Source organism: Paenibacillus sp. FSL R7-0302, assembly GCF_038006885.1.
GTDB lineage: Bacteria > Bacillota > Bacilli > Paenibacillales > Paenibacillaceae > Paenibacillus_AQ.
In genome coordinates, this window is sequence record NZ_JBBOWB010000002.1 from 1 (window position 1) to 57,671 (window position 57,671).

Sequence of the window (57,671 nt, forward strand, 5' to 3'; positions counted from 1 at the left end):
TGCCCCCCATGAAAACTCCCCCCTTCCGCACCTGCAGCTGACTCTTATCTATTATACGATCATCATTATTACTTCTTGCGGGAATGTCCTTTGCCCGCAGCAGGACGCCCCGGCGGATTACCGTTCTTCATCATCTGCTGGGCACGCTGCATTTGCTTCCCGTTCAGGTTATACCCCATTTGCTTGGCAACCTTCTGCAGCATTTCAGGATCATTCTGCATCGTTGTCATCTGTCTGCGCAGATAATACACACCGATGAAGAATCCGCCGATCAGACCTACCACAAGCGTAATAATAGGCAATGCAATATTCATCTGTAATCCACCTTTGTACTCTATTGTCTGGCGATAACCCTGTTCAGGCACGCGAATCTATCATAGCATTTCAACAACTGGACAGCAATTGCCAAATCCCGCTGACAGCCGGTTCATTTCCCGTCCGCTGCTCCCTGCTCACGCAGCTTGCCTGCGGCCCGCTCCAGCATGTCGCGTACCGCAGCGTCCTCTTCGCTCCCAAGCGCCTGCTCAACAGCCGCAAGGGCCTCTTCGCCGCCGATGCGGCTCAGCGCCCAGGCTGCCGTCCCGCGCATCACCGGCCGCGTCTCCTTCAGCACAAGCTCCGTCAGCTTCGGCACCGCCGAAGCCTCCTTGAAATTGCCTAGCGCAATCACCGCGTTGCGCTGGATCGGATTCTTGCCGCGCCAGGCGGCGGAGCTGCTGCCGAATTTCTCCTTGAATCCCCGGTTGCTGAGATCCAGAATCGGCATCAGCAGCGGCTTGACCACCTCAGGATCAGGCAGAAGCTGCGGGCGGTGGTTCCAATTCTTGCCGCGGTTATGCGGACAGACAATCTGGCAGGTATCGCAGCCGTAGAGCCGGTTTCCGATCTTGCTCATATAGTCCTCGCTCAGGAAGCCCTTGGTCTGGGTCAGAAAGGAGATGCAGGCCTGGGCATTGAGCTGGCCCGGTCCGACCAGCGCGCCGGTAGGGCAGGCGTCGATGCATTTGGTGCAATCGCCGCAGCCCTCCTCTACAGGCTGGTCCGGGGGAAGCGGGAGATTCGTCACCATCTCCCCCAGATAGATCCATGATCCCCACTTGGGTGAGATAATGGCACAGTTCTTGGCGCTGAAGCCGATACCCGCCCGCTCTGCTACAGCCCGATCTACAAGCGCTCCCGTATCCACCATACTCTCAAGCACGGCATCCGGGACGCGCTCACGGATGAAGCTCTCCAGCTTCGCCAGCGCTTCACGAAGGACATGATGGTAATCCTGGCCCCAGGAGGCGCGGGCCAGAATACCCCTGCGCGCCCCAGGCTCGGATTTGGGCGGGTCCTCCATTTTGGAGGGATAGGCCACCGCAATAGCAATGATGGAGAGCGGCTGCTCTCCGGACTGGAGGGCCGGAACCGTCCGCTTGTCCAGGTCAGGCTCCTCGAAGCCGGATTCGTACCCCTTGTCCCGATGCTCCTTGAGAATGTTCTTCAAATATAAAAACGGCTCCGCAGTGGTGAACCCGATATCATCGATACCGAGCGCGGGGGCGGCCGCCTTAATCTCTGCCTTAAGTTTCTCCCATTTGGAAGGGGGCGGAGCGTAACCTTTCTGGATGTTGAGGTGCATATCCGCCTCTCCTTTATAGATTGACTAAGGTTGCTCTACAGGCCCTTCATCTTGGAGATAGGCCACCAGATCAGGGACACCTTACCCACAATACTCTCCCCTGCGACAGCGCCGAAATAACGGCTGTCCTTGCTGGCTCCGGCATGCCGGTTGTCCCCCATGACGAAGTAGGTCCCCGCCTGCACGGTCAGACTGCTGAAATCAGGATCTTCTATAGACGTATCGATATATGGCTCATCCAGCAGCTTACCGTTGAGATAGAGCTGCTGGCTCCGTACTTCAATAATGTCGCCGGGAATGCCGATTACCCGCTTGACCAGATATTCCTTGCGGCTGGGTCCCGTACTGGGATCATGAAGGACGACAACCTCCCCGCGGCCCGGATTCCCGAAGCTGAGGGCGATTTTATTAATAATCAGCTTCTCTCCCTGATAGAGGGTAGGCTCCATGGATTGGCCGATTACAGTTGACACATTGAACACATAGATATTAAGCAGCGACATCACAGCGAACACAATCCCCGCCGTAATGATCCACTCCCGCATATCCTTGATCCAAGTTCTTCTCGACTTCTGTCTAGACTTGTTATGCGTCACTGATCTGTATCTTTGTCTGCGGCTCCGCATGAAATCTTCTTCAAGCTCCCGGTTCATAGGCCACCTACTTGCTTCGATTGGGTTATCCGTTCCTTAACAATAGAAAAGCATATCTCCCGCCCATTTGCAATGGACATAGGGAAGATATGCTTTAGTATAATGAAACAGACTATGCAGGAATACCCATATTCAAAGTATCCGCCCTGCAACAGTTCTCTACTCTGACCTTTGATTCCGCTTACAGCAGCGGTTCAGCAACAGTTACCCGACAATGCTCAGCTTGCGCACGGATTTGAAAATGTGGTTCTCGTCATAACCCATGGCTTCATAGAGAGGCATTGCAAAAGAATTGTGTTCATCGACGGCAACATAAATGCCGCTGACCTTCCGCGCCTGAAATCTGCTCTCCATAGCCGTTACAAGACTCTTGCCGACTCCTCTGCGGCGGTAATCCGGATGGACGGCAATGCGGAAATAACAGCCGTGATTCTTCTCAATCGTACCAATCAGCGCACCGATGATTTCTCCTTCATCCTCAGCAACTACAATGAGATCAGAATCCCATGACAATTGCCTGGAGAAAGGCTCGATCGTGCTCTCGAAACATTCTTCCGATAATGCGGTCTGCAGCAATTCAGTCACTGGAGTTACATCGCTTAATTGAAAGGAACGAACGTGCATACTTTCAAGTCTCCCTTTTCTATGGCTTATGATTTTACAAAAAGAAGGAGTTTCCATAACAGCATAAAGTGGAAAAAAGCATCAAAAACCGAGGAATACCTGCTTTTGTCTCTATTAAAGCACACTTTTCTCGCGTTATCATCATTTTTCTTTTGAAAGCGCTTGATATGAAGCGTTTACATTCAATATAGTTTCATATTTAACATGTATTAGGAAATTCTAGTAGTCAAAACGTCCCGGTTACGAGTCTTATCAGTTTAACATAGGCTTAACACTTTCGGTGAGCTGAGGACGAAAAAATACTTTTTAAACAATAATGTTTATTTAGTGTTGCATTATTGTTCCAGATGCGTTTTAATAATAGTATCTCAACGGATATATACCAAAACCAACATATAATCAGGAGGGATTTTTCCATGGCTTTTCAATTACCGGCACTTCCGTATCCGAACAACGCACTTGAACCACACATCGACGCATTGACGATGGAGATTCATCATGACAGGCACCATAACACTTATGTGACGAACCTGAACGCCGCACTGGAAAAGGCACCCGAACTGCAAAACAAAAGCATCGATGAGCTTCTGACCGACCTGAACGCTGTACCGGAAGCGATCCGCACAGCGGTCCGCAACAACGGCGGTGGACATGCCAACCACACCCTGTTCTGGGAAGTGATTGGACCGAATGGCGGCGGCGCACCAACTGGCGCACTGGCTGCTGCCATTGACAGCGAGCTGGGCGGCTTCGATAAATTCAAGGAAGACTTCGCGGCTGCAGCTACTACACGCTTCGGCAGCGGCTGGGCTTGGCTCGTTGTGAAGGACGGCAAGCTTGCTGTAACCAGCACACCGAACCAGGACAACCCGATCAGCGAAGGCGCAACTCCAATCCTCGGCCTCGATGTATGGGAGCATGCCTACTACCTGAACTACCAGAACAAACGTCCTGACTACATCAAGGCGTTCTGGAACGTAGTGAACTGGGAAGAAGTCGGCAAGCGTTACGAAAGCGCGAAATAAGCATCTGCCTTCAGCATGATGCTCTAAGCAAACAGGTTCACCTCTGCCGTAATGGCAAGGGTGAACCTGTTTTTGTATACCGGCCCCGCCCAGCGTGTACGTTAGGCCCGGCCTTAGATCACTGCATGAACTTGGCGTTCAGAGCGTCGTACTCACGCCGGGTGACCGGAATTACCGTTCCATGGCGGGGGCTGGCCGGCAGCTCATAATCAGAGGATACCGTCCACTTGCCCGAATCCAGATCTTCCGTCTCCAGCGGGATGTACCCTCTCCCTCCGAATTCATCCACAAACAGATACCACTTCTTCTCCGTATTGGATTTGAACAGGGTCGGCCCTTCAATGCCCTTCAGTCCGCCGACACTTCCGCTTAAGCGCTTCACCGCAGGCGCAAATACCGAATCCAGGGATTCCTGGAATACCATTTTGCCAAAAGGGGATTCCGGGCCTTGCTCACGCTCATCCTTGGTGAATCTGTAAATCTTCCCGTTATACGCAGCCATAGTGGTATCAATAATCGAATGCCCGTAGTCCATATAGACCTGCGGCTCTGTGAACGCGCGGAAATCGCGTGTCTTGCTGTACAGGATTGTCTGGTAGGCGTCCCCGGTGTGAGCGGAATCGGCGAACATCCGCGAGGCCCAGAATACGATATATTCCCCGCTATCCTGGTCATAGATTACCTCAGGTGCCCAGGTATTCCCCGCCTCCTCTGGCGAGATCTTGGCTTCCCAAGGCTCCGACCAGTCCACGAGATTATCCGATTCCCACACGATGATCGACCGGCTGCCCCGTGTCTGGGCTGCGCCCCAATCCCAATTGCCGTTGATCTTCAGATCGGTGGCGATCAGGTAGAACCGGTCCCCTTCAGGCGAACGGATGATGAAGGGATCTCTGACTCCCTTGTCGCCCAAGGGGGAGGTAAGCACGGGCTTCCCGCCGTTCAGCTCCTGCCAATGCAGCGGGTCATTGCCTACGCTGAGGGCGAAGTATACCTGTTCGCCGTCTTCGCTCCCTTCGCCTGTGAAATAGCTGAACAGATAGCCCGCATAGTCCTCCGCCGCCGGAATGTCCTGTGCAGCTTGAGTCCCGGTAACCCGAGTTCCGGCAACCTCAACCGGCGAGCCAGCCTCCTCCTCTAGTTCCGGCCCGCCTGCCACCAGGGTCACCACCGACTTGGCCGGGATAACGGCCTGGAATACCTGCTCCCCATCTGCTGTCCCATTAGCAGCTTCATCAGCAGCCACATCCTCGCCGCGGGCCAGATCCAGCTGCTCATTGGTTACATAGGAACGCAAGGCAGATGCCTTTAGTCCCAGTCCGCTCAGCGTGAGCTGCACCCGCTTCTCCTCCAGGCTGTCATTCACCAGCACCGCCGTCATGCTCTGCTCCTCCTCGTGCACGTAAGCCGAGCCGAGCAGCCCGCTTCCGGCTTCCTGACTCAGACCGGAGAGCGCAATCCGCACCGCTCCGGGACGGATGAACCTGCTGTAATTACCGAGCGACCACAGAATCTTCGAGGTCAGGATGTTCTGCTCATCCCCAGGCTGAGTGTAATCGGTGTATAACAAGCCGTCCTTGTAATCTACCTTGGATACTGCGGTCCACCACTGCCATGCGGCTGCATTCGCCTCGGTCAGATCGAAGTGAATGGTGCGCGCCACCTGTAGCGCCGGCTCCATCCCCAGATCCCGTCCCGGGCCATAATCGCCCATAATGCAGTACTCGGTGACCCAGTATTTGGCCTCAGGATCATATTGCTTCAGATTACCGTCAAGCAGCTGTCTTAGCTTCACCAGACGGTCATCGCCGGAATGGCTGTAATCAGACCAATAGGAATGCGAGGCGATCTTATTGCCGACCGCTTCCTTCAGCACAGGGTCACCCAGCAGGTCTTTAATGTATTCCCGGTATTTCCCCAGCCCCAGGCTATTGGCTCCGCTGGAATAGACGCCGCTGCCCGCGAACTCCCGGTAGTGCTCATCATCGAGCAGAGAGATAATCTCCACTCCATCCGGGGCACTGATCTGCGCTTCCAGCCCGCTAGCCCGGAGCTGGGCATGCAGCTCCAGAATCACCCGCTTCAGGTCGTCATTGTTGTATCGGCTGGCTTCCTGCTGCGCGTGATTCCAGTCCCAGGTCGGCTCGTTAACGGGACTGATATAATCGAACTCCAGCCCTTCCTGCTTGAAATGCTCCAGCACCTCAATCAGGAAGGAGGCGAAGGCAGCTTCAGAGCCTTCCTTCAAATTACTGGACCCTACCTCCGGATCAGGCTGGGCATGGCCATTGCGGGTCATCCAGACCGGCGGGCTGTTGACGAAAGCAATCAGGGATTCGACTCCGCGCTCCTTGGCCGCCCGCAGGAACCACTGCTGGCCCGCCTGCCTGCTCCAGTCGTACGGCCCTTCCTCCGTTATTTTGAAGGCTTCCGTTCTTCGCCACGGATCTGGAATGATCGCCTGATCGGTCTCTACCGAGCCTGCACCTATATTGAAGCGCCATGCCGACAGCCCGATTCCTTCGGTACGTGAGAACAGCAAATCTGCCACCTTGTTCTTATTCTCTTCGGTCCACTCCTTCCCCAGGGGGTCCATGGACCAGGCGTCGGATGCGCCAAAGTTATCGATAGTCTGATAGCGGATATTGCCGTCTATCGTCACTGCCGCATCCGGCGGTTTCTGGTGCTGCACAGGGATTTCCTCCTCTTTCCTATTACTGAACAGAATTACAACAACACACACTAGAACAACGCCGGTAACCGCCGTAACTGCCAGCCGCTTCATGCTCCTATCCTCCTCCTAACCAACCAGACCGGACCGCTCCACACTCTCAACGAAATGCCGCTGAACGAATACATAGAGAATAATTAGCGGCAGAATCGCCATCAGCACACTGGTATTCATCATCATGGACATGAAGAACGGGTCCTGAACGAGCGAATTCGCTGCCTGGCCGCCGCCGGTCATGTAGGTAGCAATGCCGTAGCCCGCCGATGACATCATCGATGACATGACCTTCGGTTCGTTCAGATACATATTGGTGAAGAAGGAGTCATTCCACTGCCACACGAAGGAGAACAGCATTACGGTTACCATAGACGGAATGGCATTGGGCAGTATCACCCGGGCGAAGGTGGTGAAATAGCCTGCTCCGTCCACATAGGCCGCTTCCTCAATCTCCCGTGGAATGCCCTTGAAGAACTGGCGGAAAATATAGACATACAGCCCTGTCTTGACGCCCATCCCGAGCATCGAAGAAATAATAAACGGCCAGTACGTATTGATCAGATTCGCCGGCTTCCCCGTGAACAGCTCAATCAGGCCGAACAGGTCAAAGTTCTTGAAATGCAGGTACAGCGGAATCATGATCGTCTGGGAAGGGACAAGAATCGTAAAGATCACTGCCGCGAACAGCAGCCCGCTTCCCTTGAACTTAATCCGGGCAAAGCCGTAACCGGCCAGCACACAGATGATCGTCTGAAGCACCATGACCGCTGAGGACAACAGCAGGGTGTTCCGCAGGACTGCCGGATAGTTCATCGCTGTGAAGACCAGCCTGAAGTTCTCCAGGGTGAAGGCCTGCGGGACCCAGATCACGGTGGAATCATACAGATCATCCATACTCTTGAACGCAATCGACAGCTTCAGCAGGATCGGGTACAGGATGACGAACGAGATACCGAAGACCAGCACAAAGCGGGCGATGACCCACAACCATTTTTTCGAAAATTCTACCCAATAGGCGGCCGAGGCCAGCCTGTGCAGCTGCTCTTTCCTGGAGCGGTGCGGCATTGCTGCGGTCTCTGTCTTCATGAATGCTCCTCCTTCCTAACCGCTAGTCTTGATAAAAGACTTTGCGTGAGATCAGCGCCGTCGTGATCCACAACAGCAGCGCAATGATGGCAAAATACATCCAGGACATGGCTGCGCTCAGCCCGAAATTGAAGCTCTTGAACGCTGTATCCACCACCATGCGGCTGGTCTGGTCGCTGATGAAGCTGTCGATGATGGTATAGACCAGATTCGTCAGGATCAGCGGGCCGATCATCGGAAACGTAATTTTCCAGAAGGCCTCGTAGCCTGTGGAGCCTTCAATCTTCGCCGCCTCATACAGGGAAGGGGAGATCGATTGCAGCCCCGCCAGGAAGATCAGGATCTGCACGCCCGATTGGCTGACAATCTCATAGATCCGGCTCACCGCCCCAGTCAGATACTGCACCACAGTGGGGCTCAGACCGGATTCGATCAGCAGCGTGGTCAGCTCCAGATTCTTGATCACCGACAGGCCTCCGCCCGTGGAATCACTGGCGCTGCGCACCACAGACTGCATCAGATCCCCGTTCTCAATGCTGGCAATAATACCCGAGGCCAGAATGACCGGCAGGAAGAAGATGGCCCGGGCCAGCACTCTGCCATGGAACTTCTGATTGAGCAGCACAGCGAAAAACAGGCTGAAAATCAGAATAAGCGGGGTGTTCAGCACGATATTCGACACGGATTCCGTTAATGTCCGGACATAGGATTCATGGGAGAACAGCGCCTCCCGGAAGTTCGCGAGTCCGATATATTTTAGCGTGAAGCCCTCATCATTGACCTGCAGGTTACTGAGGCTGAACCGCAGGGAGGACAGCAGCGGCGTCAGGAACAGGAAGCAGAAGCCCGCGAACCAGGGAAGAATGAAGTACAGGCCGTAATATCTGTTTTTTTGCTCCAGGGACAGCTTCTTAAGCTTCATTATTGCTGCTCACCTCCTACCCGGTAATTCCGTCCGTCTATGGTTACTCCGCCCACAGTCACCGGTGCACGGTTGTAATTCACTATAATCGTAGTACCCGCTTCATAAGTCGTCTGATAGACACCTTCGGCCAGCTTCTTATGCTCCTTGATCGTCTGGGACTGGACACTCTTCAGTACACGACTCAATGCCTGATACTGCCCGGCTGCCAGATCAATCCAGCTGCGGTAATCGGCTGAATACAGCCGGTCGAAGCCCGTCATCTTGACCGCAGAGGGATCTGCATAGAACCAGGTATAATACGGTGCGCTCCCGGTCTCCAGCGCCTTCAGCAGACTAAGCGTTGCATCCTGATCGTCAGCCATATTCCAGGCAGTTCCGGCATATTGCAGATAGCCGTGGTACACCATCTGGAAGAAGGGGATGCTCTCATCCGTAATATTGAACCCGCTGCTCTGCATAGGCGCAGCCACAATATGACGGGCGAAGGGAGCTGCGTACGCATTGCCGCCTTCAACCATCAAGCGGGGCACCGAGCTGCTCATGCGCTCCAGCTGCTCCTTGACGATTCCCTCGGCCCGCTGGCGGTCAATTAGATTCTCCGCATTGAAATCGGAATTCAGCCCGCTGCCGAGATCCCGCAGGGACAAGCCGTCCACTCCAAGCGCTGCATAATCCCCGAGGAAGCCGTCTACCACACCCGGCAGTACCCGGGGACTGACGACATAACCGGAGGGCTGCTTCATATCCTGCTTGAGGTCAGAGATATCATAGGGATACGTATGCGCCAGCTTGCCCGTAATCAGCCGGGAGGCCTGTGACTTGCCGAGGCCCTTGGCTTCCGGGAAAGTCTGCAGGAACGAAGCATCGGGATATAGTGTAATCCCCTTATCCTGTGCGTAAGATTGCAGCTCCTGAAGTCCTTTTGCCCCGCCAAGCTTGCTGTCCACCGATACGCCCTTCGGGTAATTATGGTTGATGCCGCCGTTGAACCATCCGGTGTACCGCAGTTGAATGTCCCCGATCCCCTTCTCCTGCATCTGCTCCAGAATGACCCTGGCCTCCTTGAAGGAAGTAAGCGGCTCATAAGCGCTGTAGGGAATGCCCAGGAAGAATTTCTTTTTCGGAATGCCGCCGATCAATTCCAGGTAGAAGGGGACGTCCTCCACCTCTTCCAGCCTTGCCATCCCGGTATGTTCGATTAAGTACTCCCGGTATTGCGCGGCCATGCCTGAATAGCTGGCTTCTTCCTGATCAAGGAAGCTGTACGCTACAGTGATATCTCCGGGAAAGATACCTGCCTGAAATTGCTTCACCGTACTGGAGCGCCAGCCGTTGGTCAGCGTCACTTCCTCCAGACTGCCCAGCGTATAGCTGGAGAAGACATTGTTATACTGATTCAGCCGCCCGCTGACGTCTGCCTCCACGGCTGCTACCGCAGCTCCGCTCTCGATCACCGCCAGGAAGCCGCGGTCCTGAACCTTCATGCCGAATACAGGCAGCCGTGCGGTCTCCTCCTTCTGCACTTGCCCCAGCTGGGTCAGCGCAGCATCCGGTCCGTACATCGCGGTGCGGTAAGGGGTAGCATAGAGCTTGTTATTGTTAAAGTGTATCAGCGACCCGGAGCCGTCCGGCACCAGGCTGTAGCCTTCATCCTTCGTCCCGCTCGCCCCAAAAAACGGAAGCAGCGACAACGTCTGAATATGCATATTATCCGGATAATGGACCTTGTCGCCCGGGATGCTTACCCTTAGCCGATTTCCGTCCAGCTTGTATTCCAGGGGGAGCGTCACCAGGGCGGCTCCGTCCCCCTCTTCGCCGTAGGCCGCCTTATCGATGGCAATTTGCGCCTCATCATAGCCGACCTGCTCGAACAGGGAGGTCACCTTCTTAAGCCCGACTCCCTTAAAGGACGTATCTCTTCGTTCATACCGCTTGTTCTTCTCATCATACCTGAACCGCTTCTCGATCTCCTTCTTGTCACTGTCCTGCTCAAGGCGGCCGATAATCAGGGTACGAAAGCGTTCTTCACTGATGTATTTGGGAATACCGTCGATATTGCTCTTGACCTCCCCCAGCGTATACACGATATTCAGGCTGCCGCCCGATTCCTCGATGGTGAACTGGCTGCTCTGCACACTGTGGGTGTAGTTGTCATAGTTCATGAGATTGCCCTTGCTGTCATAGTAGGTCAGCTCTACCTGTACATTCAGCTTGGATTTGTTATATCCGGTGGCGACAGCATCCTGTTCGCGGTCCTGCGGGTTAGAATACCAGAGCGCTCCGCTCTTCTTATCCTTAACGGCGATCTCCGTTGTGTCCCGGTTCAGATACAGGGTCAAATATTCGTTGTCCAGGGCCGCCTTCAGACCTGCGGATAGCTCCGGCGCTTTCGGGGTGGCCTGCACGCTCTGCGCTGAGGATGGTACCGCTGCTTCGGATTGTATTGCCGTATCGGATTGTACCGCCGCTTCCGCTTCAGGCGCGGATTCCGCCAAGTCTGTGTACGGCAGCAGGGCTGCGCCGCTGAGCATAAGCACAATTGCAATAATGGTTAGCTTCTTCTTCAAAGCCTGGCTCCTCCTTTCTTATCCGCGAAGTGAAAGCTCCTGGTAGACGGTGTAGACAAAACTGACAATTTGCTGGATCAGATTGAAGAACAGCAGGCCCAGGAAGATGATGATGCCCGCCACGGCCAGCGTCAGCAGCATGGTTGTAATCGTTTTGAGCACCGTGTACTGATGAACCGTCATGGTCCCGATGAACAAGAGCCATACGAACCACAGCGTGGCCAGAGCATCCAGCAAATGATAGAAGGAAGCCTCCCGCAGCGTAATCACGTTGCTGAGCAGGATATTGGGAATGTTGATCAGAATCAGCGGAAGCAGGGCGTACCCGGTCGTAATGACGATCTCCGCGAATTTGCCCTCCCCGTCCATCAGCGTCGTCAGCGACCAGTTCGCCAGGCACCAGAGCAGGAACGGGAAAATAATATACTTGAGCTCATTGATACTGTTCAGTTCAAGCGGGTGATTATAATTGACCACATAGCCTACATATTGGCGCTTCACAATCATAGTCAGGGTAAGGAATATAAGAATGCCCAGTGCCATGCGCAGCTTGCCCTTATTCTCGTATTTCAGATCCCAGAATCCGTCGAAGGGGTGTACTGCTACATGCAGTGAATATTTAATGTCCTTAAGAAACAGCATCCTGGACCCTCCCTCCCTTTCTCGGCCGCTTCATCAGGCGGGTAATCACGTAGCCGCCCAGCAGCACGGCTATCAATCCGGTCATATAGATGCTGAAGTGATCGCGCATATACTCCCTGCGGTGTTTCCCCAGCGCCTTGGAGTAATATTCACGGTCATTGCCCAGCTTCAGATAGGTCATAGCCTCCTTGTATTCGCCTTGGCGGAGCAGCGATTTGCCGATGCCGACATAGGCCATCTCATAGTTGGCATCCAGCTTCAGCACCTCCCGCCACAGCTTGGCGGCTTCATCATGCTTACCGGAGCTGTACAGGGTGTTGGCTTCATTGACCATGCTGCCGAACCGGGTCACCGTGAACTCGGTAATTCTCCCCAGATCACGGTCCAGCACATAGAGCGCATCCCCATCGCTCTCCACCGCCGCCGGGTTCTTGAACGTGCCGAGTTGGCTGCCCAATTGGCCGATGACATACAGCAGCTTGCCGTCCTCATTGTAGGTGAACACCCGCCCGCGCGTGGCGTCCAGTGCCCGGTAGACCCCGTTTCCGGTCACATCAATGTCAATGAAGGCGGAGCGGTCCCGGCTCAGATCGCCGATGGGCGGGATCTCCCTGCTGACCCGCAGGACATCGATGCCGGAGGGATTCAATCTTTTTACCGGAGAGAAGGTCTTCTTATCCACGGTAGTGGTATAGATGAAGCCATCTTCATCGACATCGACATTGTTGAATTCCAGCGGAATGAACTGCACCATCTTCTCGCGCTGCTCCTTGGTTGATACCGACTTCCAGAACAGATCCACAGGATCAAACTGCACCTTGTTCGTGCCCATGAAGCCCGTGAACTGCCCGTCGCTGTCGAACTCGATCAGCCCTTCATAGACCCCTCTGCCGACCACATAGATGCGGCCTGCCTTATCCACAATCACTTTTCGCGGAAAATACTCAAAACCCGCTCCGATCACATCCGCCTCCGGCGCTCCGATCTCCCGCACGAAGGCCCCTGTGCCGTCCAGCTCGACCAGCCGTCTGTTCTCCGTGTCCGCCACGTAGATCCGGCCGGCATCCGTAACGAAGAGTCCCTCCGGGTTATTGAAGCTGTCCTTCTTCTCCCCGTTCCGGAAGCCTTCGATGACACGGAGTGTCTTCCACTCCTTATCCAGCACCACAATCCTCCCGTTCCCGGAATCGAGCACATAGAGCAGCCCTTCCGCTGAGACAAACAGGTCTCCCGGAGCAGTCCAGGCTCCCGTCCCTGCCTCCAGCCCGCTGATGGCCCTCGAAGGAAGATAAGCAATCGGCGACTGAACCGCGTCTCCCCAGTAGGAGTAGGTATATCCTTCATACGGCGCAGCCCCGGCCGGCCTAGGACACAGGCTGACAAGCAGCAGCACGGATACAAGCACCAGTATCGATGACTTTATTCTCAACCCTAACGCCTCCATCGCTTCAGTCCTTCATGCCGGACGAAGCCATCGTCTGAATCACATTGCTCTGTGACAGAATGAACGTCACAATCGGCACGGTCATCATAATCACCGCTACCGCAGCCCCGACTCCTGCACGGGCGATCCCGCCCTGAATAATCTGGCCCATCGCGTAATGCAGCGTCTTGAGCTGCTCGCTGTAGATGAAGCTGCCGCCGTCCGTGCCCCATAGCATCTGCATCATCAGAATGAGCAGCGTCAGCCAGGCCGGCTTCACCAGCGGCATGACGACCTGCCAGAAGATGCGGTATTCACTTGCCCCGTCTATCTTCGCCGCCTCCAGAAGCGCATCGGGGATCTGCTCCATGAACTGCTTCATGAGATAGAGTCCCAGCGGATAGGCAAAGGCAGGAACGATAACCGCCTGGTAGGTGTCCATCCAGCCCAGAGCGGACATAATCATATAGTTCGGTATCGCGGTGACATGCGGCGAGAACATCAGCGACAGGACAACCACGGTGAACAGCACCTTAGAGCCGCGGAATTTATGCTTCGCCAGCGGGTAAGCCGCCGCCGAGGCCAGCAGGATATGCCCGGCTGTACCGGCAGCGGTAATGAATACCGTGTTGAATATATATCTGGAGAACGGTACCCAGGAATTCTTCATCACCTGAAACAGATTGGCGAAGTTCTCAAGCGTGGCATTGCGTACAAACAGCGTAGGCGGGAAAATAAACAGCTCATCCAGCGGCTTGAACGCATTGTTAATGACATAAATTAACGGAATCGCCATGAAGGATCCGAATCCGGCCAGGGCCAGGAACAGCAGGGCGTCGACCTGCCAGGAACGGTTTACTTTTTTGTTCAGACGTATAGCAAGCTTCATCCCGCTTATTCACCCACCCTCTTCAGCAGCTTTTGAACAATCAGATTGCTGCCCAGCATCATCACGAACAGCACGGTGGCAATCGCCGAGGCATAGCCCATCTCGAAGCGGATCGTCCCGTAGTCCACCAGATGGGTTACGATCGTATGCGCCCCGTACTGCACACTCGGGAAGCCTGCCAGCGCCATAGCCACATCGGCAACTGCCAGCGACGCAGTGATCTGAATGACCGCACCGAACATCAGCTGCGGCCGCATGGAAGGGAGCGTAATGAACCACAGCTCCTGCCAGCGGTTTTTGACACCGTCCACAGCCCCTGCTTCATACAGCGTCTTGTCAACGGTCTGCAGTCCGGCGATGAAGGCCAGGAAGCTGGTCCCGAGGCTTAGCCAGAGCTGTACCAGCATGATGATCCCCAGCATATACTTGGGGTCCTGCAGCCATTGGATCGGCTCATAAATTACGCCAAGCTGCATGAGAAGTCCGTTGATGATCCCGTAGGAGTCACTGGAGAAGATAATCTGCCAGATGAAGAAGACATTCCCCGAGATCGACGGCGCAAAAAAGATCAGGGTCATAAACGCCCGCAGCTTGGGATTCAGCTCATTGATCAGCCAGGCAAACAGAAAACAGGCGATATAGCTGACCGGTCCGGTAACCACCGAGAAAATCAGCGTATTCTTGACCCCGATCAGGAACACATCATCGTTCCAGAGCAGCTTGGAATAATTCTCCCAGCCGATCCAGCGCGGCATCTCCAGCATGTTGAAGTGCGTGAAGCTGAAGATGATCGAAATGACCACCGGCAGTACGGTAAACAACAGAAACAGCACCATATATGGAGCCAGCAGTACATACAGATGTTTATCCCGCCGTATGTCTTTGCCGAACAAAGCCCAGTAATTACGCAGCCCGGAAGGGGACAGCCGGGGCTGAATCAAGGGTTCGGCCGTATTTTTCACTTTCTGCACAAGAGTCCCTCCCTATTCCCTTCGTTTCAAATCGAACTCCGCTCTCTTCTGATCAATCTCATAGTCGATCTCCTGCACATAATCGTACAGGGCATCGGCGGTGTTCGTTCCATTGTTGATGACCTCGCGCAGAGCATTGTCAAGATGGCGGCCTGTGAAGTAACCGCCCGGCACCTCAGGCACACCCTGCACCCATTGCCACTGCTCCTCCAGATGGCGGTAATCGCTTGTCGGCCACGGCAGCTCCTTAAGCGCTTCAACGTTCGCGGTCGGATACCGCGCTGCCGCGCCCATGAGGCCCTCCATCTCCCGGCCGAAGCGGACCTGCGAATCCTTGTCTACCCACCACTTCATGAATTCCCAGGCGGCATCCTTGTTCTTCGCCTGCTTGAGCATTAGCGCGGCGGTGCCCCCGCTGGCAACATCCCTGCGGATACTGCCGTCCGGCTGTTTCGTTCCCGGAACCGGAATGAATTCCCATAGCCCCTTAATCTCCGGCGCAGATACTGTCAGATAGTTATAGAAGGTATAATCCTGAATGCCGACCGGCATCTCGCCGGTGCGGAACCGCATCGGGAAGTCGAAGATCAGCGGCAGCTTGTAGCTGGTGTAGAAATTGGTCCAGTTCTTGAAGGCAGCCAGCCCCGTCTCTGTATCGAGTCCGCTCTTCGCTCCGTTATTCAGATAAAACGATCCGCCCATCTGATAGAGCAGCATGGCATAGGCGCGGTTGACCTCCAGCACCGGCACGCCTGTCGTCTGCGCGAGCGGCAGCGCCATATCCATCCGGTGCTTCTGCAGCACCGGAATCATCGCGTAGACCTCATCCCAGGTCTGCGGCGGTGCAAGATTCAGCTCCTGCAGAATATCCTTCCGGTAGAACAGCATGTTGAAGATCTGCTGCTCCGGCAGGGCGAAGACCTGATTCTCGAACCGGTACGGCACGAGCGCACTGTCTCTGAACTGCTTCACCACTTCCTCATAGCCGGGATACTTCGACAGATCCTCCGCCGCTTGGCGCATCCCGAAGTTCACCGGCATATCATTGCCGACCTGCATCGCCACATCCGGGCCTTCCCCGGCCAGCGAGGCGCGCAGCAGCACATTCGGACTCACCAGCTTCAGATTGACACCGATGCCGGTAAGCGGGGTAAATGTATCATCGATCATTGCCTTCAGCACCTGCGCCTGGTCGCGGCCGGTTCCGATCCATACATCAATGGTCTCGCCGTTCTCCGTGGTATTGCCAATCGTGTTGTAATCCTCGAAGAACGAATGGGTGAAGGACGACACCTCATGCACAAGCTTCCTGAACCCGGAAGCATTCGCCTTCGGCAGCTTCACATCCGGCGAAGAGAGCAGCAGGTAATCAATCTCCAGCGGCTGCTCCCGTACCTCCAGAATCCAGGAGCCGACGCTGCCGACATTGATTTTGAACTGCGATAGCCGCTTCTGAACCGTTTCCGGCTTGTCGGCCATGTCCGCCAGCTGATAGGCAGTTTTATTCAAGGTTGCGGTTTTATCACTCTTTTCCCCTGTAAGCCGGACCAGCTCTTCCGATATGCCATATAGAATCTTGCTCTGCTCACGGAAGACCGCCGTCATATCCGGGATTTGCTCCTCCAGCCTGTAATCGCGGTACGGATCCGGCACATTGCCTGTAATCATCAGGATTTTGCGGTACATCGCATTAATGTCCAGCACACTGGCCTCCACCTGGCGCAAGAGCGGCGCAATCGCCCCGAGGCTGACCTCCAGCTGCAATTCGTGTTTTCCTTTGCTTAAATAGAACAAATACGGCTCATCCCCGTTCCCCAGCCGGTTCATCTGCCAATCCGAATCGTAGTAGAACGGTATTTGCAGCATTTCCCGAAAAGGAACCTCTCCGTCAATCCGCAGGGAGCGTGTGGAATAGATCCCTCTTAACAGCTCCTGCCGGCCTTTGATGGTGATGTTGTACAGACCGTCCTCCGGTGCTTCCACTTCCCAGGCGATCCATTGGCCCGGTACCCGCCAGTTGTTGCCGCCAATCGTGTTCATTCTGATCTTGGAGACATCGTACGGCTCTGTTGAAGGGCTTGAGCGGTCTGTGACCGGATACAAGGTCGGGGAGGATTTGTAGGCCGCGTCTTCCCCCTGAATCTTGATCGTATGGCCGCTGGTTTCCTTGTATTCTTGAGCTTCGTAGCCCTGCTTCACCTCTGCATAGGCAGCGGGTGCAGCGTAGCTGTGCAGCTTAATATAGTCGATGACCATCGGCTCTCTGCCGGACACCATCGTTATGGTGTGCCGGCCTGCCGGGAAATAGAATTGGTACGGCTCCTCATAGTAGCCTTCCGTATCTCTCAGCAGCGTCTCCTGCCAGGCCGGAGCCTCAATCTGGCGCGGCCGGAGATCATTGTCCCGGTTATCCTGCCGGATCTCCGGGTTCTCATTGACCCAGATCCGCGCGAAGGACAGATTGCGGGCGCTGGTGAACGGCAGCTTGCCGTCAATCAGCAGCTCACGTTCAATCGCCGAGCTTTTGCCCTTCACCGGATAATAACGGACCGAGATGTGGTACAGTCCGGACTTCGGCACATCCAGCTGCCACCGGATGGAGCCGCTCTCCTCCGTTCTGACGTATCTCCCCGTCTCCCCGCCAAGCTCTGTTAGCACCTCCGGGCTCATCCCCTCGGCCCCTGTATAATCGGCCCCCTTCAGCATAATTTCTTCGCGCGGCTGCTCCTCGCCCTCGTATTGCTGCAGATAATGCTCATAGCTGCCCTCAGGCAGCTGCCGTACCTCCTGCCCGTTCCCCGTTACACCTTGCGCCGCCTGGGCAGCAGGCAGCTCTGCGCTTGCCGCAGGCAGCGCCATCATGGAGATCAGCATGACGGTTACAAGTGTCCGGTTCATCATACGCCGGGATAATGGCATTCTCACTCGGGTTCCCTCCTCTAGCAGACTTGCATTTAAAGAGTGTTACAGGTGTAACTGGTTATATTTCAAGTGGAACGGCCTGGCAGTCCTTTTGAAGGACGGTACCGTTTCAGCGCGAAATTCTTATATTTCAAGCGCACACGGCTACGCCGCCCTTTAAGGGCGGCTGCCGATTCTGCGGACTAACGCAGCAGGTATTGCGCAGGACAAGCAGTTATTTCCCTTGTTATAAGCTGTCCTGTTCCCTATTTTTTCTCTTTATCCTGCTCTCCGCTCAGTACCTTCTTGGCTGCGGCCTGCGCCGTTCCAATGACCTGGGCCACCCCGGTGGACGGTGTAATCTCGCCCTTCAGGAATTTCTCCGTCACCTTATCCAGCTGATCCTTGACGCCAAGACCGCCGTAGCGTCCGCCATAGACCCGCTCTACCTTACCCTCATCATTCATCGCATTGGCGATAGAGGCTTCATCCGGCAAAATATTCTCCATCGACAGTCTGCGGTTCTCCTGCCAGCTGTCGAACGGCTGCAGATCCTCCCAGATCTTCACGATGGTATCCGCATCCTTAACCCCTTTGGGAATGGCATAGGCTGCTGTCTGGCCCAGCGGATCGTAGTACTTATCGGCCTGCGGGCCTTTTGGAATATAGACATATCCCCATTCATCCTTCATCTTGCCAAGAATACGCCCCTCGATTTCCCAGAGACCGCCCGGATACATAGCCACGGTGCCTTCTCCAAAATACTTAGCCGGGTCTTCCCAGTCATTGCCCTCGTTAGGCTTGAATACCTTATCCTGCGTGTACAGCTTATGAAGGAAGTTAAGCGCTTCCATAGATGCCGGTGAATCAAAGACCGCCTTCTGAGTGGCTTCGTCGTAGATTTTACCGCCGTTGCTGGCGATTAGCAGCTCCGAGATCACATAATGGGCTCCGGCCAGACCGTACTGGTCCATCTTCCCGTCCCCGTTCTTGTCAATCGTCAGCTTCTTCGCCGCATCAAGCATCGTATTCCAGTTCCAGTTATCCTCATCCATCAGCTGCTGCGGGTCCTTCAGGCCTGCTTCCTTGAAAATACGCTTGTTATAGAAAACGCCGCTGTCGTTCGGGCTGTACCAGCTCTCCAGACCATAGACCTTGTCGCCGCCGAAGCGCATGGAATCAATCACACTCTGATCGATGAGTGAATCCTTCAGATAATCATCAAGCGGTGTAAGGAAGCCGCCATGCATCAATCCCCAGATGAAGCCGTCAGGCAGCCGGACAATCTCGGCAAACGGATCGCTCGCCATAACGGAAGAGGACAGCTTCTCGGCGGTGGACCAATACTCTGTATTCAGGTATTTAATCTTGACGTTGTATTTCTCTTCCACCGCTTTGATCCGTTCGCGGGCAAGCTCATCTGCCTCTGAATCCCCGACAGGAGTGGCATCCCACCAGTGGGAAATGCGGATCTCCCGCCCGTTCAGATTGGCAGCCGGCGTTGCCGAAGGCGCTTCCGTTGCTGCTGGTGCCGTTTCACTGGCTGCCGGAGCCTGAGTCGCCTCCGCCGCCGGTGTTGCCGGTGCAGACGCATTATTCCCTCCGCTGCAACCGGTTACAAGTGTAACTACGGCTGTCATCAGCATGAACCAAGCCGAGCTTTTCTTCTTCAACTGTTTCACTGTTCGCCACGCTCCCCTAATTTCAGTGATGTTAAGCCATTTCAAGATTGAACTGATTCAAGATTGAATTGATTCAAGATTGAACTGATTCAAGATTGAACTGATTCAAGATTGAACTGATTCAAGCATGTCTGCGTCCGTCCCCCGCTCCCTTCCCGATGTCATATTTATATAGTGGCGTATGCCAGCATATAAGCCCTTAAGACTACCCTTGAAATGATGAAAAGAAAACTTGGAAATAAATGAACCTGGATACGGGCAGTGCCGCTCCGGCGGGAAGGATAAGGGTTATTGCACGGCCCTTGCCGTCCCATTAAGGGCGATACCGCTTCAGAGGGCGTATCAGGAGCAACTGTGCACGGGCCTCTCCCGAGAGAAGGATAAGGATTATTGCACGGGCCATGCCGTCCCATTGAGAGCGATACCGCTTCAGAGGGCGTATCAGGAGCAACTGTGCACGGTGCCTCTCCCGAGAGAAGGATAAGGATTATTGCACGGCCCTTGCCGTCCCATTAAGAGCGATACCGCTTCAGAGGGCGTATCAGGAGCAACTGTGCAGGTGCCTCTCCCGAGAGAAGAAGGATAAGGATTATGCACGGCCCTTGCCGTCCCATTGAGAGCGATACCGCTTCAGAGGGCGTATTAGGAGCAACTGTGCACGGGCCTGCCGTCCCTCTGAGGTCGGCACCTCTCTCGCGGGAAATATCCGGATGACTGGTGGGTTACATTTGCGAATTCCTTATACTTTTCAAATTATCAGTAAATTCGCAAACTCTCCTTGTCCCATATGTACCGCCAGAGTAACCGCTTACTCAAACCCTATAAAATAATGAAATGGGTTTCATGAAATCCATTTCATTATAACTTCTGGTTATCCCCTGGTCAATCCTACTTTACACAAATTTCATGCTTCAATCCAAAAACTTTCCAGAATACAGGCCCCCTCGTGCTGACGCACTCCACATACGCCTGGAAAGTTCTTGACCGGCCCTGGATGAACATACTTGAATGCGTGCACGGCAGACTTGTCTGGTAAGCAGCTTCCGGCGAGTGTTGTTGCGAGCTATTTTGTGAGCTATTCTGCGAAAATTTTCGGGCGGCCCGTGCTGTCACGTACCACCAGCTTAGGCTGGAGCACCGTCCGTTTTCTGGGATTTCTGCCGCTGATCAGCTCATGAAGCATCTCTACAGACAGCTCCCCCAGCTGGTTGGTGTTCTGCGACACCGTAGTCAGCTCCGGAATAACCGCTCTGGACAAGGGCGAGTCATCGAACCCGACGATCGACAGATCCTCCGGTATCTTCAGCCCATGCTGGGTGGCCGACTTCAACGCGCCGATAGCCGTAAAATCATTTACACACAATACCGCTGTCGGCCGTTCCTCCTGCTCCAGCATCCGGTCCATCAGCTTCCGCCCGCCCTCGATCGAGAAGTCGTGGAACATGACCCAATCCTTGCGTAGCTCAAGCCCCTGCTCCTTTAGCTTCATCCTCACGGACTTCAGCTTCACCTGAGTCGTGGAGGTCTCCTCCATCCCCCCGAGGAACCCGATTCTACGGTGCCCCAGGTCCAGAAGATGCTGGGTGGCCAGTGCCGCCCCTTCTTCTTCATCGGTGTAAATGCGGTGCAGACCGCTCCGGGGCAGATTGCCGTTGACCAGCACGATCGGCACATGCTTCGACAGCTCCACGACCTCCTGGGACAACGCCGGCGGACACTGGTTCAGGTTAATTCTGCCGCCCAGAAAAATAATCCCATCCACTCTTTTCTCCCGAAGGATGCTAAGGTACTCCGACTCGCGGCTATGCTCCCCTGCCGTATCGCAGAGGAAGAAGGTATAATGCTTCTCTCTGGCCACATTCTCGGCTCCCCAGAAGACCTCCGGGAAAAAGGGGTTGGTGATGTCTGGCAGAATCATGGCGATGGTGCCAGTCTCCTTCTTGAGTAGACTGCGGGCAAGCGCGTTCGGCTGAAACTGGTGCTTCTCAATCACAGCCATGATGATCTCCCGGGTGCTCTCCTTGACCGGAGCTGTATTGTTGAGGACACGGGAGACTGTGGCTACGGACACCTGGGCCTCCTTGGCGATATCATATATGGTAATCGTCTTCATCCTTTACCTCCTTGGTCTCGCGTTCCTGGCTTATGGCAACTTACATCCGGGGCGGATGGGTGCGGGGGGGTTGGGGTGGAGCGGGGAAGTCGGCAGAGGGGCAGGGTGCAGTTAGGGCTGGAAGGGCGCGTGGAGATGGGCTGGTGCTTAGTGGCCCTTTGTTCGTGCCAATCGCCAACTGCTCCTCATTTTGCTCTACCGCCCACTTTTGGCCAATTCAGGGTAGTTGTGCTCCTCATTTTGCTCAATCGCCCACTTTCGGCGGATTCAGGGGCAGTTGTGCTCCTCATTTTGCTCAACCGCCCACTTTCGGCCAATTCAGGGGTAGTTGTGCTCCTCATTTCGCTCAACCGCCCACTTTTGGCCAATTCAGGGGTAGTTGTGCTCCTCATTTACGCCTGCTGCCCACTTCCCGCACATTTAATGGGATTTATCCCTCTGATTTCACCCGTGCGGCTCACTTCTGGTACTTTTAATGGGATTTATCCCTCTGATTTCACCCATGCAGCTCACTTCAGGCACATTTTATAGGATTTATCCCTTTGATTTCACCATGCGGCTCACTTTCGGTACTTTTAATGGGATTTATCCCTTTGATTTCACCGTGCAGCTCACTGTCGGCACATTTCGGTGCGACCCCCTTATCCCGGAGTCCTCCATATAAAATCAGCACTTGTCGTACATATGCTCTTTATTTCGCTTTTTCTCTCGGCCAGAAGAAGCGGGAGCGGTCTTCCAGGGTCAGGACCCACTCCGCAAAGGTAGCTGGCGGCATGTTCCGAAGGCTCGTATGCATTCTGCGATTGTTGTAAAAGTCCATGTACCGGTCCACCGCTTCATAGGCCTCTTCGAACGTGTCGAAGGCCTCTTTGCGGAACAAATCCCGGTCAATATTACTGTGGAACGATTCAATAAAAGCATTGAAATCCGGCGTTCGAGGCGGAATGCGTTCATGGGTCATTTCCCAGCTTTCACACATGTCGCCAAACAGGTGGCTGACGAACTGTGGACCGTTGTCGGTGCGGATCACCGGGCGTGCGCTGTCAGGGGCGCAGTGTTGCTCCATGGCGCGTCCCAGCGTCTGGCAGGCGTGCTTGGCCTCACACGACGATCCTCGGTGGTAGCCGACGATAACACGGGTAAACACATCGATAATGCTCAGGACAAAGAAATGCCGGTCACGGCCCGCCACGTACCCGTACTTAATGTCCATCTGCCAGAGCTGGCCCGCCCCGGTAATGACTCGGTTCTCCGGCAGCTTCCGGGGGTGCTTAAAGCGCTTGTGGCGCTGCGGCTGCAGGATCTCCAGCGCCTGACACAGCCGGTAGCTTTTCTTGTGATTGAGCCTCAGCCCGTGCTGGTTCCATAAGCACTTGGCCAGAAGTTTGTATCCGTACACGTGCTCCTCTCCAGCGATTAATTCCAGCAGCCATTCCTGGATTTCCTCGTCGCTAATCTTCTCTCCAGACTCGGTCAGGGAATAGCCGGGTACGGGTCTTCCACGCCCCTGGGGTACAGCCTGTGCAACCTGCTTCTTGCGTTTCTTCCGGTCGTAGTACGTGGACTCTGCTAGCCCGATAAGTCGCAGCACCAAGGCTGCGGTATTCCCCTGCTTAATGAATAGGTCGGCTACCTCGATTTTTTCGGATAAGCAGGGGTTGGCTTTTTTAGCAGTTCACGTAGAATCTCGATCTCTAACTCCTTTTCGCCGAGGATCTTGACGGCCTTCTCGTATTTCTGCTCCACTTCCAGGAGGCGCTTCAGTTCCTCCACCTGCTCCTGGGGATACGGATGATCTTGTTCCCCATGGGTCTCTCGGTAGTCCCTCACCCACTGATTCACCGTCGATGGGGTCACCCCATACTTTCGGGCAACCACCGCTGCCTTAATGCCAGACAACACCTCTTGCGCAGCCTTCTCTCTTGTTCCTGTTAAGTGTCCCATACCGTTCATCCTCCTCCTCTATCTAGTCTACATTTTTGTGGGGGAGGACTCCAACTTCTTTAGGGGGCTGTGGAGATTTAATGGGATTTATACCTCTGATTTCACCGTGCGGCCCACTTTCGGCACATTTAATGGGATTTATCCCTTTGGTTTCACCATGCGGCTCACTTCCGGCACATTTAATGGGATTTATCCCTTTGATTTCACCGTGCGGCCCACTTCCGGTACATTTAATGGGATTTATCCCTTTGATTTCACCATGCGGCTCACTTCAGGCACATTTTATAGGATTTATCCCTTTGATTTCACCGTGCGGCTCACTTCCGGTACTTTTAATGGGTTTTTGCAGCCTGATTCCGGCGCGGTCAGTGGCGCATATATACTATACTTTCGGCTGTTTGGGTCAGGTAATACATAATTCCAGTTTGTCCACAACCGAAGCCCCTACATTTGCTCAACAGCACACGGAAGCGGTGGTACTCTATTGAGAAGGACAGCAGCCGTTGCAGCGTTGGCAATAAGATGAGAGAATCACCCCCCCGTCTAGTACCAAACATACTAATCTTTACACTGCAATCGGCAGCAGTGATGCTTGTCCGTGGATGTACTGTATGGCTCAGCGGGCAACAGCATCACGGTTGTGGCTGGGACCCTAGGTCCCTTGCTCATCGAAATAGCTGTTCAGGAGCTTGAGGAACACATTCGGAAAGGCGTAGTTCTTCATGTCCTCGCGGCTGATCCAGCGCTGCGCTCCGCTGTCTGCCGCGTCGGCTGCGGCATCCCCGCTGTCGAACAGCGCCAGCGGTGCGTCTTCCGCCGGCTGTGCCCCCAGCGCCGCAAGCACTGCCCCGGCCTCTGCGCTCAGCGGGCCGTCTGCGCCCAGCGCGCCATCCCCGCGCTCCGCAGGAGCCGCCCCGTACACGGCGCGGCTCTCCGCTGCCAGCGGCAGCGCCGCCTCTTCCCTGCAGCGATACACCTGCAGGGTCCACACAATATGGCTGAATGTATGCTCCGCAGCCATCCAGTGCCCCTCAGGCCGGGCGTGAATCCCGGCCTGGCTCATGGACCGGCGCAGCCGGTCCAGCGCTGCCGCTTCCGGCAGCAGCGCACCGCGCGCGCCGCCGGCCTCAGCAGGCGGCGCAGGCCAGTGCGGCAGCTCCCACATGCGGGCCAGCAGCCCGCTGGCCGGCCGCTGCCGGATCAGTACCCGGCCCGCGTGCTCGCCGCGGCCCTCTACCAGGGCAGCCAGCCGCTCCTCCGGACGCGGCGGCTTCGCCTTGGTCTTGACGGGCAGCGAGGCCTCGCAGCCCGCCAGCCGCGCGGCGCAGTGCTCCATCACCGGGCACGGCAGGCAGCGCGGTGATTTCGGCGTGCAGATGAGCGCGCCAAGCTCCATCAGCGCCTGATTGAAACTGCCTGCTTCCCCTTCGGGGATCAGCTCGGCGGCGAGCTTTTCCATCTTCACACGGGTCGGACCTTTGGCAATGTCATCCTCAATCAGGAAATACCGGGACAAGACGCGCATCACATTGCCATCCACCGCCGGCTCCGGCCGGTTGAACGCGATGCTTAGAATAGCACCGGCTGTATACGGGCCTACGCCCTTGAGGCCGAATACGGCATCGCGGTCATCCGGCACCTGCCCCCCGTACAGCTCCTTGACCTGCTTCGCGGCATGCTGGAGATTCCGGGCACGCGAGTAGTAGCCAAGGCCCTCCCAGCATTTCAGCACCTCTTCCTCCGGTGCATCTGCGAGCGCCTCCACGGTCGGGAACTGCTCAATGAAACGGTTGAAATAAGGAATTACCGTATCCACCCGGGTCTGCTGCAGCATAATCTCCGAGATCCAGATGTAATAAGGGTTGCGGTGGCGACGCCACGGCAGGTCCCGCTTCTGGAGGTGGTACCATTCCAGCAGGAACCGGCTGAAGAATAACTTGGCTTCCTGCTGCGCTTCTATGTGCTTCTCGTCTGTGGTCATCGTTATTCTCCTTGCCGTTCATAATTATATAGTTACAGGCTGTGGCCGGTCGTCCGCTCCACCACCGCGAAGGCCGAGGCCAGTCCGCGGCTGTGCGTAATGGTGAGATGAATGACATACTCCTGCTCCGGCAGCCCCAGCCGGGCCCAGGCCTCCGCCGACAGTATGGCTACTGGCTTGCCCAGCGCATCCGGCAGAATCTCAATGTCCTGAAAACCCACCATCTGTCCGATGCCGCAGCCCAGCGCCTTCACAACCGCTTCCTTGGCCGAGAATCTCCCGGCGGTGAATTCCGCTGTCTTCGTGCCTTTGCCTGCGGCCAGCATCCGCTCCGGCCCGGTCAGAATTCTCCGGGAGAAGCGGCTACCCAGGCTGCTCTCCGTAATCCCGGCAACCCTGCCGATTTCCAGCACATCATGCCCGATTCCGTAAATCACACTCCCACACCTCTCCTGGCTCTGCATTCCTTAACCCTCTTATATTACCTTCTATCCTTACCCTGCGTCTAATGATATGATCTTGCTAGGACTCCACAGATCTCATGTAACAGTGAGGCCTGTCAGCTTCTCGGCCAAGTATTATTAATAATAGTCTTAGCGTCAGCTTTCTGCTATCTTAAAAGAAAAAAAACTGAAAGTCTATCACCCGCAAATCAGGTATATCTGGTAAAGAGGTACAACCGCCAGTTCCAAGAGATGAAGGAAAGGAAGAATACCTTATGTTCCGTAATTTTGAATTACCCGCAGGAGAGGATGCGGTGCTTCGCTGCTCCCATTTTCCCGCTCAGGGAGAGGCCCGGAGTGTGGTGGTTATCGCTCACGGCTACAAAGGCTTCAAGGATTGGGGGATGTTCCCGTATACGGCACAGGCGCTCAGCGACGAGCATGAAGTGATCAGCTTCAATTTCTCCCATGCCGGCATCGGCGAGGATCTGCAGAATTTCACCGAGCTGGACAAATTCGCCCGCAACACCTACCAGCGTGAGATCAAGGATATGGAGATCCTGCTCTCCTATCTGAGCCAGCACCACAGGTTCGGCAGCCTCCCGCTTTTCCTGCTGGGCCATAGCCGCGGCGGGGGCGACTCGCTCCTCTACGCACTGGATCATCCGGCAGAAATTGCCGGGGTCATTTCCTGGAATGGAATCACTAACCTGGATCTGTTCACAGAGCAGCAGAAGAGTGAAATGCGGGAAAAGGGCCGGACCCATGTGCTCAACGGACGGACCGGCCAGCAAATGCCGCTGGACGCCATCATTATAGAGGATCTGGAGCAGCAGGCGGAGCGTTACCAGATTCTAGAGCGGATGAAGCAGGCCAACTTCCCCGTTGTCCTGATTCAAGGCAGTGAGGACGGCGAGCATCTGCGGCGCGGCTCCGAGCAATTGATCCGGCTGCGGCCGGATATCGAATGGGTGCAGATTCCCGGCGGCAATCATACCTTTGGCACCGTTCATCCTTTTGCCGGAACTACTCCTCAGTTAGAGCAGGCGATATCCGCTACTAGGGAATTCATCGACCGGGTGCTGGCGAAGTAGGACGTACACCTATAATTAGCCTCACATACTTGGCTGCCTATTGTATTCGGTTTTTCACATACATTCGGCCCATTCGCCTTCGCACCACACATTGTATTCGGTTTTTCACATATATTCGGCCGATGCACCTTCACACGAGCCTATTGTATTCCGTTTTCCACATACATTTAGCCGGTGAACCTTCATACGAGCCGGATGTATTCGGTTTTCCCCATACATTCGGCCCATTCGCCTTCGCACCAGCTTACTCTTACACAAAAACCGCCGGAGCGTCTGCATCAAGCGCAGCGCCCCGGCGGCTCCGGCATAACCTGTCTAGATCCCCGGAATACTATCGCGCTTATGCGCCGTTCTCCGGAAGAAGCGCTCCAGCTTCTCCGCCGCATCAGGGCTGACGGTCTTCCCCTCCAGATAATCGCTGTTCTCCTCATAGGTGATTCCAAGCTCAGTCTCATCCGTCTGGCCCGGCCAGAGTCCGGCCGTCGGCGCTTTGGTCACGATATCCGCCGGCACGCCAAGCGCCGCAGCCAGCTGCCGTACCTGACGTTTGTTCAGGGAGGACAGCGGTGTTATATCGACGGCGCCATCGCCCCACTTCGTATAGAATCCGGTAATGGCCTCAGAGGCATGATCGGTACCCACCACCAGCAGATTGTTCTCAAAAGCAAGCGCATACTGCATCACCATCCGCGTTCTCGCTTTTACATTCCCCTTGCCCTGATGGGTGATATGCTTGTGCTGGCCCAGGGCCTTCAGGCTGTGCTCAACCTCCAGGGCGATCTCGTTCACCGCTTCTTCGATATTGGTCTCCACCGTATGGGTCAGCTCAAAAGCCCGGGCTACCGCATAGCTGTGCTCAATATCCTCCTGCTCCCCGTAAGGCTGGAACACCCCGAGTGTCATATACTCCTTGCCTTCCTCCGCCGTCAGCTCGTCCGTAGCCAGCTTGCACAGACCCGCAGCCACCGCGCTGTCCACACCCCCGCTAATCGCAATCAGCAGACCTCTGGCCCCCGCCTGGAGCGCATACGCTTTCAGGAAATCTACACGCTTACGTATCTCCGCATCCGTATCAATCGCCGGCTTAACTCCCAGCGTAGCAATAATCTCTTCCTGCAGACTCACAGGACCACCCCGTTTCTTAGAATTGTAATCCCTGCCCTTAACACAAGTTAAAAAAATCCCGCATGAGCCAAGCCTCCGGCTGACGGCTGGCTGATGCGGGATCCTTACTTATTCATGCTGCTGCCCTCAGGCTGCAGGACATTATTACTGGCACACGCGGTCAAAAACTTCCTTCAGCTCCGCAGCAATCTCGGCTGCCGAACGGTCTTCCACACCGTGACGTTCGATGAAGTGAACCAGTTCGCCGTCCTTCATCAGCGCGATGGAAGGGGACGATGGCGGATACGGTGCGAAATATTCACGCGCCTTGGCGGTGGCCTCCTTCTCCTGACCGGCAAATACGGTGAACAGGTGATCCGGCAGAATCTCGTTCTGCAGCGCCTGGGCTACCCCTGGACGGCACTGTCCGGCGGCACAGCCGCATACGGAGTTCACAACAACCAGCGAAGTTCCCTTGGCTGCCGGAAGGGCTGCTTCCACCTCCTCCGGGGTCAACAGCTCCTGAAATCCGATACTTGTCAGATCGTCGCGCATAGGTTGGATAGAATCTCTCATATATTGATTAAAAGACATGGACATTTCTCTGCACTCTCCTTCATCACTTGAATTGAGATAAGGTCAGAACCCGGATAACGTTACCGCGTTCCAGCACTACTTGCTAACTTTATTATACATACATACTCTGCGAAAGCAAGAGACGCAGCCTGCCGCTGCACAGCCCCGAAACGGTGCCGTCCCCGTGAAATCTGCTACATATATACAGGGCTCTGGACCGCTCCCTCTCTGGACTCCACCGGAAAAGTAACGATGACCGAGGTCCCGGACCCTACCTCCGATTCCACCCGGATCGTCCCGTTATGCCGCTCCGCAATACTGAGACAGAGCGGCAGACCAAGACCTGTCCCCTGGCTCTTGGTGGTGAAAAACGGGGTGAACAATTGATTCAGCTGGCTCTGGGGCATGCCTTCTCCGGTATCCGTAATAATCAGCAGCACGTTATCCTCATGCTCACAGGCAGCCAGCGTCAGTACGCCCTTAGCTTCCATCGCCTCCATGGCGTTGCGGGCCAGATTCAGAATCAGCTGCTTAATCTCCCGGACATTGAGCTGCAGCAGCGGCATCGTCGGGCTGATTTTCAGCTCCACACTCTGGCCGCGGAGATTGGCATCCGCCCAGATCAGCGGCGAAAGCTCCTCCAGAACAGACTGGAGCCCGGCCGGCTCCTTGTCGGATACACGGGTCTGCGCCAGCGACAGAAAGTCATTGATGATGCTGTTGGCCCGGTCCAGCTCCTCCATGACAATATGATAATAGGAGTGGAGATCCTCCGGGCTCTTTTCCCGCATCAGCTGCAGGAAGCCGCGAACTACCGCCATCGGGTTACGGATCTCATGCGTAATGCCCGCAGCCATCTGCCCGACCAGCGACAGTCGCTCGACATTGTCAAGCTCACTGCGCATTTTCTCCTCTTCCGTCAAATCCTGAATAATCATGACGATGCCGCCCGGCAGCCCCGATTCATGCTGGAGCGGCGCGGTAAAAATATGATAGGTCATCGAATCGACCCTGATCTTGGTATTGGAGCGCTGTCTACTCCGCAGAACCGCCTGTAACCGGTCCAGGGTAGCCTGATCCATGCTTTTGCCGAAGATATCACCAGCCGGCCTGGACAAAATAAACTCTCTGGTCAACAGGGGACAATGACGCTGCATCAGGCTCAGCATATATTCATTCACCTCTGTCACATACCCGTTGTCATCGAACTCTATAATATTCAGCGGAACCACATTTGTAATCTGCTGCAGCTTCTCCGATTCCCACTGGAATTTCTCCGAGATTCCCTGCATTTGGACCCTGACCTGCAGCTTGTCCCACGCCTTATCGATATAGGTGATGAACAAGGCGCCCAGAATTAGGGCCGTTAATCCGTATAGTCCGGCGAGAGCCGCTTGGCTAGGAGGTATATCGATGACGTTCCTGCCCTGTATATTCGGTACAATAACTATGAATAACATGCTCGGGAAAAGTGCGCCCCACAGGATGAAGATTTTGCCGGGTATCGCAGATTTCTTGAACATCCCGGACATACCGAAGAGCAGCGGATACAGCAGCACCCCTGAATTCAGGAAGAGATGCTCCAGACCTGAGGGCACCGAGAACAAGGCAGTACAGAAGAAGAAATATAGCGCGAGGTAGACGCTGGAGCGCAGAGTACCATATAAGATTCCAATATACGCAGGGAGAATCGCCAGATTCAAATAGACCACCCCGAACATCGTAGCCGACAGTGCCATGCACAGCGTAATCCCCAGCGCACAGCAGATCATCAGAAAGGTATGATCATCGGGAAACCTGATGCTCCGGCGCAGGGGATGGCCCCGGTCCAGCCTCCACTGAAAGAGGAACAGGAAAATGCAGGCAGCCGATATTTGCAATAAAATATCCTTTACCGCATAAATAATTGCAATCACTCCTCAAATTGGTTAAAATTCCTTTTCCACTTAGATTAAAGCATAACCGCGCATTCCTGACAACGATAATCAGGTTTCGGTCGCTTGGATCTGGCTACACTCCGCCTGGAATGGTATGATGCCGTTAATAGAGTGTCGCAATAAGCAAAAGGAGCAAATGAATGAGTAACTATGATGTAATCGTCATTGGAGGCGGCCCGTCCGGGCTGATGGCCAGCGTAGCCGCAGCCGGACACGGGGCGTCCGTACTTCTGATCGACAAAGGGGCGAAGCTGGGCCGCAAGCTGGGAATCTCGGGCGGCGGGCGCTGCAATGTTACCAATATAAAGGAGACCTCGGAGCTGATCGCCCATATTCCGGGCAACGGCCGTTTTTTATACAGCTCGTTTGATCATTTCAACAACCGGGATATTATAGATTTCTTTGAGGGGCTGGGCATTGCCTTGAAGGAGGAGGATAACGGCCGGATGTTCCCTGTATCGGACAAGGCCGCAAGCGTAGTATCCGCTCTTATAGGCAAAGTCCGGAGCCTTGGTGTGCAGATCATGACAGACAGCCCGGTCCGGGAGGTTCTCTACGAGGAAGGAGCCGTCCGGGGCATCCGCCTGGAGTCAGGCCAAGCTTTCGGCGCGAAGGCTGTCATCATCGCTACCGGAGGCAAGTCCGTGCCGCAGACCGGATCTACCGGTGACGGGTACCCTTGGGCTGCCGCCGCCGGACATACGATCACGGAGCTGTTCCCGACCGAGGTCCCCATTCTCTCCCGGGAGGCGTGGATCAAATCCGGGGAGCTGCAGGGCTTGTCCCTCCGCGATGTCACGCTGAGCGTCTGGAATCAGAGGGGCAAGAAGGTGATCTCCCACCGGGGGGATATGATCTTCACCCATTTCGGCTTATCCGGCCCGATTGCGCTGCGCTGCAGCCAGTTCCTCCGCCAGGTTCAGCAGAAGTCGGGAACCGATACCGTGGAGATGTCCATCGACCTGTTCCCGGACCTGTCCCTTCAGGAGGCGGAGTCTATGCTCCAGAATAAGCTCGATCTGGAGCCGAAGAAGGCTATCCGCAACTCGCTGAAGGGCCTGCTGCCCGAGCGCCTGATCCCGCTGCTGCTGGCGAAGAGCGGGCTGGACGGGGAGATTACAGGCCATCATCTGCCCAAGCTTGGCCTTGGGGCGCTGGCTGCCCTGGTGAAGCGGATGCCCGTTCAGGTTCATGGGACACGTTCGCTGGCGGAAGCCTTTGTGACTGGCGGAGGAGTTGCGCTCAAGGAGATCGACCCCAAGACCATGCAGTCCAAGCTGACGGCAGGCCTCTATTTCTGCGGTGAGATTCTCGATATTCACGGTTATACCGGCGGCTATAATATTACCGCCGCCTTCTCCACCGGCTATACTGCCGGTAAGCATGCGGCGGCGCAGTAAGGCGGATAAGCAGCGCCTATAGTTAGCTTCTGTCTGGCCTGCGATCCCGAGAAACATCCCGGCTGCTGCCAGTGGCAGCCAGAGCATCCGTAACAGCAAGAAGCCTTCCCCCAGAATGTGGAGGAAGGCTCTTTGCTGTTATCTTGCAAACCTTATGACACTGAAGATACGGCCGATCCAGATTCCGGCGGCAGCCCCGACAGGGATAAAGATCAGCAAGCCCCACCAGCCATAGGCTGGCATGCAGAGCACTGCGGAGCACAGAACGGCGAAGGGCATCAGCAGAATAGGCATCGCCTTGGAACCGGCGTCCGCCTTCTGCACCTTGGTGAACGGCAGAATGCCGATATAATCATCCCCGGAGAACAGATTCCAGAAGGAGGTCAGCCAGTACGCCATCATACTAGTCAAGACAATATACAGCAGCCACTTCAGCACTACCGGTACAATAAAGATTGCTATAAGCGACACCCCGGTGAACTGCAAATACAGCTTGAGGTGGGCCGGATTGCGCAGCAGCGCCTTCATCCCTGCGGCGGCGAAGCGGCTCTCGGGCAGCTTCGAAGCCAGCAGCGGCTGTGACTTGCGGAAGATCCAGGGCTTATAGCGTGTCGGCCGCGGCTTATCCAGCACACGGCGCAGCAGAATCGCCGCAATTCTCATCCGCTGCTTGTAGTCTTCGCGCACATCATTCATGAACGTGCCGCGCAGACGCAGGCGGGCTCTGAAGGCCAGGACGGTCACCACCGCGTAGGCGGCTGCCGCCAGGAACAGAAGGGCCGGGCTGTCCTTCCAGAAGAGCGCGAGACGCAGGTAGATCCCGCAGGGTACGGCCACCGCCAGGATCAGCCACAGCCTGCGGCGGAAGCCCTGGCGCTGCACCTTGACGATATGGCCCAGCAGCTTAACGGCCCAGCTGCAGGTTATAGTCAGCGCCAACAGGCCGTAGGCGCTTGCCGCGCTCAGATCATAGCCGCGGATCAGAAACGGCAGCAGAATGACGTACACCGCCGCCATCTTCAGCGCAGTTACCGCTAGGCTATAGACCATTCCGCCCTTGAGGATCGTGCTGATCCAGTTCTGCCGCTGCCGCAGGAACAGCAGATCGCCTTCCTGGAGCAGCAGCACGATACCTCCGGTAGCCAGCAGAATGGCCAGCAGCGAAGGCACGACAACAAAGGGTACATGGCTGAACCAACCCGGGAGATTGCCGTTCCAGTAGCCATAATAGAAGCGGCCGCCGAGGAGGCCCCCCGGGATGAGGATATACAGCAGGACCGTCCAGTCTACAGCCGTACGGATAATAGCAGTCTGCTCCCGGAAATGGGAGAACAGTCTTCGTCTCAACAGATTCCTTGCAGCCGGGAACGCAAATGAATTCCGGCTCATGTTAATTCGTCGAAGCAATCAAACAGTGATCCCTCCGGCAGCCCCGCTTCCCCGCGTATCGCCGCAAGTGTCCCCTCGGCGGCAATTTTGCCTCCGGAGATCAGAATGAAGCTGTCGCAGATTTTCTCCGCTGTATCCAGAACATGCGTGGACATCAGCACCCCGGCGCCTCGCTCCCGCTCTGCCTCCAGCAGGCGCAGGAAATCCTTGGTGGCCCTGGGATCAAGGCCGATGAACGGCTCGTCCACAATATAGACATCCGGCTGTACCAGGAAGCCGAGCATGAGCATCATCTTCTGCTTCATCCCCTTGGAGAAGCCGGCCGGCAGATCATCGCGCACATGGGTCATGCTGAACTGTACCAGCAGCTGTTCCGCCGTGGATTCGAAGGCTTCATAGCTTAAGCCGTAGGCAGCGGCAGCCAGATCAAGATGCTCCCACAGGGTAAGATCCTCGTAGAATACTGGCTGCTCCGGCACGTACGCATAGGACTGGTTCTCACCGCCCAGCTTCACCCGGGCCTTGGCATGCTTCAGCAGACCAAGCAGCGTCTTGATCGTAGTGCTTTTGCCGGCCCCGTTCGGTCCGATCAGTCCCAGCAGCTCGCCCTTTCTCACCTGGAAGGAGATTCCTGAGATGCGGATATCTCCTGCCTCATAGCCCGCTTCCTCAATTACCACATCAAGCACGGTATCCTCTTCATCGTAGTCATCGTCGTCTTCATAATACTTGTTGATTCGGTCCCCCGTCTGCTTCGGAGCCTTCTGTTCCTCTGAGCCTTCTGTCTCTTCCATATCTATCTCCATCCCCTGCATCATCATTAATTATAATGCGATCATAGCACCATAGACGGACCTTTGCTGCAATAATTTTCACCCTTCACCCGTCCTTCAAAAGATTGTTCAATTTTTTATAATTAAAAGTGTGCTTATTGTGACAAATGACATGTTCTTCAATCTTTGTTTGACGTATTGTAAAACTAGATATCCGGAAGGAAGTATTCCAAACCGTGCGGATAAGCCCGTACGATTAACAATAGAGGTGGAGAAGCATGATACAATCCTATGAACGCGATACTCAGTTGACCCTGCATTTGTACAGAGTTTTTGCCAAGTCCTTCAAGAGCATTAACGAGCATGCTGTAACCGGCAGCAAGATCGAAGGCTTCAACCCGACCGCCTTCGCCGTCATGGAGGTTCTCTATTACAAGGGACCGCAGCCGATCCAGCAGATCGGTGCCAAGCTGCTGCTGCAGAGCGGCAACGTTACTTATGTGATCGACAAGCTGGAAGAACGCGGCTACCTGCAGCGCAAGCCTTGCCCTAGTGACCGCCGTGTTATTTTTGCCGAGCTGACTACCGAGGGCGAACGCCTGATGAACGAGATGTATCCGAAGTACTCGGAGCGCCTGCATCTGGCCTTCAGCGGACTCAGCGACGAAGAGAAGGAACAGATGATTGTGTTGCTGAAGAAGATGGGCCTGCAGGCAGAGAAGCTCTCCCCGCTCCCGCGCAAATAAGCTTAGTTGAGGAATCGGCGGTTGTGAATCAATTCACTAATCAAGCCAATGTAGGGGTTGTTCCAAAAAGCAGGTAACGGCTGCTTGGAACAGCCCTTTGTTTTGAGCAGGATCAGGCGTGATCAGCTTGTAAGGAGCAGCATTGTTGCACATCTTGCAGGATTCCTTTATAAAAGTTACTGACCGAAGCACAATGTTGCATTATTTGCACAAATTCCGATGTTTAGAGCAAGTTAGCGCTAAATTTGTTGCATTTCCTGCAGGATTTCAGCATAAACCGCTCCTACGGGGCAATATTCCTGCACTTTTTGCAAGATTTCTCTATAATCCACAATAGAAGAAAATCATAGTTCCCTAAATAAACACAAAAAATCGCTCGTTCTGGTAAATGGAAGGTCCGCCATCCATCCCCAAAGGAGCGATTTCTTCGTATGTTCAAGCCCTCACTCGATAAATCTCATAATCAGGACAATCCGTGCTAAGACTTGAAGCTTAACGCTTCGATGGTGTATTTACTTCCTGTATAGAGGGTACCCCTTGGTCAAGACGCACCGAGATTACCAGCGAGATCACAGCGAACACTGCCATCACGATGAACAGGGAGTGCAGACCGCCCTCCAGTGCGCCTTGCAGACTGCTCCAGGCTTCCTTAGGCAGCACGCTTCCGCTATGAGGGTTAAGCAGCTGGTTAATATCTGCGCCGGAGGCGGCTGCCCCCGGCTGTTCCGCCAGGCTCCGGTCAATACTGAAGTTCAGCCAGGAGCCGAAGATTGCCACCCCCACCGTCTGCCCGAGTGAGCGGGTGAAGGTGTTCAGTGCCGTAGACGCACCGCGCTGCTCATGCTGCACCGAGGACTGGGCGATAATGGTGAAGACGGTCGAGGCATAGCCGAAGCCCACCCCGCAGAATAGCATCAGCACCAGAAGCAGCAGCTGCGAGGAGTCTGCATTCATCAGCGTTAATCCCACGGCCGCGATAACAATCAGCGACAGTCCCAGCATCCCTGTACGGCGTGTGCCTGCACGCAGAATCATCCGCGCGCCCGCGATGGAGCCCAGCATCCAGCCGACCGACATCGGTGCGAGGAGCAGGCCCGAGAGGGCGGCGCTTTTGCCGAATACGCCCTGCACCCACAGCGGAACATACGTAGACAGGCCGATAATGAGCGTACTGACCAGCAGATTCGCGCCTGTAGATACCGCAATATTACGGATGGAGAACAGTTCCAGAGGCAGCATCGGCTCGGCGGCCCGGCGCTCCACGAACAGGAACACCACCAGCAGCAGAACAGCCGCCAGGAGAATAGCCAGCAGCAGCGGAGAATTCCAGGGCAGACTCTGCCCCCCAGTCGTCAGGCCAAACAGCAGCGCCCCCATTCCCGCAGCGAACAGCAGCACTCCGGCTACATCGATCTTCGTCTTGCGGCGGACCTTCTCTTCCTTCAGATAACGTGAGATGAAGATAATCGACAGCAGGCCGAACGGCAGATTGAACACGAATACCCAGCGCCAGCTTAAATAATCCACTACATAACCGCCAAGCAGCGGCCCGACCAGCGAAGAAATCCCCCACACCGAGCTAAGCAGCCCCTGTGTCTTCGCCCGCTCCTTCAGGCTGTAGATATCTCCGATAATGGTAAAAGTCATCGGAATCAGCGCCCCCGCACCGATCCCCTGAATCCCCCGGTAAATAATCAGCTGCTGCATACTCTGCGAGACTCCACATAACAGCGAGCCTGCCAGGAACACTACAGCACCGCCTATGAACACGGGCTTCCTTCCGATCAGATCGCTCAGCTTGCCAAAAATAGGCGTGGTCACTGCCATCGCCAGCAGATAAGCCGTAAAGATCCAGCTCAGCCACTGCATCCCCTGGAAATCCCCTACGATGGCCGGACCCGCCGGACCCGTTACCGTCCCTTCAATCGCTGCCAGAAATGTGGCCAGCAGTACGCCTGTCAATATTAACTTCCGCTGCTTGTCCCCCAGTGAACTCAATGAATCCATACCTTCTCTCTATATTCTCTCTGTTCTCTCTCCTGCGCCCGTATCTCCTTGCAGCAGGGAATACATCACTACATCCTGATAGCCCGATGCCGTATGCCGGTATTGCCGCAGCAGGCCCTCCTGCCGGAAGCCAAGTCGCGTGAGCAGCCGCTCAGCGGAGAGGTTGCCCGGATGGCACAGGGCTTCCATCCGGTTCAGCCCCATGCTCTGGAAGCCGAACGCAAGCGCAAGCGTAAGCGCTTCCTGCATATACCCCTGGCGCATGGCTGCCGGTGACAGCTCGAAGCCGATCTCTCCCCGGTATGCGCCTTGAAGCTGCCAGTGGTTATAGCCGCAGCTGCCGATGACACTGCCTTCCGGCCCCAGGATGCTCCAGCGCAGGCTCTCTTCCTCCACCGCCCACTCCGCCAGCAGGGCAATCAGTGCTTCCGTATCCTCCACAGAGGACAGAGGCGGGCCATCCAGCCAGGGCGCTACTGCCGGATGGCTCCAAATCGCGAACAGCTCCTGCGCATCCCCCGGCAGCATCGCCCGCAGACGCACCCTCCGTCCGCTTAATTCCGGGATAGCCCCCCCGCACACATACATGTTCCCGTCCCCTTTCAACCCTATCAGTATACATCTTATTCTGCCCGGATGGCGCATTTACCTGTCACTCCCGCTTACCCATCACAAATAGCGTCTGCCCCCATGGCTTGCCGCCACACGGTCAGACGCTGTACCTTATCCTTAATGTTATGTTCCATTCGGTGCAGCTACCTTCAGACTTAACCCGACGCACCCGCAGCCTTAACCGGCTTAAGCACTTCGGTGCACAGTACACCAAGCTTGGCCTGAATGGCTTTGAACTCTTCGATTCCTGTTCCCGTGACACTATAAGCGTCGCCATGGGCGGTGAGGAAATTCTCCTGGGTCAGCCGTTCCAGCTCCTGTTTCACTTCGCGCTCCGCCACCCGGTACCCCAGGTTCTCCAGCTCCGGCAGCATTTCCGTTAGTGTCAGATCCTTCTCATGTGCACAATATAGCATATGGATTCCAATAAACAAGTTCTGTACGTCGGCGCGCATGTTTCACTCCTTCTGGCTACTAGCCTGCTGTATTTATAAAAGCATTACCCTGCCCTGAGTTCCCGGAAACACCTCCGCTTAAGTAATTCTTTCTTCTTCCTCTTCTTCCACTAAGCGGTAAAACCTGTTAATCCCCCGTTAATGCTTGACGTATAGCGCTTCCCTGTACTATCTTGATAGTTAACAGTTATGGGATTCATACTGACTCAAGGTACAGGAAGGTGATGCTTCATGTTTCAAGCCATGCCTTATGACGGCACTCGCAGCGAACGGTTCGAAGCCGTTCTCAGCCAGCTCGGGGCACTGATGGAGGGTGAACCGAACGCCATTGCCAACTTGGCCAACGCTTCGGCGCTGTTAAAGCTCTCTCTGCCGGACACCAACTGGACCGGTTTCTACTTGTTTGACGGCACAGAGCTGGTGCTCGGCCCCTTCCAGGGACTTCCGGCCTGCATCCGCATTCCGCTGGGCCGCGGTGTCTGCGGAACCGCAGCCGCCGAGCGCCGCACGCTAGTGGTCGGCGATGTTCATGCCTTCCCGGGACATATTGCCTGCGATGCTGCCTCTAACAGCGAAATTGTTGTTCCACTGGTCAAAGGGGACACCCTCTATGGCGTACTGGATATCGACAGCCCGCTCAAGCACCGCTTCGACGACGAGGAGCGCCGCTTCCTCGAACGGTTCGCAGCCATGGTATCCGAGGTGCTGTAAGGCTAGCCTTCATCATCAGCAGCAAGTAAGTCCTGAACCGCAAAATACCCCCACAAAGTGGAGCTTAGCTTTGATGATGACTCAGGTACTTTGCGGGGACCCCAAAACATATCAATTCTTATGCACTAAAGAAGCCGCCCCACCGCAGGAATTATTCCTGGGTGGGGCGGCTTTTGCTGTTCTGATTATACCGCCTGGAGCTGCGGCTATGAAGCTGCAGCCTGTACCGATGGCGTTACAGGCGGACCGGATCGATATGCCAGATCTCGGCGGCGTAGCGGCTAATCGTATTGTCGCTGGAGAATTTGCCGGAATGGCCGATATTGATGATCGACTTCTTCAGCCATTCCTTCTGGTTCCGGTAAGCCAGGTCAATCTTGACATGGGTCTCCACATAGCTGGCGAAATCCTTAAGCACGAAGAATTCGTCATTGTTGTCAATCAGCGACTGGAAGAGCGTATCGAACTCCTGGGCATGGGAGCAGAAGGGACCAGGGACGATTAGCTGATCCAAGACTTCTTTTACCCGGCCGTCGCCATTATAGATATCGCGGGCGTGGTATCCGCCGTACTGGTAATAATCAAGTACCTGCTCTGCCCGTAGGCCGAACAGGAACATATTATTGTCCCCTACCATCTCATGCATCTCCACGTTAGCCCCGTCCATGGTTCCAATCGTCAGCGCACCGTTCATCATGAACTTCATATTGCCGGTACCAGAGGCTTCCTTACTCGCCGTGGAGATCTGCTCGCTGACATCGGCGGCCGGAATAATCTTCTCCGCCAGCGATACCGAATAATTCTCCAGGAAGAAAATACGGATCTTCCCGTTAATGTCCGGATCCCGGTTCACTACATCAGCCACTGTATTGATCAGCTTAATGATCCGCTTGGCCAGATGATAGCTTGGAGCGGCCTTGGCACCGAAGATGAAGGTCCGCGGCACGATATTAATGGATGGATTATCCTTGATCTGATTATACAAATGCATAATATGAAGCACGTTCAACAGCTGGCGCTTATAGGCATGCAGGCGCTTGACCTGTACATCGAAGATCGAGTCGGGATCTACCGCAATACCGTGCTTTTTCGTGATATATTCAGCCAGGTGCAGCTTGTTGCGGCGTTTGATGGCGGCCACCTGCTCCTGGAAGGAGGCATCCTCACTATATTTGATCAGTCCGATCATCTCCTGGGGCTGATGCATCCAGCGGGTGCCGATTGACTCACTGATTAGTCCGGCAAGCTCGGGATTGGCATGCTGCAGCCAGCGGCGGTGCGTAATGCCGTTGGTCTTGTTATTGAAGCGGTGCGGATACATCTCATTGAACAGCCGCATCTCACGCTTTTGCAGAATCTCCGTATGCAGCGCCGCTACACCGTTCACACTGTGGCTGGCGACAATCGCCAGATGTGCCATGCGTACCTGATCGTCATGGATGATCGCCATCTGGTTGATCCGGTCCTGGTCTCCAGGATATTTGCTCATCAGCTCGCCGCAGAAGCGGGCGTTAATCTCCTCAATAATCAGGAAGATGCGCGGAAGCAGCTCTCTGACCATACCGATCGGCCACTTCTCCAGCGCTTCGCTCAGAATGGTATGGTTGGTATACGACACCATCCGGGTAGTCATGCTCCAGGCCTGATTCCAGCCCAGATGATAGACATCCATCAGAATGCGCATCAGCTCAGGGATCACCAGCGTAGGGTGAGTGTCATTGATATGCAGGGCTACCTTGTCAGGCAGGCTGTCAATCGGCAGGCCCGTCTTGGCGAAGGTCCGGATAATACTCTGCAGGCCGGCACTGCACAGGAAGTACTGCTGCTTCAGACGAAGCAGCTTGCCTTCGTACTGGGAATCATCGGGGTACAGGAATTCGGAGATGGATTCCACCGAACGCTTGTATTCGAGGAACTTGTGATAATCCGTACCGCCCAGCGTGCCGAAGACTCTCGATGGCTGGGTGATGGACTCGGCACTCCAGTTCCGCAGTGTGTTCACATGTCTGCGGTCGGCACCGATCACCGGAATATCATACGGAACCGCCCGTACGGCTTCATAATCCTTGTGCTCGAACACAAGCTCATCATTCTCCCAGCGGGTGTCCACATGTCCCCAGAAATGCACCTCGACCTGTTTGTCCTCGCGGCGTACTTCCCACACGTTGTCATTCTGCAGCCAGTAATCCGGCAGCTCCACCTGATAGCCGTCTACAATCTTCTGCTCGAACAATCCGTATTTATAACGGATGCCGCAGCCGTGTCCTGCATATTGCAGGGAAGCGAGTGAATCCAGGAAGCAGGCGGCCAGACGGCCCAACCCCCCGTTGCCCAGACCGGCATCGGCTTCCACCTCTTCGATATCCTGCAGACAGAACCCCAGATCCGCGAGGCCCTCGCGGACAACCTCCAGCACGCCCATATTCAGCAGGTTATTGCCCAGCAGCCTGCCGATCAGGAATTCCATGGAGAAATAATATACCTGCTTATCCTTGTCGATCTTGAACTTCTGATTGGTGTCCGCCCAGTCCTTACCGGCACTCTCCCGGATCATGTTGCCGAGAATATTATAAATGTCGGCGTTCGAAGCTTCTTCAAGCGGCTTGCCTAATTTCCCGATGAGTTTCTCACGGAACACTTGTTTGAAAGTCTCTTTATCGTTGAACAACAGCAGGTTCCTCCTTACACATGCATGTATTGGTTGATAATAGTGCCTATTACAACACTGGATCAGAAGAAATGCCCTGAAGTGGCACATTTCCCCTGATCCAGATATTATATCTTGCTGCTCTTGGCTATGACAAATGGACGCCTGCTGTCTCCAACGAGTATCCGGTCTTTGCTGAGATGCACATCTTTGTCCATGATCACATTCTCAATCACGGCATTCTCTTCAATCACGCATTTCTGCATAATCACAGAATTAATAATTCTCGCACCCTTACGAATCTGTACGCCCCGGAAAATAACGCTGTTCTCCACCGTCCCGGCGATTACACAGCCGTTGGCCACCAGCGAGTTGCTGACGGACGCACTATCCAGATAACGGGTAGGTGCCTCGTATTTAATCTTGGTCTGCACCGGATTCTCTTTGAACAGGCCAAAGTAATTCTCCTGCTTCAGCAGCTCCAGACTGTTCTTATAGTAACTCTCCAGCGAATTGATAACGGCATGGTAACCCTTATATTCATAGGCGGAGATTTTGAATTTGTGGCGGTTCTTCTGAATGGCATCGCGGAAGAAATAGCTCTCGCCATGGGCGATGCAATGCTCCACCTGCTCCAGGAACAGCTTCTTCTCCATAATGAAGATGTCCAGATACACATTCGGATGATGCTTCTCATGGTGGATATTCGTTACTACATTGTCTTCATTAAGCTCGACCCGCAGGCACGGATCATGCTCCGGCTGAAGCTCGTCGATCTGCTTGTAGACCATCGTTACGTCCGCGCCCTGCTCCAGGTGATACTGATAGAGGTCCTGCAGATCCACCGTGTTAATGTGCTGGCTGCCGGAGAAGACGATGTATTTGGCCGAAGCCCTTCTGAAAAAATCCAGATTGTTATGATAATGCTGCAGGTCTCCCAGGGAGGTATCCGTAGGGTCATTCCAGTCCGGCGGCAGGATGAACAATCCGCCATGCTTGCGGTTCATATCCCACGATTTGCCGTCGCCGAGATGATCCATCAGCGACCGGTATTTGCGGCGGACGAACAGTCCCACGCTCTCCAGCTCTGCACGCATCATGTTGGACAAGACGAAGTCAATCAGCCGGTAACGGCTGGCGAAGGGGACCGCTGCCCCGCAGCGGAAATAGGTCAATTCATTTAAATTATCCAGTTCATGATCAAGATTAATTACGCCCATAAGCTCTTTCATCGGAATCCCCCGTCCTCTTGTGGTTATATGGTTTTGGCTGCTACAGATTTGAGCTTCTTGCTTCGTCTGTCGATCAGGAGGATTTCATCCTCATTCTCCCGGTCGACGCCGATTTCCATATTATCCTCAATGACCGTGTTCTGACTGATGATCGCTTTGTGAATTCTCACGTTCTTGCCGATCTTCACCTTGGGCATAATGACTGAATCGGTGATGACACTGCCTTCGCCCACTTCAACCCCGTAAAAGAGGACAGAGTGCTTCACCTCGCCATGCACGATGCAGCCCTCATTAATGATGCAGCTCGATACCTTGGCACCCGGTGCCACATATTGTGCAGGCTGATTCGGATTACGGGTGAATATTCTCCAGCCGGTATCATTCAGGTTCAGGGGAGGCGTATCGCTCAGGAGATCCATATTCGCTTCCCACAGACTGTCTACCGTACCTACATCTCTCCAGTAGCCTTCAAAAGGATAAGCGTACAGGGATTGGCCTTCACCCAGCATCATCGGAATAATGTCCTTACCGAAGTCATGGGATGATCCGGCGTTCTCTCCGTCCTCAAGCAGATGCTTGCGCAGAACATCCCATTTGAAAATATATACCCCCATAGAAGCAAGTGTGCTCTTAGGCTGGGCTGGCTTCTCTTCGAACTCGTAAATCTTCAGATCATCTTCCGTATTCAGTATGCCGAAGCGGCTCGCTTCCTCCAATGGAACGTCAATGACCGAGATGGTGCAGTCGGCGTTCTTGGATTTGTGATATTGCAGCATGGCATGATAATCCATCTTGTAAATATGGTCTCCCGACAGAATTAATACATGCTCCGGATCAAATTGATCCACGAACTTAAGATTGCGGTAAATGGCATCCGCCGTTCCCCGGTACCAGCTGCTTCCATTCTCCCGTTCATGCGGTGGCAATACGAATACGCCGCCATCCTTGCGGTTCAAATCCCAGTCGCTGCCGACTCCGATATACGAATGCAGCACCAGCGGTTCATATTGTGTCAGCACACCCACGGTATCGATGCCCGAATTCGAGCAGTTACTTAGGGGGAAGTCGATGATCCGGTAGGTTCCTCCGAAATAAACAGCCGGTTTGGCAATCGATTTGGTCAAACTCTTTAATCTTTTCCCTTGGCCTCCCGCCAATAGCATGGCTACCATCTCTTTTTTCTTCATGGAAGAGCCTCCTTGACTTATGGGTAATGGAACATGTAATAAATTAGGTTGAATGAGTGATGCTATGAAGTGTAGACCTAAGTAAATACCCTAAAAAGAAGTGTTGTGAAAAGATGTAGCCCAAAAGAAATGCAGAGACAGGATGAATACGGGTGATACGGGGAGGAAAACAGCTGATCGGGACATATTACCGGTTAAGCCGAATCAAAAGCAAAAACCAGGTTGTACCCTTTATTCTAATAGTGTTCTATACCCGCCGTCAAAACCCTTTATTGCCCGCCTTAAACTGATTAATTTCTAACTATATTTCATATTCATGGCGATATAAATCACTATAATTAGATTAACCATTATGATTAACCGCAATCAGCGCGAATGAATCGAAGGTTTGGCTCCAAAGACCTATTTTCAGCAAACCTTCAACCTGCGGCTTCAAACTATGGACATACTATACTTACTTAATTACTGGATCTGGAGGAATTGCTAATGAAAGCAGCCCAAGGTGTCCGGCTACTCCTGGTGGATGATGAGCCTCATATCCTTCAGTTCCTGGAGCTGGGCCTGATCAATGAAGGCTTTGAGGTACAGACCGCCGCAGATGGTGCTGAGGCCCTGGCAGCGGCGGCCGACTTCAAGCCGCATGTCGTTATTCTCGATGTGATGATGCCCGGCATGGACGGATTCGAGGTCTGCAGGTGCCTCCGTTCCGAGGAAGCGGAGGTGGCGATCATTATGCTGACCGCTAGGGATGAGGTAGACGACCGCGTCACGGGCCTGTCCCTGGGCGCAGATGATTACATGGTGAAGCCGTTCAGCTTCGAGGAGCTGCTGGCCCGGATTCAGGCCCGGCTGCGCAACCAGTTCCCCGGCCTGCTCGGCGAGGTCCGCTGCGGCCCCTTCCGGATTGACGGCCGCCGCAAGGAGATCCGCCATAAGGAGGAGGTGCTGGAGCTGTCTCCGACCGAATATGAGCTGCTGCAGTATCTGGTGATCAACCACGGACTGGTCCTGAGCAAGCCGATGATTCTGGACAAGGTGTGGGGCTATGACTTCGGCGGGGAGGAGAATATCGTGGAGGTCTATATCCGCTCCCTACGGGAGAAGCTCGGCGATAAGGAGCACCGGATCATCCGCACCCTGCGCGGGGCGGGGTACCGGGTGGATCTGATATGACTGCCCGGACCCGTAGATTCACGGGCAGATTCCATGCTCCGCGTTCCCTGCGCAAGCAATTGCTCGTCACCTCGCTGCTCATTCTCTCAGGATTGCTTATACTGATCGGCACACTCCAGTATGTACTCATGCGAAATTTCATATACAGCAACCGGGCAGAGGCGATGGAGACCCAGATACGCTCTGTGCCATTTGAAATCTTCAATAATGCAGGTAACAGACGGCCCGGGGGAGACCATCGTCCCCTGCTGCTGGACGCCCATACTACCCTCGCTATCTACAATCAGGATGGCGGCTTCATGGATTTGAAGGAAGAGACTCTGTCCGCTTCGCCTGCTCCGAGAATGAGCAATGAGGCCTATGACCAGCTGTTGAAGCTCCCCACGTTCAAGCCAAATGGGGACTACCGGCTCATTACCGCCGGGGATGGCAGCGAGCATCTGGCTGTCTTCATGAACCTCGGCAGACCGGGCGCTGCCCGGATGCTCCTGCAGATGACGGTGGAGACCGGACCGCTGAGGGATGTCATCCTGCAGCAGCTGCTTATCTTCGGCGCGTTGTCGGTAGCGGCTCTGCTGGCCGGGCTGCTGCTGTATTTACCTACGCTGCGCAAGACGCTGGTCCCCTTATCCAACATGGGGCGTTCGGCCCAGATTATCGATGCCGGCAACCTGAATGTGCGGTTCCCGAAGGAGCAGGGCCAGCTTGAGATCGACCAGCTCTCCCAGTCCTTCAACGGCATGCTGGAGCGGCTGGAAATTTCGTTCAAGAATGAGCGGGAGGCGAAAGAGCAGATGCGCCGGTTCGCCGCCGATGCTTCCCATGAGCTGCGGACGCCGCTGACGTCCATCTACGGCTTCCTGGAGGTGCTGCTGCGCGGAGCTGCCGATAACCGGGAACAGCTCTACAGCGCGCTCAGCAGCATGCACGGTGAAGCCAAGCGGATCAACAAGCTGGTGGAGGACCTGCTTCTGCTCGCCCGGATGGACGGCGCACCCCGGCTGCGGGTCAAGCAGGTGCTGCTGGACGAGCTGATCGACGACATGCAGGCGCAGCTCCGGGTACTGGCCGGAGAACGGCAGGTTGTCTTCGACCTGGCCTGCGGCATCCGGTGCCTGGTTGATCCTGACCAGATCAGACAGGTCCTTCTTAATCTATTCCACAATGCGGTTCAGCATACCGATTCGGTCAAGGGCATCATCCATATATCTCTGCACGCCGGGGGAGAACTGGCAGAGCTGACCGTAAAGGATAACGGCTCCGGCATCTCTGCGGAGCATCTCCCGCATGTCTTCAACCGCTTCTACCGCAGCGATTCCTCCCGCACACGCAAATACGGCGGCTCCGGGCTTGGGTTATCGATTACGAGGTCCATTGCCGAAGCGCATCAGGGAGAGGTGACGGTATCCAGCACTCCGGGTGAGGGCGCTGCCTTCAAGGTCTCCCTTCCATGCCTGCGGGATTAGCCAATGAGCTGTAAATAGCGATATAATAGTTCCAGGCTATCAAAACTTAAGCGTATGCTTCCGAAGCGAGTTTTGCGAAGTGATTCAATGAGGTTTAGGCTATCAAAACTTTTAGGAGGGTATCTCATGTACGAAATCGCCATTATCGGCGCCGGTCCTGCCGGTGCAAGCGCCGCCCTGTTCGCTGCCAAGGCCGGCAAAAAAACACTGCTGATTGACAACGACAAAGGTATGACCCGCAGAGGCTGGTATGAGAATTATTACGGAATTAGCGAGATTGGCGGACCTGATCTTGTAGAAACCGGACATAAGCAGGCCGTGAAGTTCGGGGCCGAGCTGGTTGCCGGACAGGCGGCCTCACTGGAAGCCAGCGGTGAGGGCTTCGTCATCGGGATGGAGAGCGGAGCTACTTATGAAGCTAAGCATGTCGTGCTGGCGACAGGTGTTCTGACAGATCTGGCTGCCGCAGCCGGGGTAACCACCAAGGAGGGTACGGAGCCAAGAATCAAGACGGTGATCGCCGCCACACCGGAAGGCAGAACCAACATCGACGGAATCTGGGCCGCCGGAACCGTTGCCGGAATGAGTGTCCACGCGATTATCACTGCCGGGGACGGCGCCAAGGTGGCCGTTAACATCATCAGTGAGCTGAACGGTGCACGGTATGTCGATCACGATTTGCTGAAGGCTTAGCAAATACAGCTGTTACATAAGAACCGCCTTTCCTTTTTGGAGGAGAGGCGGTTTTTTAATGTGGAAGGAATATGGTTATTTGTTGAGACTGGCGACTCTCTGCTCCTGCGCGCTCTGCTGCGGCCTGCCGCTGTAGAATTCCTGAACGATGTAGAGGGGGCGCCCCTTGGACTCATCATAGATCCGTCCGACATACTCACCCAGAATACCCAGCATGAGCAGCACGAACCCGTTGAAGGTCAAGGTGATCCCGATCATCGACGCCCAGCCCTTCACGGCCGCATCCGTAAAGAGCGCCAGATACAGTACATACATCAGGTACAGAAACCCGGATACGGAGAGCAGTGCTCCAAGAACACCCGCCAGCTTCAGCGGCTTATAAGAGAAGGAGGTAATGCCGTCCAGCGACAGCTTCAGCATCCGTCTGAACGGATATTTGGTCTCTCCGGCCAGCCGCTCCTCCCGCTCGTATTCTATCGCCTTCTGGCGGAATCCGACCCAGCTGACCAGACCGCGCACGAAGCGGTTCTTCTCCGGCAGACGCTTCAGCTCATCGCAGACTCTGCGGTCCATCAGGCGGAAATCGCCGGTATCCACCGGAATGGAGATATCGGTCGAATAACGCAGCACCCTGTAAAATAAGCTGGCCGACCATTTTTTGAACAGGGATTCTCCGTTTCGCTTGATCCGCTTGGCATACACTACCTGGTAGCCTTGCTTCCACTCCGCAATCATCTCCGGAATCAGCTCGGGCGGGTCCTGGAGATCCGCGTCAATGATCACGACCGCATCGCCCAGCGCATAATCCATACCTGCGGTAATAGCGACCTGATGCCCGAAATTGCGGGACAGATCGATCAGCTTCACACTTTCATCCCAATAGCTGTATTCCTCGATCATCTGCGCGCAATTGTCCGTGCTGCCGTCATTGACGAAGATCAGCTCGTAGGGCTCGCCTGTTATGCCCATTACTTTTTTGATGCGCCGGTAGGTCTCCTGAATAACAGCCTCTTCATTGAACATCGGTATGATAATGGAATAGCGCACTTGAACACTCATGGGCAGCTCCTCCTCAAAAGTAGTAAGGAAGCGCGCCGGCAAAGGGCCGGATATACGCGCTTCCTGATCTCCTGCTCCCGCAGGTTAGTTCAGGGTGATCTCGTACAAGGTTCCGGCATTGCCGCTGTTCTGCGTCCCCTGCCAGTCTGCGGCCGGAACCTCCGTCCCGTTCGCGGTAATCCATTCCGTAATCTCCGAGCTGCCGCCGCCCCGCATCCCGCCCATGCCGCCGCTGGTGACCAGGAAGTACTTCACTTGCCCGCTCTCTACAAGCTCCTTCAGAGTGGCTGGGGTGTAGGGCGTATCTGATGCATTGAAGCCGTTCAGGATGACGACCTGCTCCCCTTCGTCGATGATATACGGGCCTGCCGTTCCATAATCCATCGCTGCGAACAGATATTTCTCGCCGGTATTATGCTCCTTGAGATAGGTCAGCAGAGACTCATTGATACCGGCAGTGTTGTTCCTTCCGCCCCCGCCCATGTTGGCTATGTTGGGCATGTTGGCTATGTTGGGCATTCCGCCCATGTTGCCCATTGCACCCATCCCGAAGGAGCTGCCGCTATCCGGCCCTGCTGCTGGAGTCATGCTATTATTTCCATAGACAATCGGTGTAAATGCCCAGTAGAGCGGGCCAATCAGCAGCACCAGGAACCCTGTTACCGCAGCGGCATGTAACCAGAAGGGCTTATCGCGTACCACCTTCAGCAGCCGCAGAATGACCAGCAGTACCGTCATGGCAAGACCTGCTGCCAGAATACCGGTGGACCAGCCGCTGCCGATGGTATCGTCGTACGGACGGATAATGTACACCTCAAGTACCGTTGTAGCCAGCACCGCTGCGGGCAGCAGCCAGGACAGCCAGGCCTTCCGCTCCTTATAGTAGCTCCAAAGCTGAGACCAGCCTGCACCTGCCAGCGCCGCCACCGGCGGAGCCATCATAATCAGGTAATACTGGTGGAAGAAGCCTGCGATGCTGAAGAATCCCATGACCGGGACCAGCCAGGCCAGCCAGAAGATGGCTTCCTTATGCTGCCGGGTGAAGCTCCTGCGGCGCAAGCTGGCCAAGATTCCGATGCTGCCGAAGAGCACGAACGGCAGCAGCCAGCTCGCCTGGCCGGACAGCTCCTGCTGGAACAGCCGCAGCGGACCGGCAGTGCCGGTGTTGAACATGCCGCCGCCGTTCATCCCTCCGCGTCCGTTCGGGCCGCCGAATCCGCCTTCCGCTCCTTCTCCGCGCCGTCCGCCGTCCTGACCGCCCGGCACCATTCCGCCACCGCGTCCGTTCTGGCCTGGAGCAGTCCCGCCGCTGTCACGGCTCTGATTGTCCCCGGCGGCGGAATCACGGCCGGTCGTCGCCCCTTGCCCGTCTGCGCCCCCTTGTCCGTCAGCTCCATCCATGGGCGGGAATTCACCGCCTAATTCCGGCATTTCCCCGTTCATTCCGGGCATGCCGCCGAAGCCGCCGCTCCCGGCTCCTCCAGTGCTGCGGTCACCGGTCAGACGGGACACACCGTTATAGCCAAAAGCCAGATTAAGCACAGAGTTGGTGCCGCTGCTCCCGATGTAAGGCCGCTCATCTGCCGGAATGGAATCGACAATTACAGCCCAGGATAGAGACACTGCCAGCAGTACGGCAGTGCAGGCTGCAAGGGTGCCGGTCTTCTTTTTCCAGTTCACCTTGGCTGCCAGAAGATAGAATAGATAAAAGGCCGGAAGAACCATATAAGCCTGCAGCATTTTCTCATTGAAGGCGACACCGATGAGCCCGAAGGCGGCGAGCAGGCTGCCCGTCCGGTGGGTCCGGGTGCCTCGGAAGAGGAACCATGCCGCCAGCAGCAGCGTGAACACCAGCAGCGCATCAATATTGTTCGTCCGGCTTACCGCCGCTGCTACCGGAGTAGCCGCCATAACGAGCGCTGCAAGCCGTGCAGCCGCCTGTCCGAAGGCAGGCTTCACCAGCAGATAAATTAAGAGTACCGAGCCTATGCCGCCGAGCACCTGCGGCAGAATGACACTCCAGCCATGCAGGCCGAAGACCAGCGCGCTTAAGGTCTGCAGCCAGAAGGTTACCGGCGGCTTATCGACCGTTACAGACCCTGCTGAATCCAGGGAAGCGAAGAAGAAGTTATGGAAGCTCTGCAGCATGCTGCCCACTGCGGTTGTATAGTACGTATTGGCATATTGGTCATTCCAGATTCCGTATCCGTACAGGACGGCTGCCAGCAGCATAATCATTACCAGTACAACATCGGTACCCGGCCTCTTCAGTATTTTCATCGTTTGATCCACTCCGATTCGTTCATTTCTTAGGTGTATTATGGCATCCGTACCTTAACCGGTAATGAATGCCCGCTGAATGTTTGCTGAACGTGCCGTACACGCCAAATACCCCACCAAGAGATACATCCTGGTGGGGTATTTGGGAGAGCTGCTATTTCCTTTACGGCTTACGGGCCAGCGCTGCTACCTTGTTCAGGGTGTTCCAGTTGCGTGCGGTAAGCGCCGTTCCCAGCAGCTTGTCGAACGGCACCTTGAACAGCGGCGACTCGCTCACACTCACTTCATAGAAGGCATACAGCTCCCTGCCGATCACCCGCACCTTATCGGCTCCATCCTCATAGGGACGGAGCTTCTCCAGTGCTTCAGCGGCTGGCTCCGCTGCCAGAAACGAGACGTACAGGCGCTTGTAGGCTTCCTGTTCACTCTGCGGGAACGGATTACCGGCGATGACCGCCTCCAGCTCCTCCAGAGAACGGATGATGACAGGCACCTCCAAGCCGAAGGTCTCCTGAATCTTCCCGCTAATCATCTCCGCCAGCCCGTCGCCTGTTAACGCTTCACTCTCAAATATAACATTGCCGCTCTGGATGTAGGTGCGTACATTCCTGAATGGAAGCGTTCCGAGCATGGCCTTCAGATCCTGCATTTTAATTACTTTGTTGCCGCCGACATTGATGCCGCGCAGCCATGCAATGTATGTATTCACCTGCATTCTGCGCCTCCTCTATACAGTCTGTTTCCCGCAACGCTATGCCCTCAGGCGTCTGCGGATCTCGCGGACCAGCAGCTCCTTCTCGGGAACCGAAAGTCCCTCAACCAGCCGTGCGGCTGCTACCGGCAGTATCCACGGGTTAATATCAGCAAGCGTCAAGCCTGACAGCTTCAGGTATCTGCGGAGATATTGCGCGGTCAGCCTTTTTCTGGCGAACCCCAGTAACCCCTTAGCGAACACAGAAGCCTGTTCAGGCATGGCCCCGATACGGAACATGATTACTGACCGTGCCACATCCGCTGCAGGATTGCCGCGGACGCCGGTCATCCAGTCAATGACCCACAGCTTATCATCCATCAGGATGTTGTCTGGGTGGAAATCTCCATGACACAGCTTCTCCCCGTCCGGCAGCCGGGCAAGCCGGGACAGAATCTGTGTCTTCTCCTCTGTCGCAAGCATCGGTGCGGCGATAATTTGCTGTTCCAGCCGCTTCTTCTGCGCCCCGGCTTCGCCCATGCCATCGAGCTGATGAAGGCTGTGATGCAGGCCGGCCATCTGCTTGAAGCCGCTGAAGTTCAGCCACGGCTTCCGGTTCATCTGCTGTAACAGAGTAGGACCGGCGATCTGCTGATACACAATTCCCGGTCTGCCCTCTACCACTACCCGCTCATGGGGCTGCGGAGTAGCAACACCTTGTTCATACACACACTTACTGAAACGGTATTCTAAGTCCACATGCTCTTCCGGAACGTCATCGCGGTACAGCTTAAGAATCTTTCCTTCCCCGTACTCCAGCACTTCAGCCGTTCTGCCTTGACCGATTACCTTCCCCTGCATATCAATGCCCTCCCGGCTAATCCAGACTGATCCGCGAGTAAATGCTCTCATCTCCCTTTATAGTGAATCGCGGAAAAACTCATGATAGAAATTAATAATAACCAGCAGCACAGCCAGCGATTCGTTGACACTGTCCACTTCCAGAGCGTGGTTGGCATCGTCAATCCTGTATACTCTTACCTGCTTCATGCTGCTAAGCTCGGCGGGATGCTGCCCGGTGAACATCGGGTCACTCCCGCCGTAAATCACACTGCCCCGGCTCTGCCGGATGAACGGAAGGCTCTCCGCAACAGGTGTAAGGAACAGATGCGAGACCTTCTCGCCCATTCCGGGCTCCGACGCCACCTTACCGGCAATAATCGTCCCCATACTCTTGCTGATGAACAAAAGCTGCTCGTAGTCGGGAAGTGAAGCAAGCGCAATCTTGCATTCCTCGGCAACAATATCAATCTCTTCGCGCTTGAAGGCCACTCTGGCAGCCTGGTAGCCGTATTCTAACAGCAGCAGGTCACAGCCGTATTCCCGGGCCAGCTTGCCCGCATAATCCAGCAGCGGCCGCTCGGCGGAATAATTCTGTCCCGGAAACACCACCGCCAGCACCTTGGAGCCTTGAGTAATAAGCTTATGTCTGACCTCTCTGCCCCAATGTGAGGACATTACAATGCTGGATACGCTCATCTATCATCCACGCCTTTCCTACCTGTTCTATGAGATTCTCTCTTGCCTCTCATTATAGCTAACTTCAGGACAGGTTGAAAATCGGACAGCCCCGCATGGGCGGGGCTAGGAGATGGCGCTTCTGCGTTTATGATCCTTCCGGCTGCTGCTCCGGAAGAGCCTGCTGCCTGCTGCTCCTTCTGCGGGCGAGAAACTCCGCTGTAAGCCACAGCAGTACAGGGATAAGCACCTGGAACGGGAGTGCATATATCTTGTAGATATGATACGCGAAATACTCCATTTCCATAATATTGGAATAGATAAAATCCGACAGATAGACCATGATCAGCCCCATCTGAAGCACAACAGAACGGTAGCTCCCCAGCTTGAATACCTTCGCTATCCCGTTGCAGGTTACATACAGGCACAGACTGACCTTGACGAAGAGCGCCGTAACAAACACTATGGCCGCCGAGCCCTCGATCCGGGTAACGAAATCGCCGATATTAATCCGGCTGACCGCCACGTAAGAGGGGAAGTACAGACCGGACAGAATATCAGGGCCAAGTATCAGCAGGTTACGCAGCGTGATCATAATAATGATCCCCCCTGCAATCAATGTGCTGCTGACCAGCACCCGCTTGGCAGAGCCCTTGGCCGGAATGGCGCTGAATGCGCCCAGAAAGACCACAATCTCGGCAAAGGGGAAGGTGAACGAGCCTGCTGTATCTGCAAGAATAAGTTCAAACCTTGTATTGAGTAGCGGCTTCAGATGATGGTATTCAAACTTGGGCACTGAGAGCAATTGCAGGGTTACAATCACAATTAGCGAGAATAACAGGAGAAACTTAGCACTTCTTCCAAGCACCTCTATCCCGGCGTGGACGACCCAGATACAGAGCAGGCCAATCATAAGCATGGGTGCGAGCATCGGAGTTGCAGTTAAGGCCACGGTCTTGCTGAACTCCCCGAAATTGCGCAGCACCAGCGCTCCCAGATGCAAAGCATACCAGATATACAGACAGGAAAGCATCCGTCCCAGGACGGAGCCGAACACTGCAATCAGCATGTCAAACAGATCCTTGCCCGGAAACAGGACATGGAGTCTCGCATAGACGAGCATAAGCGGAACGGCCAGCAGAATCGCCAAGAGTTGGGCAATCCAGCTGCTGTTGCCGGACTGTGACGAAGTTCCCAGGAACAGGGAAGCGCCGGTGACAAATAATATAGCGATGCTGATGGACTGTCCAGCCGGAATAGTCTCTTTGCTCACACTCTCCTCCTCCTTCAGCGGTGCGCTCTAATATAGCTTTTTCACCCATTCCACAAACAGCGGGGACGGACTGGGAATCTCCCAGCGCATCGACAGTGCGAAGGCCAGCCCGAAGGAGATCAGGTACAGGGCGGAGCAGACCAGGAAATCCCGCTTCATTCCCTTCTTCCGCAGCCCATATGGATCAATTACAGCGATCAATGCGTAGATCAATATCACGTAAATGAACATACTTAATCCCCCAGCCGGATGGCCCGCGAAGTCTTGGCACTGCTCTGTATCGTCACCTTGGACTTAACGCTCACTTCAAGACCGGCAAAGACCTCAGGCCAGTGGTCCTTCACTTTGGCCCAGAGCTTAGGCTGGTTCTCGTACAAGCTCTCGCCAAAGCCAAAAATATCAGCCTCATATTGCTGCTGCATCTTATGAATTAACGCCAGAATATCCGCCTGCAGCCGCTCAGCTGCCCTTTGCTCGATATCCTGAATCGTCTCATCCTTCAGGAATCCCTCCGGTGTCATCACCTCATCCAGCCCTGTCTTGGTTACTGTATGAATCTGTATCTGGAGCTTGCCATCCACTATTGTGTGCTTCAGCTTGGAGTGATTGGAGATAATCTCCAGGGAATACGCCGGATTCCCCCGCTTATCATCTACAGCCAACACCCCTCCCTGCAGTACATTTTTGACGATAAGCATCGTCTTCGTCTCATCGCCGCTCAGTTTGCCCACCATCCGGTCCTTCACAAATACGGCGGTACCTGCCACCCTTTCGCTCTGCTCACCATTTTTCCGGTGAATATGAATGATTGGGGCCGTCGCATTAATCCCTGAAGTCTCCAGCTTATCGATGAAATCCCATATCTCCACCGTCGGGGCGTTGTTCGTATACTTCTCATCACGCATCATCTGGGCCAATTCAAAGGACAGGATTGCTTCCGTGGTGCTTTTCATATTCAGGATCTCACGGGCCGTCTTCTCTCCAGACACGAAGATGAACACATCCGAGCGGGTCTCCGTGTCCCGGCTGTACCAGTCAATGACTTTGACTAGCCCCTCTCTGGCGGCTTCCTCACTGATGATTATGGCCTTCGCATGACTCCAGAAAAGCTTCTTGCCGGTCATAGAGATCATATTGCGGACGATTTCAAACATCGTATTCCCGCTGAGGCTGACCATCTTGTAGCCCGCCTGAGCCTTGTCCGCCGACCCGCCTGTATCCACAATCTCTGCTGTGAGCAGCAGCTTCCCATCCTCATTCTTATCAATGGCCACTCCGGCTACAATCGCCATATCATCCACCTCGGCATAATTCCAGCAGCCGGTGAGTCCCAGGCTCAGCAGCAGCAACAGTGAGATAAGAGAGGTACACCCTCTCGGCAGAGATCTCATGACCGCTTGGCCGGTCTCTTGGACGGCTTCCGTCTTCGGTTACGCATTCCAATCACCGCAGGCCGCAAATTCATATCCCACCAGGGCGCACGAATGGTTGTATCCTTAATATCCTGGGGGCGGATCGAGCCTACCCCAAGCATGTAAGAGACGCCGAAGGAGCGCAGGCTCATCAGATGAATGACCAGACCAAGCAGACCGAAGAAATATCCGTAGAGGCCCAGGAAGAAGGTGCTGCCCAGCAGCGCCAGTCTGGCGATGATCAGCGGCCCGGTCAGCCTTGGATTCAGCAGCGTCGTTATCCCTGTCAACCCCACCACAATGACCATCGGCGCACTGACAATCCGCGCATCCACGGCAGCCTGGCCCAGCACCAGCGCCCCGACGATGCTTACAGCCTGGCCAATCGATGTCGGTATCCGTGCCCCCGCTTCCCGCAGCACCTCGAAGATGGTCAGCATAAGCAGCGCTTCAACTATGGTTGGAAAAGGCACCGATTGCCTGGCAGTCGCAATACTAAGCAGCAGCAGGGTGGGAACCATCTCCTGGGCATAGGTTACAAGGGCAATATAACCGGCCGGGATACTGATCGACATGAAGGCTCCCAACACTCTAAGCACACGGTTAAACGATGCAAAATAATAGTTGATATAATAATCCTCACTGGCCTGGAAGTTCTCAACGAATACATAAGGAACGGTCAGCGCAAAAGGGGTGCCTTCGACGAGGACCGCAACCCGGCCCTCCATGATTTTGCTCACGAGTGTGTCCGGCCGTTCGGTACTTCCAACGGTTTCAAACGGAGAGTAGGGCTCGTCACGGATCAGCTCGGACAGATAACCTGTGTCCAGAATAAGATCAATTTCTACCTTCTCCAGCCTGTCATACAGCTCCTTAATAATATCGGGAGAGGCCAGACTTCCCATATAACAGATACAGGTCTGCGTCTTGCTGCGTGTTCCGATTTCCATGAATTCGATTTTCAGATCCGGGTCCCGCACCCTGCGGCGGATCAGGGTCAGATTCACAAGCAGCGATTCGGTGAAGCCCTCACGGGGGCCACGCACCGTTTTTTCCGTAGTAGGCTCTTCTATCGCTCTGGAGTCCCAGCCCTGAACATTGATGATAAGCCCTCCGGCATAGCCTTCCAGCAGCAGCACCGCCTTCCCGCTGACGATCGCCCCTATCAGTCCATCCAACTCCTCGGAGACCATGACATCCGGGGTATCAATGACAGTCATCCGGATTCTCTCCATTAGGGCTGCAGGGTCCCGGTGCTCTTGTTCTGCGGGCTGGTAAGCGAGTATCGGCTTGATGATCCCCGTCTGAATCAGATTCCGGTCCACCATTCCATCGACATAGATTAATCCGCAGCGGACGGGAGCACCCTGACTGTTCTCTATGATCCTTACTCTCAGTGTCCCGTCGTTATTGAAAATCTTCCGCAGCCGTTCCACCGTCTCCTCCAGCGAAGGGCTTAGCGGAGGATGCGCGGACAGGGTACCGGCAGCTTCACTATTCAGTGCAGAATGCTTGTTCTTCACTGCTATCACTCCTGTCAGAGATCTATTGCTCTGATTATCCCCCGTCTCTCTGACTCCTATTCGCCAGAATTTACTGCATGGGAGAGGCAGATGCCGCCCGGCCCTTGAACGGCACAGCAAATAAGCCCGCTCTGTAACAGAGGGGCAGGCTGGACCAAGCTTCGTATAATATCGTCAGCCGCTGCTCCACTAAGGCAAATCCTCCTTGCAGCAGCCGCTTTATGTTATGGTTAGTACAGTTAGAAATCAGCGGTGGGACTGTTACAGACAGAGAAAGGTAAAAGGAGCACGTAAAATGACACCATTCACGCGAAAAGTAATTCTCATTATTCAGTCGATCCCGGAAGGCTCCGTCATGACCTACGGCGGGATTGCCCGGGCGGCCGGAAGTCCCCGGGCGGCCCGGCAGGTCGTGCGCATTCTGCATTCCATGAGCAGGAAGTACAAGCTGCCGTGGCACAGAGTCATCAACGCCAAGGGTATGATCTCGCT

Annotated in this window: 48 protein-coding genes (1 of these 48 running past the window's edge); 9 read left to right on the forward strand and 39 right to left on the reverse strand. The window is 54.9% G+C overall.

Features of this window, described 5'->3' with window-relative positions; all coding sequences use genetic code 11:
• Positions 1 to 68: 68 nt before the first annotated feature.
• The 4 genes from MKY96_RS25695 to MKY96_RS25710 all read right to left on the reverse strand — a co-directional run bounded on the left by MKY96_RS25695 (position 69) and on the right by MKY96_RS25710 (position 2,901).
• Positions 69 to 314: a YneF family protein gene (locus MKY96_RS25695; RefSeq protein ID WP_036700040.1), complete on the reverse strand. Its 246-nt coding sequence runs from the start codon at positions 312 to 314 to the stop codon at positions 69 to 71.
• A gap of 113 nt (positions 315 to 427) precedes the next feature.
• A complete protein-coding gene (gene queG, locus MKY96_RS25700; protein WP_340944829.1) occupies positions 428 to 1,624 on the reverse strand; it encodes a tRNA epoxyqueuosine(34) reductase QueG in 1,197 nt (398 codons plus the stop codon).
• A gap of 35 nt (positions 1,625 to 1,659) precedes the next feature.
• A complete protein-coding gene (gene lepB, locus MKY96_RS25705; RefSeq protein WP_340944831.1) occupies positions 1,660 to 2,277 on the reverse strand; it encodes a signal peptidase I in 618 nt (205 codons plus the stop codon).
• Between the two features lie 204 nt (positions 2,278 to 2,481).
• Entirely contained in the window at positions 2,482 to 2,901 is a 420-nt protein-coding gene (locus tag MKY96_RS25710; protein ID WP_036723776.1) for a GNAT family N-acetyltransferase, read from the reverse strand.
• A gap of 416 nt (positions 2,902 to 3,317) precedes the next feature.
• On the opposite strand from MKY96_RS25710, the gene MKY96_RS25715 reads away from it, so the two are divergent.
• A complete protein-coding gene (locus MKY96_RS25715) occupies positions 3,318 to 3,926 on the forward strand; it encodes a superoxide dismutase (RefSeq protein ID WP_036723775.1) in 609 nt (202 codons plus the stop codon).
• A 118-nt stretch (positions 3,927 to 4,044) separates the two neighbouring features.
• Here the strand turns inward: MKY96_RS25715 and MKY96_RS25720 are convergent, their stop codons facing one another.
• The 15 genes from MKY96_RS25720 to acpS form a co-directional block, all read right to left on the reverse strand.
• Positions 4,045 to 6,711, reverse strand: a complete 2,667-nt coding sequence (locus tag MKY96_RS25720) for a glycoside hydrolase (protein WP_340944834.1) — start codon at positions 6,709 to 6,711, stop codon at positions 4,045 to 4,047.
• 15 nt (positions 6,712 to 6,726) lie between these two features.
• Positions 6,727 to 7,740: a carbohydrate ABC transporter permease gene (locus MKY96_RS25725; RefSeq protein WP_340944836.1), complete on the reverse strand. Its 1,014-nt coding sequence runs from the start codon at positions 7,738 to 7,740 to the stop codon at positions 6,727 to 6,729.
• Positions 7,741 to 7,762: 22 nt separating this feature from the next.
• Positions 7,763 to 8,662, reverse strand: coding sequence for a carbohydrate ABC transporter permease (locus tag MKY96_RS25730; protein WP_340944837.1), 900 nt, complete (start codon positions 8,660 to 8,662; stop codon positions 7,763 to 7,765).
• A complete protein-coding gene (locus tag MKY96_RS25735; RefSeq protein ID WP_340944838.1) occupies positions 8,662 to 11,232 on the reverse strand; it encodes a DUF5696 domain-containing protein in 2,571 nt (856 codons plus the stop codon). Before MKY96_RS25735 ends, MKY96_RS25730 begins: the two co-directional genes overlap by 1 nt.
• Before the next feature lie 18 nt (positions 11,233 to 11,250).
• Complete coding sequence (locus MKY96_RS25740) at positions 11,251 to 11,874, reverse strand: Yip1 family protein (protein WP_340944841.1); 624 nt, start codon at positions 11,872 to 11,874, stop codon at positions 11,251 to 11,253.
• Positions 11,861 to 13,303 carry a tetratricopeptide repeat protein gene (locus tag MKY96_RS25745; RefSeq protein ID WP_340944842.1) on the reverse strand — a complete coding sequence of 481 codons (1,443 nt, stop codon included), beginning with the start codon at positions 13,301 to 13,303 and terminating at the stop codon, positions 11,861 to 11,863. The genes MKY96_RS25740 and MKY96_RS25745 overlap by 14 nt, the downstream gene beginning before the upstream one ends.
• 19 nt (positions 13,304 to 13,322) lie before the next feature.
• Positions 13,323 to 14,186 carry a carbohydrate ABC transporter permease gene (locus MKY96_RS25750; protein ID WP_036700030.1) on the reverse strand — a complete coding sequence of 288 codons (864 nt, stop codon included), beginning with the start codon at positions 14,184 to 14,186 and terminating at the stop codon, positions 13,323 to 13,325.
• Between the two features lie 5 nt (positions 14,187 to 14,191).
• Positions 14,192 to 15,097, reverse strand: a complete 906-nt coding sequence (locus tag MKY96_RS25755; protein ID WP_445667852.1) for a carbohydrate ABC transporter permease — start codon at positions 15,095 to 15,097, stop codon at positions 14,192 to 14,194.
• 72 nt (positions 15,098 to 15,169) lie between these two features.
• The gene (locus MKY96_RS25760; protein WP_340946753.1) at positions 15,170 to 18,076 is read right to left on the reverse strand and encodes an extracellular solute-binding protein; all 2,907 of its coding nucleotides are present in this window, start codon (positions 18,074 to 18,076) and stop codon (positions 15,170 to 15,172) included.
• Positions 18,077 to 18,324: 248 nt separating this feature from the next.
• Complete coding sequence (locus tag MKY96_RS25765) at positions 18,325 to 19,740, reverse strand: extracellular solute-binding protein (protein ID WP_340944844.1); 1,416 nt, start codon at positions 19,738 to 19,740, stop codon at positions 18,325 to 18,327.
• 1,075 nt (positions 19,741 to 20,815) lie between these two features.
• On the reverse strand, positions 20,816 to 21,853 hold the full coding sequence (locus tag MKY96_RS25770; protein WP_340944846.1) for a LacI family DNA-binding transcriptional regulator: 1,038 nt from the start codon (positions 21,851 to 21,853) through the stop codon (positions 20,816 to 20,818).
• A 691-nt stretch (positions 21,854 to 22,544) separates the two neighbouring features.
• The gene (locus tag MKY96_RS25775; protein ID WP_340946755.1) at positions 22,545 to 23,444 is read right to left on the reverse strand and encodes an IS3 family transposase; all 900 of its coding nucleotides are present in this window, start codon (positions 23,442 to 23,444) and stop codon (positions 22,545 to 22,547) included.
• Positions 23,445 to 23,482: 38 nt separating this feature from the next.
• Positions 23,483 to 23,797 carry a helix-turn-helix domain-containing protein gene (locus MKY96_RS25780; RefSeq protein WP_340940699.1) on the reverse strand — a complete coding sequence of 105 codons (315 nt, stop codon included), beginning with the start codon at positions 23,795 to 23,797 and terminating at the stop codon, positions 23,483 to 23,485.
• Positions 23,798 to 24,449: 652 nt separating this feature from the next.
• The gene (mutY, locus tag MKY96_RS25785) at positions 24,450 to 25,778 is read right to left on the reverse strand and encodes an A/G-specific adenine glycosylase (protein WP_340944847.1); all 1,329 of its coding nucleotides are present in this window, start codon (positions 25,776 to 25,778) and stop codon (positions 24,450 to 24,452) included.
• Positions 25,779 to 25,810: 32 nt separating this feature from the next.
• Complete coding sequence (acpS, locus tag MKY96_RS25790; protein WP_340944849.1) at positions 25,811 to 26,215, reverse strand: holo-ACP synthase; 405 nt, start codon at positions 26,213 to 26,215, stop codon at positions 25,811 to 25,813.
• Positions 26,216 to 26,496: 281 nt separating this feature from the next.
• Here acpS and MKY96_RS25795 point away from each other — a divergent pair, with 281 nt between their 5' ends.
• Entirely contained in the window at positions 26,497 to 27,315 is an 819-nt protein-coding gene (locus MKY96_RS25795) for an alpha/beta hydrolase family protein (protein ID WP_340944850.1), read from the forward strand.
• A gap of 315 nt (positions 27,316 to 27,630) precedes the next feature.
• Here MKY96_RS25795 and nadE read toward each other — a convergent pair whose 3' ends face one another.
• The 3 genes from nadE to MKY96_RS25810 form a co-directional block, all read right to left on the reverse strand.
• Entirely contained in the window at positions 27,631 to 28,440 is an 810-nt protein-coding gene (gene nadE, locus MKY96_RS25800; protein WP_340944852.1) for an ammonia-dependent NAD(+) synthetase, read from the reverse strand.
• Between the two features lie 144 nt (positions 28,441 to 28,584).
• The gene (locus MKY96_RS25805; RefSeq protein WP_340944855.1) at positions 28,585 to 29,019 is read right to left on the reverse strand and encodes a BrxA/BrxB family bacilliredoxin; all 435 of its coding nucleotides are present in this window, start codon (positions 29,017 to 29,019) and stop codon (positions 28,585 to 28,587) included.
• 170 nt (positions 29,020 to 29,189) lie between these two features.
• Complete coding sequence (locus MKY96_RS25810) at positions 29,190 to 30,911, reverse strand: ATP-binding protein (RefSeq protein ID WP_340944858.1); 1,722 nt, start codon at positions 30,909 to 30,911, stop codon at positions 29,190 to 29,192.
• A gap of 161 nt (positions 30,912 to 31,072) precedes the next feature.
• Between MKY96_RS25810 and MKY96_RS25815 the strand changes: the two genes are divergently transcribed.
• Positions 31,073 to 32,332 carry a BaiN/RdsA family NAD(P)/FAD-dependent oxidoreductase gene (locus MKY96_RS25815; RefSeq protein WP_340944860.1) on the forward strand — a complete coding sequence of 420 codons (1,260 nt, stop codon included), beginning with the start codon at positions 31,073 to 31,075 and terminating at the stop codon, positions 32,330 to 32,332.
• A gap of 138 nt (positions 32,333 to 32,470) precedes the next feature.
• Here MKY96_RS25815 and MKY96_RS25820 read toward each other — a convergent pair whose 3' ends face one another.
• Both MKY96_RS25820 and MKY96_RS25825 read right to left on the reverse strand, forming a co-directional pair.
• Positions 32,471 to 33,739 carry an ABC transporter permease gene (locus tag MKY96_RS25820; protein WP_340944862.1) on the reverse strand — a complete coding sequence of 423 codons (1,269 nt, stop codon included), beginning with the start codon at positions 33,737 to 33,739 and terminating at the stop codon, positions 32,471 to 32,473.
• Positions 33,718 to 34,515: an ABC transporter ATP-binding protein gene (locus MKY96_RS25825; RefSeq protein ID WP_340944863.1), complete on the reverse strand. Its 798-nt coding sequence runs from the start codon at positions 34,513 to 34,515 to the stop codon at positions 33,718 to 33,720. Before MKY96_RS25825 ends, MKY96_RS25820 begins: the two co-directional genes overlap by 22 nt.
• 257 nt (positions 34,516 to 34,772) lie before the next feature.
• Between MKY96_RS25825 and MKY96_RS25830 the strand changes: the two genes are divergently transcribed.
• On the forward strand, positions 34,773 to 35,240 hold the full coding sequence (locus tag MKY96_RS25830) for a MarR family winged helix-turn-helix transcriptional regulator (RefSeq protein WP_036722277.1): 468 nt from the start codon (positions 34,773 to 34,775) through the stop codon (positions 35,238 to 35,240).
• A 492-nt stretch (positions 35,241 to 35,732) separates the two neighbouring features.
• On the opposite strand, the gene MKY96_RS25835 is transcribed toward MKY96_RS25830, so the two are convergent.
• From MKY96_RS25835 to MKY96_RS25845, 3 genes are all read right to left on the reverse strand, one after another.
• Positions 35,733 to 37,247 carry an MDR family MFS transporter gene (locus MKY96_RS25835; protein WP_340944865.1) on the reverse strand — a complete coding sequence of 505 codons (1,515 nt, stop codon included), beginning with the start codon at positions 37,245 to 37,247 and terminating at the stop codon, positions 35,733 to 35,735.
• A 9-nt stretch (positions 37,248 to 37,256) separates the two neighbouring features.
• On the reverse strand, positions 37,257 to 37,835 hold the full coding sequence (locus MKY96_RS25840; protein ID WP_340944867.1) for a GNAT family N-acetyltransferase: 579 nt from the start codon (positions 37,833 to 37,835) through the stop codon (positions 37,257 to 37,259).
• A 179-nt stretch (positions 37,836 to 38,014) separates the two neighbouring features.
• Positions 38,015 to 38,314, reverse strand: coding sequence for a hypothetical protein (locus tag MKY96_RS25845; RefSeq protein ID WP_036700151.1), 300 nt, complete (start codon positions 38,312 to 38,314; stop codon positions 38,015 to 38,017).
• A 231-nt stretch (positions 38,315 to 38,545) separates the two neighbouring features.
• Between MKY96_RS25845 and MKY96_RS25850 the strand changes: the two genes are divergently transcribed.
• Positions 38,546 to 39,025 (forward strand): GAF domain-containing protein, encoded by a 480-nt coding sequence (locus MKY96_RS25850; protein WP_340944868.1) that lies wholly within the window; start codon positions 38,546 to 38,548, stop codon positions 39,023 to 39,025.
• 235 nt (positions 39,026 to 39,260) lie between these two features.
• Here the strand turns inward: MKY96_RS25850 and MKY96_RS25855 are convergent, their stop codons facing one another.
• The 3 genes from MKY96_RS25855 to MKY96_RS25865 form a co-directional block, all read right to left on the reverse strand.
• A complete protein-coding gene (locus tag MKY96_RS25855; protein ID WP_340944869.1) occupies positions 39,261 to 41,693 on the reverse strand; it encodes a glycogen/starch/alpha-glucan phosphorylase in 2,433 nt (810 codons plus the stop codon).
• Positions 41,694 to 41,800: 107 nt separating this feature from the next.
• Positions 41,801 to 42,904 carry a glucose-1-phosphate adenylyltransferase subunit GlgD gene (gene glgD / locus MKY96_RS25860; protein WP_340757339.1) on the reverse strand — a complete coding sequence of 368 codons (1,104 nt, stop codon included), beginning with the start codon at positions 42,902 to 42,904 and terminating at the stop codon, positions 41,801 to 41,803.
• Positions 42,905 to 42,927: 23 nt separating this feature from the next.
• Positions 42,928 to 44,091, reverse strand: coding sequence for a glucose-1-phosphate adenylyltransferase (locus MKY96_RS25865; RefSeq protein ID WP_340944870.1), 1,164 nt, complete (start codon positions 44,089 to 44,091; stop codon positions 42,928 to 42,930).
• Positions 44,092 to 44,577: 486 nt separating this feature from the next.
• Here MKY96_RS25865 and MKY96_RS25870 point away from each other — a divergent pair, with 486 nt between their 5' ends.
• From MKY96_RS25870 to MKY96_RS25880, 3 genes are all read left to right on the forward strand, one after another.
• Positions 44,578 to 45,264, forward strand: coding sequence for a response regulator transcription factor (locus MKY96_RS25870; RefSeq protein WP_340944871.1), 687 nt, complete (start codon positions 44,578 to 44,580; stop codon positions 45,262 to 45,264).
• Positions 45,261 to 46,730: a sensor histidine kinase gene (locus tag MKY96_RS25875; RefSeq protein WP_340944873.1), complete on the forward strand. Its 1,470-nt coding sequence runs from the start codon at positions 45,261 to 45,263 to the stop codon at positions 46,728 to 46,730. The genes MKY96_RS25870 and MKY96_RS25875 overlap by 4 nt, the downstream gene beginning before the upstream one ends.
• A gap of 126 nt (positions 46,731 to 46,856) precedes the next feature.
• Entirely contained in the window at positions 46,857 to 47,423 is a 567-nt protein-coding gene (locus MKY96_RS25880) for an FAD-dependent oxidoreductase (protein WP_340944875.1), read from the forward strand.
• A 75-nt stretch (positions 47,424 to 47,498) separates the two neighbouring features.
• Here MKY96_RS25880 and MKY96_RS25885 read toward each other — a convergent pair whose 3' ends face one another.
• The 9 genes from MKY96_RS25885 to MKY96_RS25925 form a co-directional block, all read right to left on the reverse strand.
• On the reverse strand, positions 47,499 to 48,482 hold the full coding sequence (locus MKY96_RS25885) for a glycosyltransferase family 2 protein (RefSeq protein WP_340944877.1): 984 nt from the start codon (positions 48,480 to 48,482) through the stop codon (positions 47,499 to 47,501).
• A gap of 84 nt (positions 48,483 to 48,566) precedes the next feature.
• Positions 48,567 to 50,762 (reverse strand): ArnT family glycosyltransferase, encoded by a 2,196-nt coding sequence (locus tag MKY96_RS25890; RefSeq protein ID WP_340944879.1) that lies wholly within the window; start codon positions 50,760 to 50,762, stop codon positions 48,567 to 48,569.
• Between the two features lie 163 nt (positions 50,763 to 50,925).
• A complete protein-coding gene (locus tag MKY96_RS25895; RefSeq protein ID WP_340944881.1) occupies positions 50,926 to 51,477 on the reverse strand; it encodes a DUF1697 domain-containing protein in 552 nt (183 codons plus the stop codon).
• Positions 51,478 to 51,513: 36 nt separating this feature from the next.
• Complete coding sequence (locus MKY96_RS25900; RefSeq protein ID WP_340944882.1) at positions 51,514 to 52,314, reverse strand: phosphotransferase family protein; 801 nt, start codon at positions 52,312 to 52,314, stop codon at positions 51,514 to 51,516.
• A gap of 57 nt (positions 52,315 to 52,371) precedes the next feature.
• Complete coding sequence (locus tag MKY96_RS25905) at positions 52,372 to 52,971, reverse strand: hypothetical protein (protein WP_340944885.1); 600 nt, start codon at positions 52,969 to 52,971, stop codon at positions 52,372 to 52,374.
• A gap of 148 nt (positions 52,972 to 53,119) precedes the next feature.
• Positions 53,120 to 54,244, reverse strand: a complete 1,125-nt coding sequence (locus tag MKY96_RS25910; protein ID WP_340944886.1) for a GerAB/ArcD/ProY family transporter — start codon at positions 54,242 to 54,244, stop codon at positions 53,120 to 53,122.
• A gap of 27 nt (positions 54,245 to 54,271) precedes the next feature.
• Entirely contained in the window at positions 54,272 to 54,475 is a 204-nt protein-coding gene (locus tag MKY96_RS25915) for a hypothetical protein (protein WP_076083870.1), read from the reverse strand.
• Positions 54,476 to 54,477: 2 nt separating this feature from the next.
• Positions 54,478 to 55,635 carry a Ger(x)C family spore germination protein gene (locus tag MKY96_RS25920; RefSeq protein WP_340944888.1) on the reverse strand — a complete coding sequence of 386 codons (1,158 nt, stop codon included), beginning with the start codon at positions 55,633 to 55,635 and terminating at the stop codon, positions 54,478 to 54,480.
• Positions 55,632 to 57,179, reverse strand: coding sequence for a spore germination protein (locus tag MKY96_RS25925; RefSeq protein WP_340944890.1), 1,548 nt, complete (start codon positions 57,177 to 57,179; stop codon positions 55,632 to 55,634). The genes MKY96_RS25920 and MKY96_RS25925 overlap by 4 nt, the downstream gene beginning before the upstream one ends.
• Before the next feature lie 295 nt (positions 57,180 to 57,474).
• Between MKY96_RS25925 and MKY96_RS25930 the strand changes: the two genes are divergently transcribed.
• Positions 57,475 to 57,671: the 5' portion of an MGMT family protein gene (locus MKY96_RS25930; protein WP_340944891.1), read on the forward strand. 163 nt of this gene lie beyond the right edge of the window; only the first 197 of its 360 coding nucleotides appear in the window; it begins with the start codon at positions 57,475 to 57,477; the stop codon falls past the right edge of the window.

What these genes read in the sequence shown, in the direction of transcription:
- MKY96_RS25710 (WP_036723776.1), bottom strand. Translation starts at nt 2,901, where the DNA reads ATGCACGTTCGTTCCTTTCAATTAAGCGATGTAACTCCAGTGACTGAA.
- lepB (WP_340944831.1), bottom strand. Translation starts at nt 2,277, where the DNA reads ATGAACCGGGAGCTTGAAGAAGATTTCATGCGGAGCCGCAGACAAAGA.
- MKY96_RS25840 (WP_340944867.1), bottom strand. Translation starts at nt 37,835, where the DNA reads ATGTATGTGTGCGGGGGGGCTATCCCGGAATTAAGCGGACGGAGGGTG.
- MKY96_RS25720 (WP_340944834.1), bottom strand. Translation starts at nt 6,711, where the DNA reads ATGAAGCGGCTGGCAGTTACGGCGGTTACCGGCGTTGTTCTAGTGTGT.
- MKY96_RS25905 (WP_340944885.1), bottom strand. Translation starts at nt 52,971, where the DNA reads ATGTCCTCACATTGGGGCAGAGAGGTCAGACATAAGCTTATTACTCAA.
- MKY96_RS25750 (WP_036700030.1), bottom strand. Translation starts at nt 14,186, where the DNA reads ATGAAGCTTGCTATACGTCTGAACAAAAAAGTAAACCGTTCCTGGCAG.
- mutY (WP_340944847.1), bottom strand. Translation starts at nt 25,778, where the DNA reads ATGACCACAGACGAGAAGCACATAGAAGCGCAGCAGGAAGCCAAGTTA.
- MKY96_RS25895 (WP_340944881.1), bottom strand. Translation starts at nt 51,477, where the DNA reads ATGCAGGTGAATACATACATTGCATGGCTGCGCGGCATCAATGTCGGC.
- MKY96_RS25845 (WP_036700151.1), bottom strand. Translation starts at nt 38,314, where the DNA reads ATGCGCGCCGACGTACAGAACTTGTTTATTGGAATCCATATGCTATAT.
- MKY96_RS25870 (WP_340944871.1), top strand. Translation starts at nt 44,578, where the DNA reads ATGAAAGCAGCCCAAGGTGTCCGGCTACTCCTGGTGGATGATGAGCCT.
- MKY96_RS25885 (WP_340944877.1), bottom strand. Translation starts at nt 48,482, where the DNA reads ATGAGTGTTCAAGTGCGCTATTCCATTATCATACCGATGTTCAATGAA.
- MKY96_RS25780 (WP_340940699.1), bottom strand. Translation starts at nt 23,797, where the DNA reads ATGGGACACTTAACAGGAACAAGAGAGAAGGCTGCGCAAGAGGTGTTG.
- MKY96_RS25760 (WP_340946753.1), bottom strand. Translation starts at nt 18,076, where the DNA reads ATGCCATTATCCCGGCGTATGATGAACCGGACACTTGTAACCGTCATG.
- MKY96_RS25730 (WP_340944837.1), bottom strand. Translation starts at nt 8,662, where the DNA reads ATGAAGCTTAAGAAGCTGTCCCTGGAGCAAAAAAACAGATATTACGGC.
- MKY96_RS25825 (WP_340944863.1), bottom strand. Translation starts at nt 34,515, where the DNA reads ATGGAAGAGACAGAAGGCTCAGAGGAACAGAAGGCTCCGAAGCAGACG.
- MKY96_RS25815 (WP_340944860.1), top strand. Translation starts at nt 31,073, where the DNA reads ATGAGTAACTATGATGTAATCGTCATTGGAGGCGGCCCGTCCGGGCTG.
- MKY96_RS25695 (WP_036700040.1), bottom strand. Translation starts at nt 314, where the DNA reads ATGAATATTGCATTGCCTATTATTACGCTTGTGGTAGGTCTGATCGGC.
- MKY96_RS25920 (WP_340944888.1), bottom strand. Translation starts at nt 55,635, where the DNA reads ATGAGATCTCTGCCGAGAGGGTGTACCTCTCTTATCTCACTGTTGCTG.
- MKY96_RS25725 (WP_340944836.1), bottom strand. Translation starts at nt 7,740, where the DNA reads ATGAAGACAGAGACCGCAGCAATGCCGCACCGCTCCAGGAAAGAGCAG.
- MKY96_RS25915 (WP_076083870.1), bottom strand. Translation starts at nt 54,475, where the DNA reads ATGTTCATTTACGTGATATTGATCTACGCATTGATCGCTGTAATTGAT.
- MKY96_RS25850 (WP_340944868.1), top strand. Translation starts at nt 38,546, where the DNA reads ATGTTTCAAGCCATGCCTTATGACGGCACTCGCAGCGAACGGTTCGAA.
- glgD (WP_340757339.1), bottom strand. Translation starts at nt 42,904, where the DNA reads ATGAAAGAGCTTATGGGCGTAATTAATCTTGATCATGAACTGGATAAT.
- MKY96_RS25830 (WP_036722277.1), top strand. Translation starts at nt 34,773, where the DNA reads ATGATACAATCCTATGAACGCGATACTCAGTTGACCCTGCATTTGTAC.
- MKY96_RS25890 (WP_340944879.1), bottom strand. Translation starts at nt 50,762, where the DNA reads ATGAAAATACTGAAGAGGCCGGGTACCGATGTTGTACTGGTAATGATT.
- MKY96_RS25770 (WP_340944846.1), bottom strand. Translation starts at nt 21,853, where the DNA reads ATGAAGACGATTACCATATATGATATCGCCAAGGAGGCCCAGGTGTCC.
- MKY96_RS25875 (WP_340944873.1), top strand. Translation starts at nt 45,261, where the DNA reads ATGACTGCCCGGACCCGTAGATTCACGGGCAGATTCCATGCTCCGCGT.
- queG (WP_340944829.1), bottom strand. Translation starts at nt 1,624, where the DNA reads ATGCACCTCAACATCCAGAAAGGTTACGCTCCGCCCCCTTCCAAATGG.
- MKY96_RS25900 (WP_340944882.1), bottom strand. Translation starts at nt 52,314, where the DNA reads ATGCAGGGGAAGGTAATCGGTCAAGGCAGAACGGCTGAAGTGCTGGAG.
- MKY96_RS25740 (WP_340944841.1), bottom strand. Translation starts at nt 11,874, where the DNA reads ATGCTGTTTCTTAAGGACATTAAATATTCACTGCATGTAGCAGTACAC.
- MKY96_RS25880 (WP_340944875.1), top strand. Translation starts at nt 46,857, where the DNA reads ATGTACGAAATCGCCATTATCGGCGCCGGTCCTGCCGGTGCAAGCGCC.
- MKY96_RS25795 (WP_340944850.1), top strand. Translation starts at nt 26,497, where the DNA reads ATGTTCCGTAATTTTGAATTACCCGCAGGAGAGGATGCGGTGCTTCGC.
- MKY96_RS25805 (WP_340944855.1), bottom strand. Translation starts at nt 29,019, where the DNA reads ATGTCCATGTCTTTTAATCAATATATGAGAGATTCTATCCAACCTATG.
- MKY96_RS25865 (WP_340944870.1), bottom strand. Translation starts at nt 44,091, where the DNA reads ATGAAGAAAAAAGAGATGGTAGCCATGCTATTGGCGGGAGGCCAAGGG.
- MKY96_RS25715 (WP_036723775.1), top strand. Translation starts at nt 3,318, where the DNA reads ATGGCTTTTCAATTACCGGCACTTCCGTATCCGAACAACGCACTTGAA.
- MKY96_RS25835 (WP_340944865.1), bottom strand. Translation starts at nt 37,247, where the DNA reads ATGGATTCATTGAGTTCACTGGGGGACAAGCAGCGGAAGTTAATATTG.